The sequence below is a fragment of the Streptomyces sp. NPDC043176 genome, assembly GCF_056436715.1.
The window spans coordinates 168,899-225,322 of the sequence record NZ_JBWKCA010000010.1 but is presented as its reverse complement, the minus strand read 5'-3'; the positions used below and the strand labels follow the sequence as shown (position 1 = coordinate 225,322).

Below are 56,424 nucleotides of genomic sequence, written 5' to 3'. Positions count from 1 at the left end.
CGCGGCCGAAAGGACGACAGTCGATCAAGGGCTCCCGCACGGCGGCCACCAGTCGAGCGCGACCCGTCCTGTCACACGTTTCCCAAGGTCAGCGCACCCGCCCCCGTGCCTTCAGCTGCGTCGCGGGCACCTCCGGGGCGTCCAGGCGGTCGCCGTCGTAGCCCTTCACCTCGCCGAAGCGGTCGCCCGTCATCCAGTCCTCGCGGGCCTTGCGGATCTCCTCGTCGGTGCGGCCCACGAAGTTCCACCACATGACGAGTTCCTCTTCGAAGGGCTCGCCGCCGAGGAGCATGAGGGCGGAGTCGGAGGGGGCGCGGACGGGGAGGTCGGTACGGCCGCAGCCGAGGTAGAGCATGGAGCCGGGGAGGAGGGGGACCCCGTCGACGTGGGCTTCGCCGGACATGGAGAGGACGGCGTACTCGAAGTCGGGGTCGAGGGGGAGGCGGAGATCGGCGCCGGCGGCGAGGGTGAGGTCGGCGCCGACGAGGGGGGTGTACGTGGTGCCGGGCGAGGTGGCGCCGTCGAGGGTGCCGAGGATGACGGTGGCGGTGAGGCCGGGGGCGGTGACGTGGGGCAGCTCGGCGTGGTGCTGGAAGTGCGGCTCGACGTGGCGGTGGGCGTCGGGGAGGGCGACCCAGAGCTGGGCGCCGTGGAGGAAGCGGGCGTGCGGCCGGGGGCTCTCCTCCGAGTGGGAGATCGCCCGGCCCGAGGTCATCAGGCCCAGTTCGCGCGGGCGGATGGTCTGGAGGCTGCCGGTGGAGTCGCGGTGCAGGACCTCGCCCTCGTGGAGCCAGCTGACCGTCTGGAGGCCCATGTGCGGGTGCGGCGGGACCTGCATGCCCGGTTCCTCGGCGATGTCGTCGGGACCGTAGTGGTCGACGAAGGCCCAGGCGCCGACCATGCGCCGGCCGAGGTTGGGGAGCAGTCGGCGCACCTCCGTCGACTCGCCGAGCTGGACGCGGCGGGGGCTCAGCAGCTCCCGTACCGGCTCGGCGACGACGAAGCCGCGGCCGCCGCAGACGGTGGGCACGGCCTGACGTTCAAGGTTGCTCATGGCGCTCGACCTCTTCCTGTCCGGTCCGGGTCGCAGGGCGCTCCCGGGAGGCAAGGTCGATCATGGTGGAATGTTCAACCATCTTGCCGTGTTGACGTGACCGACCACCCCACAGGGTGGCAGATCCGGGACACGGGAAAGGGAAGACAAGTGAGCGAGTCGTACTACGAGTTCGGAACGGCCGGAGAGCGCTGGGACCGCGCCCGGCTGTTCTTCGAGGCGAAGGAGTACGGAACCGCCGTCCGCATCCTTCGCGGTCTCGTCGCCGAGCACCCGGAGCAGACGACCCAGCGGCTCCTGCTCGCTCGCGCCTACTACCACTCCGCCCAGCTCTCCAAGGCCGAGACCGAGCTGCGGGCCGTCCTCGACCGCGATCCGGTCGAGCACTACGCCCGGCTCATGCTCGGACGCACCCTGGAGCGCCAGGGACGCGCGGCCGAGGCGGCCCCTCACCTGCGCATGGCCGCCGCGATGTCGGGCGAGCTCCCGTCCTGACGCCACGGCGCCGGGTCCGCCATGGAGAGCCCGGGCCCGGTGACACCCGGATGCCGAGCCGTCCGGCGGGGCGCGTCCTCACACGGAAGTGATACCCCCAGACGGTATATTCGGCGGCCAGGAGGTCCTGGCTGTGCCTGTGCGACGCGTGGAACGCGACAGACGAGCAGGAGGTGCCCTGGGGCACCTCCTGCTCGTCGTCGTGCTCGCGCTCGGCGTGTTCCTGATGCACGCCGTCGGCCACCCGGCAGGCTCCGGCGGCGGTACGGACTCCACTTCCGCCGCCTCGCACGGCGCAGCCGTACACGCCCGTGCCGACCGGGCCGCCGCGACGCACGGAGCGGCCGCGGATGCCGCGCCCTCCACGGCATCGCACCCTTCAGGCGACTCCGGCGGCCCTGCCGGTCCGCACGCTTCCGACACCCGGCACGGCGCCGCCGGCCCGCACGGTTCCGACACCCGGCACGACTCCGGCACCGGGATGGACATGACCACCCTGTGCGTGGCCGTGCTCGGTGCCTGGCTCCTCGCCGAGCTCGTACGCGCCGCGCTCGGGCGCCGCCCCGACTGGCTCACCCTCCGGCTCGCACGGCTCACGCCCGTGCTGGGGCCGCACGCGCCGCCGCGTCGGCCCCCCGACCTCGCACGTCTGTCCGTCCTGCGGATCTAGGCCGTCTCGCCATCACGGGCGCTTCGCGCTGCCCGTGAACGTCTTCGGCATGCCCTGTTCCGTCCGTACGAACGACACACGAGGTATCACCCCATGCGTACCTTCACCCACCGCACCGCCAGGAAGTTCGCCCTCATCGGAGCCACCGCCACCGCCGGACTCCTCCTCTCCGCCTGCGGCACCGACGACACGACGAGCGGAATGGACCACGGGGACACGTCCGCCACCGCTTCCGCGTCCGCGTCCGCGCCGGGGATCACTGAGGCCGGCGCCCCCGGCGCCTTCAACGACGCGGACGTCATGTTCGCGCAGATGATGATCCCCCACCACGAGCAGGCCCTGGAGATGGCGAAGCTCGCCGACGGCCGGGCCGAGGACCCCGAGGTCAGGAAGCTGGTCACCGCCGTCCAGGGAGCCCAGGACCCCGAGATCACCAAGATGAAGAGCTGGCTCAAGGGATGGGGCAAGCCCGAGTCCGCCGGTCACGGGTCCGGCTCCGGGCACGGGTCCGGCTCCGGCTCCGGCTCCGGGCACGGCATGTCCGGAATGATGTCGGAGCAGGACATGAAGGACCTGGCCGCCGTCAAGGGCAAGTCCTTCGACCGCAAGTTCGCCGAGCTGATGATCGCCCACCACGAAGGCGCCGTCGCCATGGCCGAGGACGAGCGGAAGAACGGCCGCAACGCCTCCGCCAAGGCTCTTGCCGACGACGTCGTCCGGACCCAGTCGGAGGAGATCGCCGCACTGCGGAAGATCCTCGACCGGCTCTGACGCCATCGGTCCTCGGCGGGCTCTGATTCCGCCGACCCCTCGCGCGGCTCCGTCCCGACCGTGACGGTCCGCCCCGCGAGGGGCCACCCGTTGCGAAGGCGGTCCGTCCTGCTTCAGGACGGGCCGCCCCGGGACGTCGACCTGAGACCGACCACTCGGGCCGGCCCCCGGCGGGTCGCCCGCCCGCCGTGCCCGCTGCGGAGGCGGATACACCCGCGTGCCACCGCTGCCCAAGGGCCCAACGGCGCCGACCCCGCCGGAGAGACAGGAGCCGTCAGACTCCCTGGGGACGTCCGGCGGTGGGGTCTCCTCCCGTGACGGTGTCGCCGCCACCGACGACCACTTCGCCGCCCACGACGACGGTCTCGGCGACCGTGCCGGGGATGTCGTCGGGCGCGATGCGGAGGATGTCGCGGGAGAGGACGACGAAGTCGGCGAGTTTGCCCACGGTGAGCGAACCGCGTTCGTGGTCGAGGAAGTTGGCGTACGCGGAGCCCATCGTGTAGCCCTCGACGGCAGTGGCGACGTCGATGGTCTCACCGGCGGTCCAGGCCTCTCCGCCGCCGGGCGGGCGGCGGGTGACGGCGGCGTGGATGCCGATCATGGGGTCCATCTCGGCGACGTTCCAGTCGCTGGAGAGGGCGAGGACCGCGCCGGCGGTGTGCAGGCTGCGCAGCGGCCAGGCCTTGTGCCAGCGGTCGGGGCCGACGTTCTCGGCCCAGTCCTGGCCGGGTCCGGCGATGTCGGGGGCCGCGTGGCGGGGCTGCATACAGGCGACGACGCCGAGTTCGGCGAAGCGGGGGGTGTCGGCCGGGTCCAGGCACTCGACGTGCACGATCTGGTGGCGTGCGTCGCGCGGTCCGTTGGCGGCACGGGCGCGGTCGACGGCGTCGAGGACCGTGCGGATGCCCCGGTCGCCGGTGGCGTGCACGAAGCACTGGAAGCCGCGGGCGTCGAGGCGGGTGAGCAGCTCGGCGAACTCCTCGGGCGGGTAGAAGGTGTCGCCGCGGTGGTGGGAGCAGCCCGCGTACGGCTCCAGGAGGGCCGCGGTGCGGGGTTCCACGACGTCGTCGATGTACAGCTTGAGCGGGCCGACGCGCAGCCTGTCGTCGGCGAACCGGCGTGCGGCTTCCCGGAATTCGTCGAGGTCCCGCTCGGTGGTGCCGCGCGGGTGGAACAGTGCGGCGACGATCCTGGAGCGGAGGCGCCCCTCGGCGCGGGCCCGCTGGAAGAGGGCGAGGTCGTCGAGGGAGTTCTGGGGTTCGACGACGGTGGTGATGCCGTAGCGGATGGCGTCGTCCAGGCTCTTGGCGAGGCGGCCGTACTGCCGGTCCGGGGAGGCCCAGGGAAGGCCGAGTTCGCGCAGGGCGCGGTGGCCGTCGCGGGAGAGCCCCTTGACGGCGAAGTCCTTGACGAATCCGGTGGGTTCGCCGGTGGCGGGATCGGTCACGGCCCGTCCGAAGGGCAGGTCGGTGTGGTCGCGGTCGACGCCGAGTCGCCGCAGGGCGGCGGTGTTGAGCCAGGCGGTGTGGACGTCGTAGCTGAGGACGAGGGCGGGGGTGCCGCCGGTGGCGGGGTCGAGGTCGGCCGCGGTGGGCATGCGGCCGTCGGGGACGGCGGAGTAGTCGAAGGCCTCGGCCTCGATCCACTCGGCGTCGGGGTGGGCGGCGTGCCAGGTTCGGATGCGTTCGTGGACGGCGTCGAGGGTGCGGGCGCCGGCGAGTTGGACGCAGGCGTCGTCGGAACCGAGGCGGACGTGGTTGTGGGCGTCGACGAAGCCGGGCAGGACGAGCCGTCCGCGGGCGTCGATGACCTCCGTCCCGGGGCCGGTCCAGGCTTTCGCCTCGGCGTCGCAGCCGATCCAGGCGATGCGGCCGTCGCGGACCGCGAGCGCCTGGGCTTCGGGGAGCGCCGGGTCCACGGTGTGGATGCGGGCCCCGAGGAGGACGAGGTCGGCGGGGGTGGAGATGAAGGTGGAGGTGGAGGTGGGGGTGACGCTGTTCATGCGGGGTGGCTCCGTGGCGTACGTACGGGAAGGGCGGCGGTGTGCGGGGGTTCGGCCCTCAGGGGCGGTGGGGGGCGGCGACGCGCGGGGCGACCGGGCCGCCCGGGGGTGAATCGGGCGACGGCGCGCGGAGCGACCGGCCCGCTCAGGGGTGAATCGGGCGACGGGGGGCGGGCCGCTCAGGGGTGGATCGGGGTGACGCGCCCGCGGGCGAGGAACACGTACACCAGGGCGGAGACGGCCGCGCCGAGGACGGTGAGGTCCGCGCCGCCGAGCGGGGCGACGAGGGGGCCGGTCCAGAGCTCGGAGTCGCAGGTGAGCGCGGAGAAGAGCAGGCCCGCGAGGAGTGCGGTCAGACCGGCCGGGTGCCAGCCCGAGCGGTACCAGTAGGCCCCGCCCGCTCCCGTGTGCAGGCCGGCGGAGTCGTAGGTGCAGCGGCGCAGGACCATGTCGGCGAGGAAGACCCCGCCCCAGGGGGCGAAGACGATGATGAGGAGGGAGAGGAAGGAGAGGAGCGAGGTGGTGAAGTCGGTGAGGAAGAGGGCGCCGAGGGAACCCACGGCGGTGACGGCGGCGCTGATGACGATGGCGCGGGCCCGGCTCCAGGGGATGCCGAGGACCTGGAGGTTCAGGCTCGACGAGTAGAGCGTGATGATCGAGTTGGTGACGGAGCCGCCGAGGACCAGGGCGAGGAAGAGGGGCTGGAACCAGCCGGGCAGGAGGCTTTCGGTGCCCGCGACGGCGTCGGTCATGTCGGCCTGGGTGGCGGCGGCCACTCCGGCGACGCCGAGGGCGACGGAGGAGAGGAAGCCGCCCAGGGCGCCGCTCCAGGTGACGGCCCTGAGGGAGGTCGTGCGGGGCAGGTAGCGGGTGTAGTCGGCGGGCATGGGGAGGTACGAGAAGGGGCCGGCGAGCATGACGACGAAGGCGAGGCTCCAGCCGGAGGCGCCGGGTGCGGCCGCGGGGGCGGAGGTGTCGGTGCCGGGCAGGACGAGGACGAGCAGGGCGGCGAAGCCGACGGCGAGGACGTAGGCCATCCACCGTTCGGCGAACTGGACGGTGGCGTGGCCCCAGAGGGCGACGGCGAAGGTCAGCGCGAGGGTGACGGCGAGGGCGAGGGCGCGGGGGGCGTGCCCGCCGTGCCAGCCGAGGTCGGCGAAGAAGGCTTCGAGGGCGAGGGTGCCGACCACCGTGTTGACGATGGTGTAGCCGATGCTGACGATCCAGTTGAGCAGCCCCGCGGGCCAGTTCCCCCGGATGCCGAAGGCGGCGCGGGAGATGACGAGGGTGGCGGTGCCGGTGCGCACGCCGCTGAGGCCGGCCGCGCCGATGGCGAGGAAGGCCAGACCGCCGAGCACGACGACGGCGGTGGCCTGCCAGAAGGACAGGCCGAAGGCGACGGCGAGGGCGCCGTTGATGACGTACGTGAAGGTGAGGTTCGAGCCGAACCACAGCCAGAAGACGTCCTTGGCGCCCCCGTGCCGCTCCGCGTCGGGGATGGGGTCGATGCCGTGCTCCTCGACCTGGAAGACCTCGTCGGTCGCCGGCCGGCCCGTGCTCACGGGCTCCGTCTCGTGTCCGAGCACATCGCGCTCCTGTCTTGAATGCCGTTCTAAGTCTTAGAACGGCATTCAAGATGTGCGATGGGTTCGGGCCACGTCAAGACCCCCGGAGGTTGCGGTTAAGGTCGATCTCGCGGGCACAGGACGCAGAGGCACACGGAACGGCAGGACGGGGACGGCTGCGGTGGCAGGGTCGGCACGACGACGGGACGGACACGTCACCCAGGAGCGGATGCTCGAGGAGGCCATGACGGCGATCGCCGAGGACGGCCTCGCCTCGCTCACCATGTCCGCGCTCGCGGAGCGGCTCGGCACGAGCGGCGGCCACATCCTGTACTACTTCGGCAGCAAGGACCTGCTGCTGCTCGCCGCGCTCCGCTGGAGCGAGGCCGCGCTCGCCGAGGAGCGGCGCGCCCTCCTCGCCCGCCGGACCACCGCCGAGCGCAAGCTCGACCTCTTCCTGCGGCTCTACCTGCCGCGCGGCACCCGCGACCCGCGCTGGACGCTGTGGATCGAGCTGTGGGCCCGCACCCCCGGCAACAGCGCGCTCCGCGAGGCCCAGGACGAACTGGACCGGGGCTGGCAGGAGGACCTGGAGGCCCTGCTGACGGCGGGCGTCGCACGCCGTCGCTTCGCCCCCCTGGACGCGGCCGCCCGCGCCTCCGAACTCCTGGCCCTGCTCGACGGGTTGAGCACCCGCGTCGTCCTGGGCCAGGAGTCCCGGCGCGACCCGCGCCCCGCCCTCGACGTCGCCCGCTCGGCGGCGCGGCTCCTCATCACGCCGTACGCGGCGGAGGACGCCGACACGGCGATGCCGGAAGGGAAGTGACGGAAGGTCAGGCGGGTCAGCCCCGGTAGGCCTCGAGGAGGCGCAGCCAGGCCTCGCTCAGCGTGGGGTAGGACGGTACGGCGTGCCAGAGGCGGGCGATGGGAACCTCGCCGGTGATCGCGATCGTCGCCGAGTGGAGCAGCTCTCCGATGCCAGGGCCGACGAAGGTCGCGCCGAGGAGCACCTCGCGGTCGAGGTCGACGACGATCCGGGCGTGCCCCCGGTAGCCCTGGGCGTACAGACCCGCCCCGGCGACCTGCCGCATGTCGAGGTCGACGGCGCGGACCCGGTACCCCGCGTGCTCCGCCTCGGCCAGACCGAGGCCGACGGCGGCCGCCTCGGGGTCGCTGAACACGACCTGGGGGACGGCGGCGTGGTCGGCGGTGGCGGCGTGAGCGCCCCAGCGTCCGGTGTCCAGGGCCGGGTCTCCCTGCGCGCGGGCGGCGATCGCGGCTCCGGCGATACGGGCCTGGTACTTGCCCTGATGGGTCAGGAGCGCCCGGTGGTTCACGTCCCCAACGGCGTACAGCCAGTCGCTGCCGGTGACCCGCAGGCTGTCGTCCACGTCGAGCCAGGACCCCGGGGTGAGGCCGACCGTCTCCAGACCGATGTCGTCGGTGCGCGGGGCCCGGCCGGTCGCGAACAGCACCTCGTCACCCTCGACGTGGTCGCCTCCCTCCAGGACCACGGTGACCGGGCCGGTGCCCCCGTCGCGCACCACCGCCGTGACGTCGACGCCGGTACGGACGTCCGCGCCGCGCGCCGCGAGAGCCGCGGCCACGTGCTCGCCGACGAACGGCTCCATGCGCGGCAGCAGGCCGCCGCCGCGCACGAGCAGGGTCACCTTCGCGCCGAGGGCCTGCCAGGCGGTGGCCATCTCCACGCCGACCACTCCCCCGCCGACCACGATCAGCCGCTCGGGCACCCGGTCGGAACCGGTGGCCTCGCGGCTGGTCCACGGGTGCGCGGCGGGCAGCCCCGGCAGCGCCGGGAGGACGGCGCGGGTCCCGGTGCAGACGGCCACCGCGTGCCGCGCGGTCAGCAGGTGGCGTTCCCCCTCCGGACCGGCGACCTCCACCCGGCGCGGTCCGGCGAACCGGCCGTGGCCGCGGAAGACCCGGACGTCGATGGAGTCCAGCCAGTCCACCTGACCGTCGTCCTTCCAGTGACCGACGACGGAGTCACGATGGGCGAGGACCTCCATCGCGTCCAGCGGGCCGTAGACCGACTCGCGCAGCCCCGCCACCTTGCGGGCGTCGGAGCGGGCGAGCGCGGGACGCAGCAGGGCCTTGCTGGGCATGCAGGCCCAGTACGAGCACTCGCCGCCGATCAGCTCGCTCTCGACGATCGCGGCGCTCAGCCCGGCCGCCCTCACCCGGTCCACCACGTTCTCGCCCACCGGACCCGCGCCCAGGACCACCACGTCGTACGCGTGCTCGACTTCCACCGCATCCACCGTTCGTGTCATGGGTCCCAGTCTGCTGGCAGCGGTCCGGAATGGCGCGGCTCGATACGCCGTCGCACCGGGCGAGTCGCGGCCCAGCCGTCGGCGCTCCGTCGGTGCCCCGCCGGTGACGACACCGGCGGGGCACCGACGGCGTGAGGTCGCGCCGTGCCCTCAGAAGCGGACCTTCCCGCCCGGCAGAAGCGGCGGCTTCGACAGCGGCAGCCGCGGCGAGTGCCCGTCGGCCGGCGTCCGGCACACCGTGTCCGCGGCCGGCAGCCTGCCCGTGGTCAGGTACGCCGTGGCGGTCGCGTCGGCGCAGGACTTCGTCCCGTAGACGCCGTGCCCCTGCCCGCCCAGGACCGTCACCATCCGGGCCCCCTTCATCGCCCGGCGCAGTCCCTGGCCGCTGACCAGTGGTGTCTGGGAGTCCCATTCGTTCTGCAGGACGAGGGCGCCCACGGAGTTGTTCACCCGGGTGGCGGGCTCGGAGCCTTCGCCCCAGAACGCGCAGGGCTTGATGTGCGACGCGAAGTCCCCGTACAGCGGGTACCTGGCCTTGTCTCGGATCGCGTCCCGGCGGTACTTCTCCGGGTCCCGGGGCCAGGCGCGGGTGTCCGCGCACACCACGGACCAGAACGCCGCGTCCATGTTGTCCGCCGGGACGCCCCCGGCGGAGGCCCCGGTCGCGATGCCGGTGCCCTTGCCGGTGCCGGTGCCGATGCCCGGGCCCGCCGGGGCGAACGACGGGGGCACGGGAGCGGGTGGCGTGACGCGCCCGGAGGACGAGGGGGTACGGCCGGCGGCGGCTTCCCTGAGGCGGGCGACCGTCTCCGCCGCGTACGCCACGTCGAAGAACATGGGCCGGCCGGCCCTGATGTCGTCGCCCGTGAGGGCGGTGCCGTCGAGCACGATCGGCTCTCGGTCGGCCCGGGCGACCAGCGCCCAGAACGCCGCGCGCACCTCGGCCGGGGTGCGGCCGAGCGCGTACGTCTCGTCGCGGGCGGCAGTCCAGTTCGCCCACCGAGTGAACGCCGGTTCCGCGCCCTCGGCCCATACCTGGATCATGCCGCGCCAGATCCGCTCCGGGTCCACCGCGCTGTCCAGCACGAAACGGTCGGTTCGCCGGGGGAACATCTGCGTGTAGACGGCGCCCAGGTACGTGCCGTAGGAGTACCCGAGGTACGAGAGCTTCTTCTCGCCGAGCACGGCGCGGATCACGTCCATGTCCCGTGCGGTGTTGCGGGTGGTGAGGTGGGGCAGTACGGCGCCGTTGGCCGCCCGGCACTTGGCCGCCACGGTCTCGGCCCACCGGACGTCCCTGTCGAACGTCGCCGCCTTGTAGGGGCGTTGCCAGTTCAGCTCGTCGCCGTTCAGGCCGCAACTCACCGGGGCGCTCCGGCCCACGCCCCTCGGGTCGAAGCCGACGAGGTCGTACCGCTTCTTCACCTCGTCCGGCAGCTCCGGCGCCATCCACACCGGCATGTCCAGGCCCGATCCACCCGGCCCGCCGGGATTCAGCAGCAGCGCACCGCGCCGGTGCTGGGCGCTGGTCGCCCTCGTCCGGGACACCGCGACGTCGAGCGTCCGGCCGCCGGGGCGGGAGTAGTCGAGCGGCACCTTGATCGTCGCGCACTCGAGGTCGGCCGGGGTCTCGGCGCCGCAGGGGCTCCAGCGCGGCTTCTGCCGTGCGTACCGCTCCAGCGCGTCGACCGTGGTGGAGACACCGGCGGGGGTGACGGTGGCGGTGGCGGTGGCGGTGACGGCAGTGACGGCGGTGGTGACGGCGGCGGTGGCAGAGGTCCCGGTTCGGGGGCCGGCCGCTGCCGCCGCGGGGGTGAGAGCCGGAAGGAGCGTCGCTAAGGCGCCGATGGCCACGACGGGTGCTGTTCGCATGCTTCGCACAGTCAGTCAGGTCCTCGCGAAAGGGGAAGGATTGGTCTCAACCACCTTTGCTCAAAGAACAGTTCGTCGAATCCTCCCGCAGAGGGGCGCCGTCTCCGACCGCAGGATGACCATCGCCCCGACCCCGCGTGCCACCGCCCCGGGCCTCCCGCGTCGCCGGTCGGGGCGAACCGGGCGAAACGGCCGCGCGACGGTCCGGAATAGCTCGGCTCGATCCGCCGTTGTGTCGGTCGAGTCCCCAGGGGACCGTGAGGACACCGCCAGGAGACCCCGAAAGGTAGGCAGCAGCATGAGCACCGTAGAGCTCACCAAGGACAACTTCGACGAGGTCGTGAGCGGCAACGAATTCGTCCTGATCGACTTCTGGGCTTCCTGGTGCGGTCCCTGCCGTCAGTTCGCTCCCGTCTTCGAGGCCGCCTCCGAACGCCACGAGGACCTGGTCTTCGCGAAGGTCGACACCGAGGCCCAGCAGGAGCTGGCCGCCGCGTTCGAGATCCGCTCGATCCCGACGCTGATGATCGTCCGCGACAACGTGGCCGTGTTCGCACAGCCCGGCGCGCTGCCGGAGGCGGCCCTGGAGGACGTCATCGGTCAGGCCCGGCAGCTGGACATGGACGAGGTGCGCAAGTCCATCGAGAGCGCCCTGGAGAAGTGACCCACCGCGAGGGGGGTACGGGAGCCGATCCCGTACCCCCCTCGCGTCGTACCCGGACTCGTCATATCCGGGCTCCTCGTACCCGGGCTCCTCGTCCCCGGACTCCTCGTCCCCGGACTCCTCGTCCCCGGACGCGTCGTACCCGGAGTCAGCGTTCCAGGACCAGGGCGAGGCCCTGGCCGACGCCGATGCAGAGGGCGGCGAGGCCGGTGCCCGAGCCCGCCGCCGCGAGCTGGTGGGCGACCGAGCCGGCGAGGCGGGCGCCGGAAGCGCCGAGCGGGTGGCCTATGGCGATGGCGCCGCCGCGCGGGTTCACGATCTCGGGGTCGAGTTCCGGCCACTCGGCGAGGCAGCCGAGCGCCTGGGCGGCGAAGGCCTCGTTGAGCTCGAAGGTGCGCAGGTCGGCGAAGGAGCGGCCGGACTTCTCCAGCGCGCGCCTGACCGCCGCGACCGGACCGAGGCCGAAGAGCTGGGGCTCGATGCCGGTGACCGCCGACGTGCGGATGCGGGCGAGCGGCTCGCGGCCCGTCTCGCGCAGCCCCTCCTCGTCGACGAGGAGCAGGGCGGCGGCTCCGTCGTTGAGCGGCGAGGAGTTGCCCGGCGTGACGGTGCCGCCCTCGGGGCGGAAGGCGGGCCTGAGCTTGGCGAGCGCCTCCATGGAGGTGCTGTCGCGGATGCACTCGTCACGGACCAGGTCCACCCCCGGGTAGGGGACCACCTCGTCGTCGTACAGGCCCTTGGCCCAGGCCTCGGCGGCCTTGCGGTGGCTCGCCAGGGCGAAGGCGTCCTGCTGCTCGCGGGTGAGGCCGTGCCGGTCCGCGACGAGCTCCGCGCCCTCCCCGAGCGCCACCGTCCACTCGGCGGGCATCCTCGGGTTGGTCATGCGCCACCCGAGGGTCGTCGAGTGGAGCTGCTGGTGACCGGCGGGGAAGGCCCGCTCGGGCTTCTGCAGCACCCAGGGCGCGCGGGTCATCGACTCGACACCACCGGCGATCGCCACCGAGGCGTCGCCGACCGCGATCGCGCGGGCCGCCTGGATCACGGCCTCCAGGCCGGAACCGCAGAGGCGGTTGACCGTGACGCCGGGGACCGAGACGGGCAGCCCGGCGAGCAGGACCGCCATCCGCGCCACGTCGCGGTTGTCCTCGCCGGCGCCGTTGGCGTCACCGAAGTACACGTCGTCGACGCGTGCCGGGTCGAGCGCGGGCGAGCGGTCGACAAGGGCCTTCACCACATGCGCGGCGAGGTCGTCGGGACGCACCTGGGCGAGGGCACCTCCGAACTTCCCGATCGGGGTGCGGACGGCGTCGACGATGTAGACGTCGCGGATGCTCATCGGTTCTCTCCCACGTGACCTTCGTGACCTTCGGAACGACTCTGTTCGCCTGGTGAAAAAATCTTCGCCGGCGTGCGCGCGCAGAGTCTGCGTCGGCCGGCCCGTCGTGTCAACGGGCCGATTAGGACGCCCAGGGCGGCAAGGCCGCGCGTCGGTCGCGGTGCCCGGCACGGGTGGGCCGCACGGCGGTCGCGGTGCCCAGGGCGGCAAGGCCGCGCGTCGGTGGCAGCGCTCGGCACGGGCGGGCCGCACGTCAGACGCGTACGCGGACCAGCAGCCCATGGCGGTCGCGGTACGCGGCACGGGCGAGCCGCACGGCTCTCACGGCCGGCGGAACAGGAAGCCCGCACGTCGACCACCGCCGACCGGACAGCGAGGCCCCGCGTCAGCCGCGTTCGGTCGTGCGGACCAGGGCTGTCAGGCCGTAGTCGAGCTCGCGCCCGTCGACGAGGATCGCCTCGACCGTGCGCGTCTCGGGGTCGATGTCCGCCCTGACCCCGTGCCCCTCGTAGATCGGGTACCCCGTCTCGCCGTGCCGTCCGGTGGCCTCGACCACGGCCGAGCGGACGGCACTGTCGGTCACCGAGGCGCCGCCCCGGTCCTCCACGTGCTCGGCCACCAGCAGGATCTCGAAACGCTTCGGAACTGTGCTCATGCACCGACGCTAAGCGCTCGACGGGACTCCCGCCGGACGACCCGGGCGGCCGGGTACGGCTCCGGCCGCACCGCGCGGGGCTCAGCCGCGCCGCGGCAGCACGACCAAGGCGCCTCAGCAGGGCACCGACCGCGCGGCCCGGCGGTCGTGCCGGCTCGGGCCGCGTGGTGCGGGGCGGCTCGGCCACACCGCCCGGGGCACGTGGCCGGGGGCGGTCCAGCCGGGAATCGGACCGCGTGGTGCGGGCCGGCCGGCATCGGTCCGCGTATCCGGGCGGTTCAGCTGGACTCTCTCCGTACGACGCGGGAGTCGAGGAGGGAGCGGGAGAGGGACGCGGTGTCGGGTTCGCGTACGGCTCGGTCGACGAGTTCGGCGAGCTCGCGGCCGAGCACCATGTCGATCCGCACGGTGCTGAGCCGGGGCCGCAGCAGGCGGCCGAGGAGGAGGTCGTCGGCGCCGATGACGGCGGTCTCCCCGGGGACTGAGATCCCCTCGTCCTGGAGCGCGCGCATCAGGAGCATCGCGTACTCGTCGTTGTAGGCGAAGACGCCGTCGAGACCCTCGCCGCGCCACCGTGCGGCGAGCGCCCGCGCCGACTCCTCGTCGTACCGCAGCGGGAGGGGGACGACGGTGGCGCCGGCGCCCTCGGCCGCGCGGCGCGCCCCTTCGAGGCGGGGCCCGGAGAACATGTCGAGGCCGGGTTCCTCGGGGATGACGACGCCGATGCGGCGGCGGCCGGTCTCGACGAGGTGGGCGGTGGCGATCTCGCCGACCCGTCCCTGTTCCATGACGAGGGCGTGGGTGCCCGCCACGTTCTGGGTGCCGAGGGTGATCACGGCCCGGGCGCCGGACCGCTTGAGGATCTCGACGCCCTGCGCGGTGAGCTCGGCCTCGCCGAGCGACACCACGGCGACCGGCCGCAGCTCGGCCCAGGCGCGGGCGGCCTCCTCGGCCTTCATGCCGACGCTGCCGTACTGGACCACCGTGTAGTCCAGGCGCCGCAGGGCCCACTGGAAGTCGTTGAAGAACTGGCTGTACAGCGGCCCGACCGGGACGTGCGCGGTCGGCAGGAGCACCATCCGGCTGTGGCCGGCGCGCAGGCTGCGGGCGGCGGCGTGCGGGACGTACCCGAGTTCCTCGGCCGCTTCCCGGACCCGGCGGCGGGTGGGTTCGCTGATGCGGACGGCCGACGTGTTGTTCAGGACGTACGAGACGGTGGCCCGGGAGACGCCCGCGAGGCGCGCGACGTCGGCGCTCGTCGGGACCGCGCGCCCGGCGGGGCGTTCGGAGGGCTGTTCGGTTGACTGACTCATCGCCTCGGCATCTTTCCAGAACAATCCGGCACAGGGTCTGGCGGATGGCCGGAATTGAATGCTACACAGTGCTCACACGTGTCACTGACACGTGTAACTAGACCGTTCCATCCGCCCCTCGCCCCCTCATCGGGCGATCTCCCCAGGAGGGCACCGTGGCCCTTTCCTCCTCCGGCACCGGCTCCGGCACCGCTACCCCCGGCCCCGCCACCGGAACGGCGAACCCCACTGCCGCCGCCCGGCCGACGCGCGGCCTGCTGCCCCTGCTCCTCGCCGGGAACACCGCGATGTACGCCCTGTACATCGGCGTCCCCGGCATGCTTCTCGCCCTCCAGATCGAGTCGATCGACCCGGCGGACAAGGTGGCGAACTTCGGCCTCGTCTCCGGCATATCCGCGATCTTCGCGACCGTCTTCAATCCGGTCGCGGGCGCCCTGTCGGACCGCTCCGGACGGCGCAACCCGTGGATCCTGGCCGGCGGACTCCTGGCCCTCCCGGTGATGCTGCTGCTCGGCAGCGTCCACACGATCCTGCTGGTCACCATCGCCTGGTGCCTGGGACAGGCCGTCATGAACATCTACCAGGCGGCCATCACCTCCGTGGTGCCCGACCGGGTGCCCGTCGCCTCGCGCGGCAAGGCGTCGGCGGCCGTGGGACTCGGACTGCCCATCGGCTCGACGATCGGCGCCCTCGTCGGCGCGGCCTTCTCCGAGGACTACCGCACCGGATACCTGGTCTTCGGCGCCATCGTCGCGGCCACCGCCGTGCTCTTCACGACCTGTGCCCGCGAGGAGCGCATGCCCCCGAAGGCGGCGCTTCCCGTCAAGGAACAGCTCACGGCCTTCGGCAGCGCGCTCAAGGACCACGACTTCCGCTGGGCGTTCATCGGCCGCGCCCTCCTCGTCCTCGGGTACTTCGCGGTGGCCGGATTCCAGTTGTACATCCTCAAGGACCACACCCAGCTGCCCGCCGGGCTCAGCCCCGAGGAGGCGGTGGCGATCCTGATGCCGCTCAACTCGGTGGCCATGGTGGTCTCCACGGTGCTCGGCGGCTGGCTGTCGGACCGCTTCGACCGGCGCAAGCTGTTCGTCGGCGCGTCCGCCGCGCTGGCCGCCGTCGCCCTCCTCATCCCGGCCGCCTCCACCAGCTGGACGGCGATGCTCGCCTTCTCCGTCGTCAACGGCCTCGGCTTCGGCTGCTACATGGCGGTCGACACCGCCCTGGTCACGATGGTGCTGCCGAAGGCGGAGGACGCGGCCCGCGACATGGGCGTCCTCAACGTCGCCAACGCCGGCCCGCAGATCGTCGCCCCGTTCGTGGCCTCGCTGGTCGTCTCGCTCAGCGGCGGATACACGGCGCTCTTCCTCGTCGCGACCGTCCTGGCGGTACTCGGCGCCCTCGCCGTACGCCCCATCCGCAGCGTCCGCTGACCGCTCGGCGCCACGGGCGGTGGCCGGATCGGAGCGCACAGCACCCCGGACGGCCTCGACGGGACGCGTTCGGAGCGTTCATGTCCACGCCGACCGGCGGGTTCTGACGTACCGTTCGGTCATGGACGAAGCGTCGATGGACTCCGCGATGGTGGGACTGCTCGGCCGGGTGACCGGCACCGTCGGCCCCGGCCTCGTCGGCGAGGTGATCGTCCGGATCCGGGGCGGCGCCGAGCACTTCCTCGCCCACCCGGCGACGCCGAAGGAACGGATCGAGGTCGGAACGGTGGTGATGGTCATGGAACATCTACCTCCGCGCACCGTCTATGTCACAGCCGCGTACGACAGTTGACCGAACCGTTGAGTGCGCGCCCACCCCGGGCGCACACTCCCTTCACCGGGTCCGCTCGGCCCCGGTGAAGGGGGAACCTTGCCCATGGGCATCGGCATTCTGGCAGGCGTCATCGGTGGCGCCGTCCTCGCCGTCATCACCGTCTTCAAGATGATGTGGCGCGTCGCGGAACCCAACGAGGCGCTGATCATCTCCGGTTCCAACCACAAGAACGAGGGTCTCGGCGCGGGCATGGGCTTCCGCATCGTCACCGGTCGCGGCACCCTCGTGCTCCCCGGCGTCCAAGCGGTCCGCAAGCTGTCGCTCGACCTCAACGAGACGCAGCTGTCCGTCGAGTGCGTCACCCACCAGGGCATTCCGCTCAAGGTCCGCGGCGTGGTGATCTTCAAGGTCGGCGACGACTTCGTGTCGATCGCCAACGCCGCCCGCCGCTTCCTCGACCAGCAGAAACTCATGTCGGAGCGGGTGCACATCGTCTTCGCCGGCCACCTCCGCGCCATCGTCGGCGGGTTGACCGTGGAGGACATGATCCGTGACCGGGAGAAGCTGACCGGACAGGCCCGTTCGGCCTGTGGCACGGAGATGGAGAAGCTCGGCCTGATCGTCGACTCGCTGCAGATCCACGAGATCGAGGACCCCACCGGGTACATCAAGAACCTCGCCGCCCCGCACGCCGCCGCCGTCCAGCGGGACGCCCGGATCGCGCAGGCCGAGGCCAACCGACGGGCGACCGAGGCCGAACAGCAGGCCGCGGCCCGCATGTCCGAGGCCACCCGCGACAGCGAGATCCTCCAAGCGGGCTACCAGGCCGAACGCGACCAGGCCTCCGCCCGCGCCCAGCAGGCCGGCCCGCTGGCCGAGGCGGCCTCCCGCCAGGAGGTCGTCGTCCAGGAGACCCGCGTCGCCGAGCTGGAAGGGCACCGCAAGGAACAGCAACTCCAGGCCGAGGTCCGCAAGCCCGCCGACGCCATGGCCTACGAGACCCGGACGCTCGCCGCGGCCGAACGCGACGCCCGCATCTCCGCGGCCGAGGCCGAGGCCAAGGAGACCGAACTCGCCAGCGCCGCCAGGGCCACCGCGACGCGGCTCACCGGTGAGGCGGAGGCGGCCGCCCAGCACGCCAAGGGTCTCGCCGTCGCCGAGGCCACCCGCGCGAAGGGTCTCGCCGAAGCCGAGGCGATCAAGGCACGTGCCGCGGCCCTCGCCGAGAACCAGGAGGCCGTCGTCGCCCAGCAACTCGCCGAGAAGTGGCCCGAGATCGTCTCCGCTGGCGCCTCCGCCTTCGGCAACGTCGACCAGATGGTCCTCCTCAACGGCGCCGACGGCATGGCCGACGTCTTCGCCAAGGCCCTCACCATGGGCGGCACCGGCCTCGGCCTCGCCCGCCAACTCCTCGCCACCATGAACCCCGCCGCCCAGGACACCCTCGGCCCGACGAACATCCCGGCCCAACCGGCCACGCGGCCGGCCGAAAGCGTACAGATCACCGTCGGCGACGACACGTAGTCGCCCAGCCCCCTGGCGTGACGACCAGCCCGGTCGGCTCCCGAGCCGACCGGTCCCTCACCGCCGGCCCGACCCCGGCGCCTCACCGGCGCCCGGTCCCGGAGTGACCGACGGGGCCCGACGCCTCGGCAGCACCCGGTCACGGAACGACGGACGGGGCCCGACGCCTTGGCGGCGCCGGGCCCCGTTCTCGTACCCCCGTCGGCTCCCCTTGCCCCGCTCACCAGCCCCCGGCCTCAGTTGTGGCCGAACTTCCGTTCCTTGCGGTGCGACGCGTGCTCCACGAGGGGCATCGAGGTCTCTCTCGCCGGCATCGCCGTCGTCTTCTCCTGGGGAGCCGCTTCTGTGCGGTGCTCGTGGCCGCCGGTACGGGCTCCCCGGTTCGTCCGGGTCTGTTTCTTGCCCACGATCGTGCCTCCCGTGAGGGGTCTCGGACTGTCGTCCGTACCTCCTCAGCGTGGCATGGGGGTGCGGGGGACGCATGTCAGACGACGTCGGGGCACGGGGGCCCCGCCCGCGGGTCGCATGACCCGTGCCCGTGGGGGCCCGTGCCCGTGTGGGCCGTGCACGCGCATGGCCCGTGCCCACGTGACCCGTGCCCGTGTGGGGCTTCGCCCGCCGCCCGTGTGTGGGCCCGCGCCCCGCATGGGCTGTCGCCCACCCGCCGTGTGGGCAATCGTCCCGCTGGGGCGGGACGGGTGGGCACACGGGGCGGCGCCCTCGGCGGCGCCTCCGCCCCTTTGCGCCCTGGCCCGCACCCTCAGTGCACCGCGCTGTCCGTGCGGGTTCGGGCCCGGAAGCCTAGGCCCGGCAAAAGGCGCCGTCCGTTGTGCCCACCCGTTCCGCCCCAGCGGAACGATTGCCCACAACGGGGGTGGGCGGGGCGCGGCGCGGGCGGCGGCACGGCACAGACGCAGGCACGGCGCAGGCGGTGGGCGGCGGGGTGGGGGTGGGGGCTGCCGGGGGGGGTGGCTGGTGGGGTGGTCTTGCGTGGGGGTCGGGGGTGGCTTTAGGTGGAAGCAGGGACTTCCGGGGGGCGTGGCCCCATGACGAGGAGGTGCAGGGATGGCGTCGAGCGGTATACCGCGTGGCGGGCCGCCTCTCGGTGAAGGAGAGGCGGAGGACCTGCTGCGATGTATCTGCTTCAAGACGGGTCCGCCCCGCACGGTGGGGGCGGAGCTGGAGTGGCTGGTGCACGACCTGCGGGACGCGCGGACGCCCGTACGGCCACCGAGACTGGCGGCGGCGGTGGACACGGTGCGGTCGCTGCCGCTGGTGTCGGCCCTGACGTTCGAACCCGGCGGGCAGCTGGAGCTCAGCTCGCGCCCGGCCGGTTCCCTCATGGAGTGTCTGGACTCCCTCGCCGCTGACCTGCGGGCGGTGCGGGGCGCGCTGGGGCCGCTCGGTCTCACGCTGAGCGGGTACGGGGTGGACCCGTGGCACGCGCCCCGCGAGAGGGTGCTGCACGAGCCCCGTTACGACGCGATGGAGACGGCGCTGGGCCGTACCGGCACGGCCGGGCAGGCGATGATGTGCGACTCGGCGTCGGTGCAGATCTGTCTGGACGCGGGGGTGGAGGAGCCGGGGCCGCTCGGTTATCACCGGCGCTGGCGGCTGGCTCACCTCCTGGGCGCGGTGCTGGTGGCGGTGTTCGCGAACTCGGCGGTGCACGGTGGCCGCCGGACCGGCTGGCGTTCGACGCGGCAGGCGTTGTGGGCGGACCTCGATCCGCGGCGGGCGCTGGCGCCCCCGGTCGACGGGGAGCCGCGCGCGGAGTGGGCGGCGCACGTCCTCGACACCCCGGTGTTGTGCGTACGGGCCGACGAGGGGCCTTGGGCCGTACCGGAGGGGCTGACGTTCCGGGAGTGGTTGCGTACGGGTGAGCCGCGGGCCGCGGACGCCGACGATCTCCGCTACCACATGACGACGCTGTTCCCGCCGGTGCGGCCGCGGGGCCATCTGGAGCTGCGGATGGTGGACGCGCAGCCGGGCCCCGACGGCTGGATGGTGCCGGTGGCCGTGACGACGGCGGTGTTCGAGGACCCGGAGGCGGCGGAGACCGTGTACCGGTCGCTCGAGCACCTCGGGGAGCGGGCCGGTGCGGATCCCGCTCCGCGCAATCCGCTCTGGTTCGCGGCGGCCCGTGACGGCCTCACCGATCCGGAGCTGCACGCCGCCGCCCGGATCGTGTTCGCCGCCGCCCTCGACGCGCTGCCGCGGATCGGGGCGAGCGAGACGGTCCGGCGTGCGGTCGCCGCCTTCCAGGAACGGTACGTGATTCCCGGGACCTGCCCGGCCGACGAGCTCCAGGCGGTGACGTCATGACCGATGAGAAGGGAGGCGACGGTCGGATGGCGGACGGGAGCGCGGTCGGGGACGGAGTCGGGAGCGATCCGGAGGCCTTGCGTACGCGCGCCGTGGAGGCGCTGACCGTGGCGCGGGAGCGGACCGCGCTGCTCACGTCCTGCGTGGAGGACGGCGAACTGACGGCGCAGCACTCCCCTTTGATGTCGCCGCTGGTGTGGGATCTGGCGCACATCGGCAACCAGGAGGAGCAGTGGCTGTGGCGGGCGGTCGCGGGGCGTGAGGCGCTGCGGCCGGAGATCGACTCGCTGTACGACGCGTTCCTGCATCCGAGGGCGGCGCGGCCGTCCCTTCCGCTGCTCGCGCCGGACGAGGCGCGGGCCTACGCGGCGGACGTACGCGTCCGGGTGCTCGACGTGCTGGAGAGCACGCCTCTGGAGGGGCGGCCGCTGGTCGACGCCGGGTTCGCGTTCGGCATGATCGCCCAGCACGAACAGCAGCACGACGAGACCATGCTGATCACCCATCAGTTGCGGAGGGGGCCCGCCTCCCTGACCGCTCCCCCGCCGCCGGCCCGGCGGTCGGGGCCGCTGCCGCCCGAGGTCCTCGTACCCGGGGGCCCGTTCACGATGGGCACCTCGGACGAACCGTGGGCACTGGACAACGAGCGGCCGGCGCACGCGCGCCTGGTGCCCGCGTTCCACATCGACACCGTGCCGGTGACGAACGGCGCCTATCTGGCGTTCATGGCCGACGGCGGCTACACGGAGCGGCGCTGGTGGCAGCCGGAGGGCTGGGCTCAGATCAGGGAGCACTCCATCGACGCGCCGTTGTTCTGGCGCCGGGAGGGCGGGCAGTGGCTGCGGCGCAGGTTCGGGGTGACGGAACCGGTGCCGGAGGAGGAGCCGGTGCTGCACGTCAGCTGGTACGAGGCGGACGCGTACGCGCGCTGGGCGGGCCGCCGGCTGCCGTCGGAGGCCGAGTGGGAGAAGGCCGCCCGGTACGACCCGGGGTCGGGGCGTTCGCGGCGCTATCCGTGGGGCGACGCGGAGCCCGGTCCCGAGCACGCGAACCTGGGGCAGCGGCACCTTCGGCCGGCGCCCGCCGGCAGCTACCCGGAGGGCGCGTCGCCGCTCGGCGTACGGCAGTTGATCGGCGACGTGTGGGAGTGGACGGCGAGCGACTTCCTACCGTATCCGGGGTTCACCCCCTTCCCGTACAAGGAGTACTCGGAGGTGTTCTTCGGTCCCGAGTACAAGGTGCTGCGCGGTGGTTCGTTCGCGGTGGACCCGGTGGCCTGCCGGGGCACGTTCCGCAACTGGGACCTGCCGGTGCGGCGCCAGATCTTCTCCGGGTTCCGCACGGCGCGCAGTGCGGAGCTCGACTGATGTGCCGTCATATCGCCTTCTTGGGCGAGCCGGTGGCTCTCGGCGAACTCCTTCTGCGACCGGGGCACGCGCTGCTGCGCCAGGCCTGGGAGCCCCGTACGCAGGCCAGCGGGGTGGTGAACGCCGACGGCTTCGGCGTGGGCTGGTACGCGGAGGGCGATCCGGTGCCCGCGCGGTACCGGCGGGCCGGGCCGATCTGGGGCGACCTGTCCTTCGCGGACCTCGCCCGGGTGGTGCGCTCGGGGGCGGTCCTGGCCGCCGTACGGAGTGCCACTCTGCCGGGTGCCGACGGGGAGGCGGCCGCGGCGCCGTTCGGCGGCGGGCCGTGGCTGTTCAGCCACAACGGCGCGGTCAAGGGCTGGCCCGGTTCGCTGGCGCCGCTGGCCGGGACGCTGCCGGCCGAGGAGTTGCTGTCGCTGGAGGCGCGCACCGACTCGGCGCTGCTGTGGGCGCTGGTGCTGCACCGGCTTCGGGCCGGGGACGCGCCGGGGCCGGCGCTCGCGGACACCGTGCGGGAGGCCGCCGCCGCGGCGCCCGGGTCCCGGCTGAACCTGCTGCTGACCGACGGCGTCACCATCGCCGCGACGACCTGGGGGGACAGCCTCTGGTACCTCACGGGCCCCGACCGTGTGGTCGTGGCCTCCGAACCGTACGACGACGATCCGCTCTGGCGGGCGGTGCCCGAGCGCACGCTCGTGACCGCCGGCCGCGCCGACGTCACCCTCACCCCGCTCAAGGAGCCGTCCGCGTGAGCCCGTTCCAGTTGACCCGCACCCTCGCCCCCGACGCCGCCGGCGCCGATCTGCGCGCCGACGTCCTGCACGGTCTGACCCGGTCCCCCAAGGAGCTGCCGCCGAAGTGGTTCTACGACGCCCGGGGCAGTGAGATCTTCGAGGAGATCACCCGGCTGCCCGAGTACTACCCGACGCGTGCGGAGCGGGAGATCCTGGCGGCGCGGGCTCCGGAGATCGCCGCCGTCACCGGGGCGAGGACCCTGGTGGAGCTGGGCTCGGGTTCCTCCGAGAAGACCCGGTTCCTGATCGACGCGCTGCTTCCCGGCCTGGACAGCTACGTCCCCGTGGACGTGAGCGAGTCCGCGCTGACCGGGGCGGCCGAGTCACTGCTCGCCGAGCGGCCGGAGCTGCGGGTGCACGCGCTGGTCGCGGACTTCACCCGGGGCCTCGGGCTGCCGGGGACGCCCGGGCCGCGGCTCGTCGCCTTCCTCGGCGGGACGATCGGGAACCTGCTTCCGTCCGAGCGTCGGACGTTCCTCCGCTCGGTGCGGTCGATGCTCTCGCCGGGGGACGCGCTGCTCCTGGGCACGGACCTGGTGAAGGACGAGGCGACGCTCGTCGCCGCCTACGACGACGCGGCCGGGGTGACGGCGGCGTTCAACAAGAACGTGCTGTCCGTGATCGACCGGGAGCTCGGCGCGGACGCCGACCCGGACGCCTTCGACCACGTGGCGCTGTGGGACGCCGAGCGGGAGTGGGTCGAGATGCGGCTGCGCGCCCGCCACGCGCTCACCGTGAAGATTCCCGAGCTGGACCTCGTGGTGCCGTTCGCGGCGGGCGAGGAGGTACGGACGGAGGTGTCGGCGAAGTTCCGTCAGGCGGGTGTCCGGGCGGAGCTCGCGGCGGCGGACCTCGATCTGGACCACTGGTGGACGGACAGCGAGGGCAGGTTCGCGCTGTCGCTCGCGACGGCGCGCTGAGCGGCCGCGGCGAGGGACTTCCGGTCGGGGTACCGCGCGGCGGGTATCCGCTCGGCCGTCCGGACCTCCGCGGTGAGGCGGCGGGTGGTGACGACCCGCCACAGCGAGGCGCCGAGCGGGTCGTCGCCGACGTAGGCGGCCGCGTCCGCGGGTCGGTAGTCGATCCGTACGGGCTGGACGTCGGCCCCGCTGTCCAGCGCGGCCTGGAACGCGGCCGGCCGGAAGCGGCCGGCCGCCCGTCCGCACCACGTCGACCCCTCGGGGAAGACGACGACCCGGCCGCCTCGCGTGAGCACGCCGGTCATCTCGCCGACCGCCCCGGGCAGGGCACGGAGCCCGTCCCTGTCCAGGAAGAGGGTGCCGCCGAGCGCGGCGAGCCCGCCGAGGAGCGGCCAGCGGCGCACCTCGGCCTTGGCGACCGTCCGGCCCGGCAGCAGGGCCGCGACGAGGGGGATGTCGAGCCAGGAGACGTGGTGGGCGACGACGAGGAGGGGGCCGGAGGCCTCGGCCGGGCCTGTGTACCGGACGCGTACCCCGAAGGCGCGGACCACCGCCCGCGCCCACGACCGGACGAGACCGAGCCGGGCGGCGGGCGGGAGCAGCGCGGCGGCGGGCGCGAGCAGGACGCCGAGGAGGACGGTGCCGATGCCGGCGGCCAGGCGGAGGACGGCGAGTGCGGCACCGGCGGTCCGGTGGTCGCCGCCGGTGCCGGGGTGAGCCGCGCAACGGCCGGGGGTGCAGGGTGCCGTGGGGAACCACGGGGAGGGTGCCGTGGGGCGGTTCACCGCGCCGGGGCGAGCGACAGGAAGTGCTGGAGGTAGCGCGGGTTGGCGCGGCGCAGGGAGAGCAGGACGTAGAGGTCGGCGACGCCGAAGTCGGGGTCGTACGCGGGGGCGCCGCAGACCCAGGCGCCGAGCCTGAGGTAACCGCGCAGCAACGGCGGGAGCTCGGTGCGGCCCTCGGGGCGCGTGATGCCCTCCGGGTTCCACAGTTTGTGCGGGGTGACCCGGTACTCCTCCGGGGCGAGGTGCCTGGCCTTGACGGTGTCCCAGGTGGCGGCGGCGAGGGTGCCGCCGTCGGCGAGCGGGAGCGAGCAGCAGCCGGCGAGCCATTCGTGTCCGGCCGTGGTCATGTAGCGGGCGAGTCCGGCCCAGATGAGGGCGATGACGGCACCGTTGCGGTGGGCGGGGTGGACGCAGGAGCGTCCGACCTCGACGAGGTCGTGCCGGACGGGCGCGAGCCGGGTGAGGTCGAACTCGGTCTCGGAGTAGAGACGGCCCGCGACGGCCGCCCGCTCGGGCGGCAGGATGCGGTAGGTGCCCACGACCTCGCCGGTGTTCCCCTCCCGTACGAGGAGGTGGTCGCAGTACGCGTCGAAGGCGTCGGTGTCGAGTCCGGGCTCGGGCCCGTCGATCCGGGCGCCCATCTCGCCGGCGAACACCAGGTGGCGCAGCCGCTGGGCGGCCCGCACGTCCTCCTGGTTCCGGGCGAGGCCGACGAGGTACCGGAGGCCGGGCTCCCGGTCCGGCCGGGCGGCGGGCCGCGCGGGGACGGCGGGCGCGGGGACGGGGAGGGACAGCGCCCCGGCGGGGCCGGGGGCGGCGAGGGCTTGCGCGGGGACGTTCGGGGTGGGCGCCGGTGCGGGGACGGCGAGCGTGGGCGTCGGTGCGGTCATGGCGGGCTCCTCCGGCGGACGGAAGGGGACGGGGCGGGCCGGACCGCTCGCGCGGTGGCCCGGCTCCCTACTTCTTCCGTGACCGGCTGGATTCGAGTTGACCGTCCGGGGGATCGCCGGTGTGCGAACGCTGAATGCTATTCGGCGAGCGTGTCCGTGATGGCGGCCGAGGCCTCCTTGGCCGCTTTCAGCGGGTCCTCGCCCGTCAGGACGGCCGTCATGTACGGCTTGATGGGGTTGTCGCCCTCGACGCTGGCCCACTGCGGGGAGTTGGGGGTGGCCCGGCCGCGCACGGCGCCCTTGGCCATGACGGCGGTGGCCTCCTGGTTGGCGACGACGGAGGCGAGGCTCTTCTTGTTGGGCACGTAGCCCATCGTGCGGGCGAGTTCGGACTGCCACTTCTCGCTGGCGAGCGCCTTGACGACCTCGATGGCGGCGGTCCGCTCGGGCGCGTTCTCCGGGATGATGAGGTCGGAGCCGCCGGTGAAGACGGCGCAGGGCTGACCGGCCTTCGCGCCGGGTATCGGGAAGTAGCCGAGCTTGTCCCTGAGTCCCGGGTTGGCCTTGAGGATGGCGGCTACGGCGCTGGGGGTGGCGATGAGCTGGGCCACGTCGCCCTTGGCGAAGACGTCTGCCTGCGGCGGGTTCTGCTCGTCCGCGTTCTTGGGGCCGGAGCCCAGGGACTGGAGCTGCTTGTAGTAGGCCATGCCGCGCCGGGCGGCGGGCGATTCGAGCGCGCCGGTCCACTCCCCGCCCTTGTCGACGGCGAGCTCGCCGCCCTCGTCCCAGATGAAGCCGGCGAGGGTGTACCAGTCCTGTCCGGCGAGGTAGATGCCCTGGGTGCCGTCGCGGTTGAGCTTCTCGGTGTCGGAGAGCCACTCGGCGCGGGTGGCCGGCGGCTCGTCGATGCCGGCGGCGCCGAACAGGTCCTTGTTGTAGATGACGATGCGGTTGGCCGCGTACCAGGGGATGCCGTACTGGGAGCCGCCGATGCTGCCGGGTTCGGCGAGGCCGGGCACCCAGTCCTCGCTGCCGAGGTCGCGCACGGACTCCAGGGTGAGGTCGAAGAGCTTCTCGGTGTCGGCGTACTGGGCGACCTGGGTGTTGCCGACCTCGATGACGTCCGGGCCGCCGGAGCCCTCGATGGCCTCGGTGACCTTCTTCCCGATGCCGGTCCAGTCCTGGATGGTGACCTTGAGTTCGACGTCGTCGTGCTCGTCCTCGTACGCCTCCGTGAAGCGCGTGAGGAAGTCCTCGCTGACGCTGTCCCGCATCAGCCAGATGTTGACGGTCTTCGTCTGGCCGCCGCCACCCGGCAGCATCCCGCAGCCGGCGAGGGCGAGGGCGAGGGCGGCTGCCAGGGGGCAGGCGAGATGGCGGTTCTTCACGTGGGTCACCTTCCGCGGTTCAGCACAGGGGCGTGCGGCATGCAGCACAGGGCGTGCGGCATGGGGGCTGACCCGACATGGGGGGACCGAACGGGGCGTTCGCGCGGGTATGTGGCCTGGATTCTGGTCTGGACCAACGGGATGGTCAAGTCCTGGACCACCCCGTTCCGACCCGAGGTCGGGCAGGCCGAGTCGTTACCTTCGGTAGCTCACCGGGTACCGCCCGGCCGCCGTCGTGTCGCGCGCCGACGCGCCCTGGGGCACCGTGGAGGGAACGTACCGAGAGGAGTTCGGCCCCCATGTCGAATCACACCTACCGCGTCACCGAGATCGTCGGCACCTCCACCGAGGGCGTCGACGCGGCCATCCGCAACGGCATCAAGCGCGCCTCGCAGACGCTGCGGGCCCTCGACTGGTTCGAGGTCACGCAGGTACGCGGCCACATCGTCGACGGCGCCATCGAGCACTACCAGGTCGGCCTGAAGGTCGGCTTCCGCCTGGAGGACGAGGGCTGACGGCCCCCGCCCGCCACCGCCGACGGGCGGTGCGGGTACCGGTCGGCGCGGGTAGCGGGTACCGGTCGCCGCGGCCTTCCCGTCGCCGCGGCCTGACGGACGGCGCGGCCTGACGGTCGGGTACGGGGCCCACCGGTCAGGTGCGGCCCTCCTTCTCCTGGGCCTCCCGCAGCGCCTCGGAGGGCTCGGCCCACCGGGCGCGCACGACGCGGAAACCGGCGTCCTCCGCCGCGTCGCACACCGCCATGTCGTCGTCGACCAGCATCCTCACCGTGCGGTCGGCGGCGAGACGGCGCAGGATCTCCACCTTGGTCACCCGGGCGGGCCGGAAGTCGCGGGGGCGCCGCATGTGGACGGCCCCTTCCGGGAGTCCCTGCTCCGCCAGCCACCGCACCGTCGCCCGCCGGCAGCGCTCGGGCCGCCCGGTCAGGTACACCACCTCGCACTCCTCCGCCGCCTCATGGCACAGCCCGATGCCCTCGTCGAGCGGCGGGTCGTCGGGCGCCGCCGCGAAGAAGGCGTCCCAGTCCTTGGGCTTGCGCTCCAGGAAGTGCTGCCGGTGCGCGGTGGCGGCCAGCGTGTTGTCGAGGTCGAAGACGGCCAGGGGCCTGTTGTCCGATGTCACGACCCCCAGCGTAGGAGCCGTGCGCCGCGGACACCCGGGGATTCCACGCCGAGTGCCGGCACGGCCCCCGGGGCCCTGACCGCCCGCCGACCCCGGCGTGGTCCCTCTGGGTCAGCGGGGGTGGCCGAAGAGCGGGAGGTCGGTGGTGAGGCGTCGGCGAGGATGGTCGTGCCGAGTTCGTGGGGGTGGGAGGACTGCCGGCTCGACGGCGGGTTGAGGCCGGGGAAGCCGCCCTTGGTGCCTCGCCGCGTGTGGGCTCGGGAACGCCCGCGTGGGGCGCGGCCTGGGCGATCTGCTGCAGGGCCGTCTCACGGAGGGCCCGGCCTTGTCCGTGATCCGCTTCCTCGTCGTGGCGTCCGGGTTCAGGACGGGGTTCTCGTGACAGGCCTGCGTGGCGAAGCAGGCCGTGAAGATGCCGGCGGAACCGGCGTCGTCGCCTCCGATGGACAGCAGGACCAGCGTGGTGTTGGCGTCGAGGAATCCCTTGTCCGGCTGCGGGGGCTCGCGGTGGTGTCCCTCGGCCGCCGGTCCGACGGCGTTGCGCACGGGCTGCTGACCGGGCGCGGCCGTCGCCGGGGCGTCCGGTACTCCGCCGAACGGGAACCATGCGCCCCACCTCGCCGCCACCCGCCACCCGCCACCCGCCACCCGCCACCCGCCACCCGCCACCCGCCACCCGCCATGAAACGGGACGACCACTCATGCTCGACGCCGCGGGACGACCACCCATGCTCGACGCGGGACGCCCCCCCACCGTCAAGGCGTACCGACTCCCCTGGTGGCGGGGAGGCGGCGTGCGGTCCGTGCCGACGTACCGGCCGGCCCGGGTGGGAACGTCATCTAAAATTGCCGCGGGCCGCGGCCGACGTCGATCAGAGAATCCCGGGGAATCGCGTGACCACCGTGCGTCACAGGGGTGCGGGAAGCCCGGCTCCCCGCCCACGAACAGAAGAACCCCCAGGGAGAAGTGAGGTATGCCGGTGATCTGCGTCGGAGGAATGATCGGGATCGGCAAGACGAGTGTGGCCGAGCTGCTGGCCAAGGAGCTGGGCAGCGAGGTCTTCTACGAGAGCGTGGACGACAACCCGATCCTTCCGCTCTTCTACTCGGCGAGCCCTGAGGAGATACAGGCGAAGCGGTATCCCTTCCTCCTCCAGCTCTACTTCCTGCAGACGAGGTTCGCCGCCATCAAGGAGGCGTACAAGCAGGGTGACAACGTGCTCGACCGGTCCATCTACGAGGACTGGTACTTCGCCAAGGTCAACCACGAGCTGGGCCGGATCAGCTCCCTCGAGATGCGGGTGTACGAGGGGCTGCTCGGGGAGATGATGCGCGAGATCGACGGCCTGCCGTACCGCAAGGCCCCCGACCTCATGGTCTACCTCACGGCCGACTTCGAGACGGTCATGCACCGCATCGGACTGCGGGGACGCGATTTCGAGCAGGACGAGAGCCTCGTCGAGTACTACCGGACCCTGTGGTCCGGCTACGACGACTGGGTGCACAAGCACTACTCGGCCAGCGACGTGCTCGTCGTCGACATGAACCACACGGACGTGGTGAACAACCCGGACGACGCGGCCCGAGTGGCGCGCGAGGTCAGGGAGGCCCTGGCGGAGGGCGGACGCCGCGTACTCTGACCGGCGCCCGCCCGCGTGACCTCGCCTATGCCGGGGGGAGCGCCAGGAGGAGCGGCGAGCTGAGCCGGGCGTCCGGGTGCATCCGCAGGAGCTGGTGGACCACGCCGGACAGCCCGGGGAGCAGTCCCGGCGCGAAGGCCTCCTTGGCGAGGCCGCCGACGGGGCCGCGCTGCTCGATGCCGGTGAGCAGCTCCGCGTCGGCCTGCGCGGCGGACGGCCCGTCGTAGCCGTTCAGGCCGCGCAGGCGGTGGAGGATCTCCCAGAGTCCGAGGTCGCCGTGGCAGAGGGTGTGGCTCCAGCCGAAGCCCTCGCGCAGTCCGGCCGGGCCGGAGCGGAGCGCGGTGTCCAGGTGGCGGGGGTCGCCGGTGCGCTGGTGGAGGTCGACGGCGGCCAGGCCTATGCCGGTGCTGCCGTGACACCACGCGGTGGGATGGTCGACCGCGCCCCCGACCCGGGCGTCGGCCCAGGCCCGTTCGCCGGGTGAGTACAGCGACTCCTCGAAGTCGTGGGCCAGGGAGCCGAGTTCGTACCACCGGTGGCGGTCGGACGGGCTGCCGGCGGTGGAGAGGGCGAGCCTGGTGAGCGCCCAGCCCGCGCCGGTGGAGCCGTGGGCGAATCCGCCGATGCCCTCCGGGAACATCACGGTGGACCAGCGTGCTCCGCGGCCGTCGACGACGGCGGTCTCCTCCAGTCTCCGCCCGGCCTCGGCGGCGACGTCCAGCCACCGTTCCCGGCCGGTGAGTTCGGCGAGGTCGAGCAGCGGGACGATCACGCCGGCCACGCCGCCGAGCACGTCGAGCGCCCGGTCCTCGGCGATGAGTTCCGGGGTCAGCAGCGCGGCCCTGGCGCGGGCGCGGTCGAGCGGTCCGGGCGTCCCGAGGACCCTGTGGAGGGCCGCCCAGGTCCACACCTGCGAGGCGATCCCGGTGTACCCGCCGAGCGGGCGGGTCGGCGTGGTGTCCTCGGTGGCGGCGAGCACCTCCAGGGCGCCGGCCAGCACGGACTCGACGCCGTCCACGGGGTCGGCCCGCCCGGCGCGCTGCTCCCGTACGTACTCCGCGAGGGCGAGGGCGACGCCGCCCTGGCCGGTGTAGAGGTCCGCGCCGAGCGGGCGGACGGCCCAGCCGTAGTCCGTGAGCACCGGGCTGATCCACGTGGCGGTGGCGTCGGTGCCGCGTACGGCCGCCGCGCAGATCGTCTCCACGGCCGCGGCGGCCAGGGCGCGCCGTCGCCGGTCCAGGTTCCCGGTGCCCGGCGAGCGGGCGGGTGTCCGTGTCCGGTCGGGGAGCTGCCGTTCGTTGAGGTAGGCGCCGACCAGCGCGCTGCGGATGGTGTCACGCTCACGGGTGAGGTCCGCCTGCCGCCATCCGGTCAGGAAGGCGGCGAGCCGCCGTTCGTCCACCCGCTCGCCGAAGACGGGGACGTCGCCGTTCAGCAGGTCCGCGATCTCCCCGTCGATCACCTCGGGTTCGCGGGGCGCGCCGGGAGCGGCGAGGGCGTTGCGGTGGAGGATGTCGCGTGCCCGCGCCAGGCCGGCGTCGGGGTCGTGGAGGGACGCCGGATGCCAGAGCATTCGGCCGATGTCCGTGTACGCCTGCGTGGGCCGGCGGATCCTGCGGACGAGGCATCCGCCGAACACCTTCATCAGGGTGTGGAGTTCGCCGCTCGCGTCGAGTTCCGCGAGGGTCCCGGTGAGCGTGTCGAAACCGGTCAGCACCTGGTCCCAGTGGCGGATCAGGACGGGCTCGGGGCTGGGGTGGTTGCCGGCCGGCGGCAGGTCCACCACGCCGATCTCCATGCGGGCGGTGTCCCGTCCCCCGTCGGCGATGACCGGGACGCGGATCCGGGGTTGCTGGCCGGGGAGGCCGCCCGCGGCCGACAGGTCCACACCGGCGAGGGCGTAGCCGTCGGTGCGCAGCGGCAGGATCCCGGTGCGCAGCACGGTGGTGCGGATCGTCCGGGCCGCCCGGTCGACGGCGTCGCCGCGCCCGCTCGGCGGAACCTCGACGTCGGGCGTGAACAGGGCCTCGGCGTCGACGACGGCGGGCACCGGGCCGTGGGCCACCAGGTTCTCGGCGTGCAGGTCGGTCCCGCCGAGGAGTCGCATCACCGCGAGCCAGCCGCCGAGGGCGCGGTAGAAGCGGGCGAGTTCCGCCTCGTCCCGGCAGTAGTGGTGGGCGAGGTGCTCGGCCCAGCCGTAGCCGTCCCGTACCACCGTCCTCGGAACCCCGAGGTCGTCGGCACCGGGGACGGCGGCGACGAAGGAGCGCAGCGCGGCGTCCACCTCCGTCGGCCGCGGCTTGTACATGACGCTGCCCGTGTCGAAGAGCACCCGGGCGACCGCCCGTCCTCCGTGGTGCGTGTCCCCGCGCGCGAGCTCCAGGGCGCGCAGGGGGCCCGGATCGGCGCCGAGCAGGCCGGCGACGGCCTCCCGGTCCGCGGCCAGGCGGGTGCCGAGTTCCAGCGCGCCCTCGATCAGGAGGCGTCCGGAGGCGAAGACGCGTCCGCGCAGCACCGGGTACCGCCGGTGCAGGGTCTCGGCGAAGGCGGGGGCCGAGGCGTGCCGGACGAAGGCGTCCCAGCGGGCGGCCGAGTCCGCACCGGGCAGTTCGCCGGCCAGGACGGCGGCCCGCAGTTCCAGCAGGAGCACCCGGTTGAGGCGGAGCTGCGTCGTACGGCCGAGGGCCTCACGGGCCGCCTCGCGCAGGACCGTCCGCTCGTCGGCGGCCAGCCCGGTGATCTCCGGGATCCGGTCCTCCAGCTCCGCGAACAGCGGGGCCACGAAGGCGTCCACCGGTGCCGCGAACCATCCCTCGGGCGGTGCTCCGTCGGCCGAGGGGGCGGCTGCCGCCGGGTTCACCATGCTGGGTCCTCTCCTGACGACGGGTGCACGTGATGCGGCCTGGGCCGGTGGCGCTTCCCCGCGAGCCGCCCCGGCGCCGAGTGTCCGGTCGCGGTCCGCCGGACCCCGGCCGGAGCGGATCGGAGTGGGGCGGGGCAGCGCGGGGTGGAACGAAGCGGGGTGGGGCGGGGCAGCGCGGGGTGGAACGAAGCGGGGTGGGGCGGGGCAGCGCGGGGAGGCTCCGCGGGCCGGGGAACCCCTCAGGGGTCCCCCGGTTGTTGCGTGCGGTGCCGTACGGCGGTTCGTCAGCAGCAGTAGCTGTGCCAGGAGCCGGTACAGCTGCTGCACCCGGTGAGCAGCGCCTCGGTGGCGTCGGTCAGCGCGGCCTCTCCGGCCGCCCCGCCCACATAGAGCGGGCCGGCCGGGTTGTCGGTACCGAAGGCCGTCTCGGCGCCCCGGAGCCAAGCGGTGACGATCTCGTCGGTGCGACTGGCGGACATGACGGGCATACGGTTCCTCCTACGAATCGCAGGGAATGCGCGGAAATACAGAATCCACCGGAGGATGTCCGTCCGAGACCTGCCAGAACCGGTCATTCTTCCGCCGGGTGTTCCGCGGCGCCCGGAGGCCGCCGCCGCGCCGCCGGGCCCGTATCCGCTGGCGTGTGCGCGAGGGCGCGAGCCGAGGTGGGTTCCGGTGCGGGCCTCCCCGCGCCCCTTCCCGACGGACCCGCCCGGGCGGGGCGCCTCGTGCGGCGACCGCACGCGTCAAGTGGTGCGACCCTCACACATCCGGCCATTCACCGTTCCCTGGCGGCGGTCCCCGCGTCAGCGCCCGCCGGCGCGCTCGTGCTCCGTACCGCCGGATCCGGTGCCGAGGTAGGCGTCGCGGACGGCGGGGTTCGCGTGGATCTCGTCGGGGGTGCCTTCGGCGAGGACGTGGCCGAGGTCGAGGACGACGACGCGGGAGCAGAGGTCCATGACGAAGGACACGTTGTGCTCGACGAGGAGCACGGCGCGGTTCTCGGCGGCCGTCCGGCGGATGAGGGAGGCGAGTCGGCGGCGCTCGTCGGGGGTGGTGCCGGAGGCGGGTTCGTCCAGGAGGAGGACGCGGGGTGGATCGGCGAGGGCGCGGGCCAGCTCGACCATGCGGGCCTGGCCGACGGGCAGGCCGCCCACGTAGGTGTCGGCGAGCGCGTCGAGCCCGCAGTCGTGGAGCACGGCGGCGGCCCGCTGTCGGTGACGGCGCGCGGAGGGGCGTACGCCGCCGCGCCAGTCCTGCGCGACGACGAGGTTGTCCGCGACGGTCAACTGGCCGAAGAGCTGCTGGCGTTGGAAGGTCCGGCGGATGCCGTGGCGGGCGCGCCAGGACGGCGAGCGGCGGGTGATGTCCGTGCCGTCGTACGCGACGGCTCCGGCGTCAGGGCGGCGCATGCCCGACAGGACGTCGAAGAGGGTCGTCTTGCCCGCGCCGTTCGGGCCTATGAGGCCGCAGATCTCGCCGGGGCGCACCGAGACGGTCACGTCGCGGAGGGCGTGGACGCCGCCGAAGCGGACGTCGATCCGGCTCGCGTGGAGCAGGGGGTGTTTCATCGGCGGGCTCCCGTCCCCAGGTAGGCCTCGGCGAGCCGGTCGCGGTCCACGTCCGCTCGCGGTCCGCACCAGGCGATCTCGCCCTGCGCGAGGTACGCGACGGTGTCGGCGACGCCGAGCGCGTCGGCGGCCTTCTCCTCGACGAGGAGGAGCGCGGTGCCGTGGTCGCGGAGTTCGGCCAGGAGGTGGAGGACCTCGTCCACGACGCGCGGCGCGAGACCGAGGGACGGCTCGTCGGCGACGAGGACGGCCGGTGGCCGCTGGAGGAGGGGGGCGAGGGCGAGGAGTTGCTGCTCGCCGCCGGAGAGGGACCCGGCGACGACGGTGCGGCGGGCGGCGAGCGCGGGGAAGCGCGCGTACACGGCGTCGCGGTCCTCGGCTCGCGTCAGCTGCAGGGCCAGGTTCTCCTCGATCGAGAGCCCGGCGAAGACGCCCCGCCCCTCGGGCGCCAGCCGCACGCCGCGGCGCGCCCGGGCGACGGCCGCGTCGCGGGTGGCGTTCTCTCCCCCGACCCGTACGACACCGCCGGCCGGCCGCAGCAGTCCCGCCGCCACCCGGCAGAGGGTGGACTTCCCGGCGCCGTTGGGCCCGAGCAGCACCAGCGTCTCGCCGGGGCGCACCGCGAGGTCCACGCCGTGCAGGACGGGCGCGCCGCCGTACCCGGCGCGTACACCGCTCAGCACGAGCGCGCTCGGCGTCCCGCCGGGGTCGCCGCCCGCGTCCCGGGCGGCGCTTCCGGCGTCGGCGGCGTACGGCCGGGCCGTACGCGCGCGGGGCGGCGCGGACGGGCGGTCGGTTGCCGGCGTCGCGGCGCGCCGGGCCGCTCGCCTCGACGGCAGCGCGGCGCAGTACCCGTCCGGGTCGTTCGCCAGCGCGAGCCCCGCCAGGCCGAAGAGGATCACCGGAAGGTGCGCGGACTCCGTCACGTACATGGTCATCAGGTGCGGGACCACGGCGAAGACCAGTCCCGCCACCACCGCGAACTGCGGTCTGCGCACTCCCGCGGCGACCACGACCGCCAGCCACACCAGGCCCGTCATCGCGGTGAAGTCCGTCGCCGTGATCCGGGTGTTGTACGAGGCGTGGAGCACCCCTCCGAGGCCGGCGAGGCCCGCGGACACGGTGAACAGGAGGAGCTTCGTCCGTACCACCGACACCCCGGACGCCGCGGCGGCCTCGGGGGCCGAGCGGACCGCGAGCACGGCACGGCCCCAGCGGGAGCCGCGCAACCAGGTCAGCAGCGCGACGAGCACGGCGCTGAGCAGCACGAGGGCGAGCCCCATCGCCCGGTCGTCGGACAGGTCCACGGGGCCGGCCACCGGCCGGGGTATCTCCCAGCCGGTGTCGCCGTTGCGCAGCGGGCCGAGCTGGAAGAGCACCTGGTCCGCCAGGAAGGCGAGCGCCAGGGTGGCGAGGGCCAGGGATCTGCCGCCGAGGCGCAGGGCGGGCAGCGCGACGACCGCGCCGAGCAGCGCCGCGGCGGCCGTGCCCACGGCCGCCGCGGCGACGAAGGGCCAGCCGTGGCTCATCAGCAGTCCGGCGACGAGGGCGGCGCCGGTGACGAACGTCGCCTGGGCCAGGGACACCATCGCGCCGAGGCCGGTGACGACCGTGAACGACATGAACACGAGCCCGATCGCGAGGCCTTGGGCCAGGATGCCGCTCCAGAAGGGCGTGGTGACGGTGTAGAACGCCGTGCCGAGCAGGACGCCGGCGACGACCCACACGCCCCACCGGCGGCCCCACCCCTTCCCGGCGAGGTAGTCGACCGGCGGCGGGTCCGCGGCCGCCGTGCCCGCCGCGCGCTGCCGCCGCACCAGGACGACGAGCCCGGCGAAGAGGACGAGGAAGGGCACGGCCGTGCGGAGGCCGGTGATGTCGTCGGTGAACGACGCGTACCCCGCGACCAGGTTCTGGAGCACGCCGAGCCCGAGGCCGCCCGCGAAGGCGAGCGGCACCGACACGAAGCGTCCGAGGACCGCCGCGGTCGCCGAGACGAACAGGAACAACGTGTAGTCGTGGGCGGAGAGGCCGAGGAGCGGGGTCGCGAGGACACCGGCGAGGCCCGCGAGGCCGGACGACAGCATCCACGCGATCGAGGACAGCCGGTCCGCGCTGATGCCCCGCAGCTCGGTCAGCGTGCGGTCGTCGACGGCCGCCCTCAGCCTCAGGCCGAGCCGGGTGTGCCGCATCAGGGCCCACAGGCCGGCCGCCGCGACGGCCGTCACGATCCAGGTGATCAGCTGGTCGGAGTCGATGCCCACACCGTCGACCGGCTGCCAGGACACGGCGGGGCTCGGCCCGACGCCCGGCAGTCCGAACTGGTTCTCCGCGGGCAGGACGGGGGCACCGGCCCGCTCCAGGAGTTCGACCGTCCACCGTCCGGCCGCGGGCAGCGCGACCAGCAGACCGATCGTGGCCACGATCTGCGCGGTCTGGCCGACCCCGGCCAGCTTCCTGAACATCAGCCGGTCCAGGACACCGCCCAGGCCGGGCGCCACCACGCACACCAGCAGCAGCGCGGTGGGCACGGCCGGCCAGCCGAGACCGGAGTGGAGCTCGTAGAACGCCAGCGCGCACAGGTAGGCGGTGGAGCCGTGCGCGAAGTTGAACACCCCGGAGGCGGAGTACGACAGGACGAGTCCGGTCGCGAGCAGCGCGTACAGCGCGCCGGAGACCAGCCCGCTCAGGACGAAGCCCAGCAGGTCACCCACGGGACGCGCCCCTCAGCCGAAGGGGATCGGCGGGTAGCACCTGAAGGGCACGGCCACCTCGTACCGTCCGTCCTTCAGCCGGACGAGCGCCCCGCAGCCGAAGCTCTCCTTCTTCCCCCTGGGCTCGGCGCGGTCGCCCACGAGCGTGCCGCTGTCGGAGAAGCCGTCGGCGGCCTTCTGGAAGGACTCCACGGTGAGGTCCTTGCCCGCTTTCCGGGCGATGGAGAGGAAGAGGTCGGCGCTCATGTACCCCGTCATCATGTGCATGTTGAGAGGCACGTCCTTGCCGCCCGCGGCCTTCCTGATGTCGTCCTTGAACTGCCGCATCGCGGGGCTGTCCGACTCGAAGGGCTGGAACTGCAGCAGCACGTGCACTCCGTCGAGGGCCTGCCGGGTCGCGTCCTTGGCGAGCAGCCCCGGGTCGTAGTCCGTCGGGTCGGTGAGGATCCCCTGGTAGCCGGACCGCTTGAGCGCGGTGAACAGGCCGATGTTGTACGGCGTCTGCATCACGGAGACCACGGCGTCGGGCGCGCCGCCACCGGGGCCGGAGCGGAGGATCTCCTTGGTGTACGCGGACCAGTCGCTGGGCATCGAGGTCGCCGGAACGACCGCCTTGGCGTACGCGACCCGGAAGCCGGCCGCCTTGAAGCCCTGGGTGAAGGTGCGGATGCCGAACTTGCCGGCGTCGTTGTCCCCGGCGATGAGCGCGACCGACTTTCCGCGCGCGCCGCCCAGGACGGCCGCGAGGCTCTCGGGCCAGGTCTGGTTGAGCGTGCCGCCGGGCGTGGGGACGAGGCAGCCGTTGAAGCCGTAGATGTGCGCCGGTCCGCAGAACGAGGGAAGCGTCCCCCAGCCCACGGTGGGGACCTTCCGACCGTCGAGGAAGTCCGCGCCGGCGAACGTCACCGAGCTCATGGGCGAGACGGCGAAGACCTCGTCCTGCTGGACGAGCTTGCGGGCCGCCGCCAGGTTCCTGGCCGGGTCCTGGCCGTCGTCCTCGGCTCCCAGGTACCGGATCTTCCGGCCGTTGACGCCGCCCTCGGCGTTGGCCCGGTCGTAGCGCGCCCGGGCGCCGAGATCGGTGTCCTTCTTGGAGTAGCCGCTGGCGGTCGTCATGGAGACGATGCCGCCGACCTTGATCGTGTCGGCGGTGACTCCGCGTACGGACGAGGGCGTACCGCCGCCGCTGGAGGCGGAGTTGCAGGCGGTGACGAGGAGCAGGGTGAACGCGGCGGCGATGACGCGCAACGGTCGAGGCACGGGCGATCCCTCCGTCGGGTGACCGCATTCTGTGACCGGAGCGATGAACCGTCAATAACTGATACGACATCACTTGATGATCCGTCAGTTATGGACTGCGGCGTCCGGGAATCCTTTCCGGCCCCACGCGCTTGACCCTGTGTGAGCACTCCCCTCGACGGCATCCGTTTCTCCGTCCTCGACCGCTCCCGGACCCGGGACGGCGAGGACGCCCCTCAGGCGCTGCGCGCCACCGTGGACCTCGCGCGGGAGGTGGAGGCCCTCGGCTACCACCGGTTCTGGGTGTCGGAGCACCACGGTGTACCCGGAGTCGCCGGTTCGGCACCCACGGTGCTCGCCGCCGCCGTCGCCGCCGCGACCTCCGCGATCCGGGTCGGCACGGGGGGCGTCATGCTCCCGAACCACCGGCCGCTGGTCGTGGCCGAGCAGGTCGGCGTGCTCGAGTCCCTCTTCCCCGGCCGGATCGACATGGGGGTCGGCCGCTCGGTGGGGTTCACGGACGGGGTCCGGCGGGCCCTCGGCCGGGACAAGGACGAAGCCGACCGGTTCGGGGAGCAGCTCGCCGAGCTGCTCGGCTGGTTCACCGGCGAGCAGACGGCGCACCCGCGGGTGCACGCCCGGCCCGCCGAGGGCCTGCGGGTGCCGCCCTTCGTCCTCGCGACCGGAGAGGGTGCCGGGATCGCCGCGGCGGCCGGGCTGCCCTTGGTCATCGGTGACCTCCGCGGCCGGGACCGGCTGCTGAAGGCCGTCGACGCCTACCGCGCCGACTTCCGCCCGTCCCCCTGGGCGGCCGAGCCGTACGTGGTCGTCGCCGGGACGGTCGCGGTGGCGGCCACCGAGGCGGAGGCACGGCGGCTGCTGGTCCCGGAGGCCTGGTCGCTCGCGTACTCGCGCACCCGTGGCGAGTTCCCGCCACTCGCGGCGCCCGGACGGATCGAGGGCCTGCGGATGACCGAGAAGCAGCGCGGCTTCTACGAGGCCGCGCTCGAAGGGCACGTGCACGGCACCGAGGAACAGGTGACCGGGGCGCTGGAGCGCGTCGTGGCGGAGACCGGGGCGCAGGAGGTACTGGTCACCACGAGCACGTACGACCGGGAGGCGCTGGGCGCGTCCTACCGCCGACTGGCCCGGGCCGCCGGCCTGACGCCGCGGGCCGCCTGAGGCCGCGGGCCGCCTGACGCCGCCCGAGCGGGACCCGTCGGCCTCCGCCGGCGCCGTCCAGGGCCAGGTTTCGCCGATCAGGCCCCGCGAGCCCGGCGCGATCGGCAAGGCCCCCGGGGGAGCCATCGGGGCAAACACGGACCATTCGATAAGGTCGCCCCATGCACGACAGCCCCCACGATCCGTACGTCCGCGTCCGTGGCGCCCGCGAGCACAACCTCGACGGGGTCGACGTCGACATCCCCCGCGACGCGCTCGTCGTGTTCACCGGGGTCTCCGGTTCCGGGAAGTCGTCGCTGGCCTTCGGGACGATCTACGCCGAGGCCCAGCGCCGCTACTTCGAGTCGGTGGCGCCGTACGCGCGGCGGCTGATCCACCAGGTGGGGGCGCCCGCGGTCGGCGAGATCACGGGGCTGCCGCCTGCGGTCTCCCTGGAGCAGCGCCGGTCCTCGCCGAACGCCCGCTCCTCCGTCGGCACGGTGACCACGCTCTCCAACTCCCTGCGGATGCTGTTCTCGCGGGCCGGGCGCTACCCGGAGGGGGCGGAGAGGCTCGACTCCGACGCCTTCTCCCCCAACACGGCGGCGGGCGCGTGCCCTTCGTGCCACGGCCTCGGGCTGGTCCACGACACGACCGAGGAACTCCTCGTGCCGGACCCGGACCTGTCGATCCGCGAGGGCGCGATCGCCGCCTGGCCCGGTGCGTGGCAGGGGAAGAACCTGCGGGACGTGCTCGACACCCTCGGCCACGACGTGGACCGGCCGTGGCGGGAGCTCGACGCGAAGGACCGGGAGTGGATCCTGTTCACGGACGAGCAGCCGGTCGTCACCGTGCACCCGGTCCGCGAGGCCGATCGGATCCAACGCCCCTACCAGGGCACGTACACGAGTGCCCGCCGCTATGTCATGCGGACCTTCTCCGACTCCAAGAGCCCGACCCTGCGCGCGAAGGCCGAGCGTTTCCTCACGAGCGCGCCCTGTCCGGTGTGCGGCGGCGCACGGCTGCGGCCGGAGGCGCTGGCGGTCACCTTCGGGGGCCGCACCATCGCGGAGCTCGCCTCGCTGCCGCTGACGGCCCTGTCCGAGCTGCTCTCGACGGCGACGGCGGTGGACAAGGAGAAGGAGACGAGGACGGCCGCCGCGGCGGGGGCGGCGACGGGGGGCAACAGGGAGACCGCACGGGTGCTCACCGACGACCTGGTCGCCCGGATCGCCACGGTCACCGAGCTCGGCCTCGGCTACCTCAGCCTGGACCGCGCCACCCCCACGCTCTCCAACGGCGAGCTCCAGCGGCTTCGGCTCGCGACCCAGCTCCGCTCCGGGCTGTTCGGCGTGGTGTACGTCCTCGACGAGCCGTCCGCCGGTCTGCACCCCGCCGACACCGAGGCGCTGCTCGTCGTCCTCGACCGGCTCAAGGCCGCCGGGAACTCGGTGTTCGTCGTCGAGCACCATCTCGACGTCGTGCGGCACGCGGACTGGCTGGTGGACGTCGGCCCGCGCGCCGGAGTGCACGGCGGTCGGGTGCTGCACAGCGGTCCGCCGAGCGGCCTCACGGACGTCGAGGCGTCCGCGACACGGCGTTTCCTGTTCGACCGGGTGCCCGCGCCCGCGCGGGAGGTGCGCTCCCCCGCCGGCTGGCTGCGGACCGGCGCGGTCACCCGGCACAACCTCCGGGCGGTGGACGCGGCCTTCCCGCTGGGCGTCCTCACCGCCGTCACCGGCGTGTCGGGCTCGGGCAAGTCGACCCTGGTGGGCGCGCTGACCGAGGAGGTCTCCGGCGCGCGCCGGCTCGTGACGGTGGACCAGCGGCCGATCGGCCGGACACCGCGCTCGAACCTGGCCACGTACACCGGCCTGTTCGACGTCGTGCGGAAGCTGTTCACGGAGACCGGGGAGGCGAAGTCCCGCGGCTACAAGGCGGGGCGGTTCTCCTTCAACGTGGCGGGCGGGCGCTGCGAGACCTGCCAGGGCGAGGGTTTCGTCTCGGTGGAGCTGCTCTTCCTGCCGAGCACGTACGCGCCCTGCCCGGACTGCCGCGGCGCGCGCTACAACCCGGAGACGCTGCGGGTGCGGCTGCGCGGCCTGACGATCGCCGAGGTCCTGGACCTGACCGTCGAGTCCGCCGCCGAGTTCTTCGCGGACATCCCGGCGGCCGCGCGGAGCCTGCGGACGCTCCTCGACGTGGGGCTCGGCCATCTGCGGCTCGGCCAGCCGGCCACCGAACTGTCCGGCGGCGAGGCCCAGCGCATCAAGCTCGCCTCCGAGCTCCAGCGCCCGCACCGCTCCCCCACCCTGTACGTCCTCGACGAGCCGACGACCGGGCTGCACCCGGCCGACGTCGAGGTCCTGATGCGCCAGCTGCACGGCCTGGTGGACGCCGGCCATTCGGTGATCGTCGTCGAGCACGACATGGACGTCGTCGCCACCGCGGACTGGGTCGTCGACCTCGGTCCGGGCGGCGGCGACGAGGGCGGCCGGGTGGTGGCCGCGGGGCCTCCGGACCGGGTGGCGCGGGCGGCGGGCAGCCGCACCGCGCCGTATCTGGCGAGGGCCCTGGGCGCTGAGCCCCTGCTACCGGATCAGGCCGCCGTGTCGAAGGTGTAGTGGCGGGTGTGGTCCAGCATGTCGGCCGGCGTCACGTCGTTCCACGGGCGCATGGTGTCGCCGAGGTCGACGACGTTCGCCGTGCCGGCGGCCGGGAGGTACGTCGACGCGGGGTGACGGGCCTGCCAGTCGGCCCACAGCTTGTCGACGAACGCGTGGTGCAGCCAGAAGACGGGGTCGTTCGGCGAGGCTCCGGTGCCCATCTGCCCGCCGACCCAGACGTGGACGCGGTTGTGGAGGTTCACCCCGCGCCACCCCTCCAGGTGGTTGCGGAAGCCGTCCGACGCGCTGTTCCAGGGGGCCGTGTCGTAGGTCTCCATGGCGAGGACGGTCTCCACCTCGGCTCGGGTGGGCAGCTGACGGCCGCCCGCGCCGAGGTCGCGCCGGAGGTAGTCGCGCCCGTCGACCCGGACGTTGATCGTCCAGCGGTTGCCGCTCCGGGCGAACGGCCCGTCCGTCACCTGGCCGTCGCGGGCCCGCCCGGTGCCGCCGAGGAAGTCGGGGGCCCAGAGCGAGGAGCGGGAGGTGCGGTCGGCCGTCCAGTCCCAGTACGGGAGGGTGACGGCCGGGTCGACGGACCGCAGCGCCTCCTCGAACTGGATGAGGAAGCGCCGGTGCCAGGGCAGGAACGAGGGCGACCGGTGACCGACGCGGTCGCCGTTGTCGGTGTCGCTCATGATGAAGGCGTTGTGCGTGGTGACGAAGGTGTCGTACCTCCCGGAGCGCTTGAGCTCCAGGAGGGCGTTGACGAAGCGCCGCTTCTCGTCGGCGCTGAGGGTGGCCTGGTTCTTGCGTACGGTCATGGTGGTGCGGCTCCGGGTTCGGATCAGGTGAGGGTGAGGGGCACGAGCGGGGCGCCCTGGAGTTCCCGGACGGCGGCGCGGGCCAGCGCCCTGGGCGTGGCGACGGGCTCGTAGTGGTTGATCACGCTGATCCAGGTGCCGTCGGCGTTCCGCATGACGTGCAGTTCCCGACCGTCGATCGTCACGGAGTAGCCGCCTCCGTGGTGTCCCCCGTGGTGGCCGCCGCCGTGCGACGGTCCGCCCTGGATGCGGCGGCCCTGGTAGACCTCGTCGAAGGAGGCCGGGGCCGGTGCGGCCGCGGGCGCGGCGGCCCGGGGCGCGGCGGCGGTGGCGGTGCCGGCCGCGGCGAGCCCCGCGGCGGCGCCTGCCGCGCCGGCGGCGACGCCGAGGGCCCGGCGGCGGGTGATGCTGGACATGAAACCCCCAAATGGTCTGTGCGACCGGGGGGTCTGGTCGTGTACCCCCCGGCGGTCCTCATCAGTACCGGGGGGTGACGGCGCGGCGGAAATCACCGGTGGCGGGTTGGCCGCGAAGTGGACGACCTGCCACATTGAGTACAGGCTTGAACGAAGTTGATCTTGCTGTCGCAGAGGACGGGAGCGCCCCGGAGCGAAGATCTTGCGGAGAAGACGATCATTCCGTGAACGATCTTCGGTTCCGGGGTGCGCGGTGTGGGCCGGACCACGCCGGCAGACTGTCCTGATCCGGTCAGTCCCGGGGCGCCTTCCGCCGCGCCCGCAGCCACTCCCTGTTCATCGCCGCGATCGACGGCAGCGGGATGCCCTTCGGGCACGCCGTCGCGCACTCCCCCGTCAGCGTGCAGCCGCCGAAGCCCTCCGCGTCCATCTGGGCCACCATGTCGAGCACGCGGGTCTCGCGCTCGGGCGAGCCCTGGGGCAGGACGTTCAGATGGTTGATCTTGGCCGAGGTGAAGAGCATCGCGGAGCCGTTGGGGCAGGCCGCCACACAGGCCCCGCAGCCGATGCACTCGGCGTGCTCGAAGGCGGAGTCCGCGTCGGCCTTGGGGACCGGGGTGGCGTGGGCCTCGGGGGCCGAGCCGGTGGGGGCGGTGACGAAGCCGCCGGCCTGGATGACCCGGTCGAAGGCACCACGGTCGACGACGAGGTCCTTGACGACGGGGAAGGCCGACGCGCGCCAGGGTTCGACGTCGATCGTGTCGCCGTCGCGGAAGGAGCGCATGTGGAGCTGGCAGGTGGTGGTGCGCTCGGGACCGTGGGCGTCGCCGTTGATGACGAGGCTGCACGCGCCACAGATGCCCTCGCGGCAGTCGTGGTCGAAGGCGACGGGGTCCTCACCGCGCAGGATGAGGTCCTCGTTGAGGGTGTCGAGCATCTCCAGGAAGGACATGTCGGCGGAGATGCCGTCCACCTCGTAGGTGGCCATGGCGCCCTCGGCGGCGCCGTTCTTCTGGCGCCAGACGCGCAGGTTGAGCCTCATGCGTAGCTCCGCTGGGTGGGGTGGACGTACTCGAAGGCGAGGTCTTCCCTGTGGAGGACGGGGGCGCCCGTCCCGCCGAACTCCCAGGCCGCCACGTAGGCGAACTCCTCGTCGCGGCGGGCGGCCTCGCCGTCGGGGGTCTGGGACTCCTCGCGGAAGTGGCCGCCGCAGGACTCGGCCCGGTGGAGCGCGTCGAGGCACATGAGCTCGGCGAGTTCCAGGTAGTCGACGATCCGGTTGGCCTTCTCCAGGGACTGGTTGAACTCCTGGCCCGTTCCCGGGACCCTGATGCGGTTCCAGAACTCCTCCCGGATCCTCGGGATCCGCTCCAGGGCGGTGCGCAGACCGCTCTCGTTGCGGGCCATGCCGCAGAACTCCCACATGAGTTCGCCGAGTTCGCGGTGGAAGGAGTCGGGGGTGCGGTCGCCGTCGACGGCGAGGAGGAGGTTCAGCCGGTCCTCGGTCTCGGCGAGCACCTCCCGTACGACCGGGTGGTCGTCGGTGACGGGCTCGGCGTGGGGGTGACGGGCGAGGTAGTCGTTGATGGTCGCCGGGAGGACGAAGTAGCCGTCGGCGAGGCCCTGCATGAGGGCGGAGGCGCCGAGCCGGTTGGCCCCGTGGTCGGAGAAGTTGGCCTCGCCGACGGCGAAGAGGCCGGGGACGGTGGTCTGGAGGTCGTAGTCGACCCAGAGTCCGCCCATCGTGTAGTGCACGGCGGGATAGATCCGCATGGGGACCTCGTACGGGTTCTCGGCGGTGATCCGCTCGTACATGTCGAAGAGGTTGCCGTACTTCTCCTCGACCGCCGCCCTGCCCATGCGGCGGATGGCGTCGGCGAAGTCGAGGTAGACGCCCTGCCCGCCGGGGCCGACGCCGCGGCCCTCGTCGCAGACGTTCTTCGCGGCGCGGGAGGCGATGTCACGGGGGACGAGGTTGCCGAAGGAGGGGTAGATCCGCTCCAGGTAGTAGTCGCGCTCGTCCTCGGGGATCTCGGCGGCGGGGCGGGTGTCGCCCTTGGCCCTGGGCACCCAGATGCGGCCGTCGTTGCGCAGCGACTCGCTCATCAGGGTCAGCTTGGACTGGTGGTCGCCGGTGCGCGGGATGCAGGTGGGGTGGATCTGGGTGAAGCAGGGGTTGGCGAAGTACGCGCCGCGCCGGTGGGCCCGCCAGACGGCGGTGGCGTTGGAGTTCATCGCGTTCGTCGACAGGTAGAAGACGTTGCCGTAGCCGCCGCTGGCGAGGACGACGGCATCCGCGTAGTGGGTGGTGATCTCGCCCGTGATCAGGTCCCGGGCGACGATCCCGCGGGCCCGCCCGTCGACGACGACCAGGTCGAGCATCTCCGTACGGGCGTGCATCTCGACGTTTCCGGCGGCGATCTGCCGGGACAGCGCCTGGTAGGCGCCGAGGAGGAGTTGCTGCCCCGTCTGGCCGCGCGCGTAGAAGGTGCGGGAGACCTGGACGCCGCCGAAGGAACGGGTGTCGAGGAGTCCGCCGTACTCGCGCGCGAAGGGCACGCCCTGGGCGACGCACTGGTCGATGATCTCGACGGAGATCTGGGCGAGGCGGTGGACGTTGGACTCGCGGGCGCGGAAGTCGCCGCCCTTGACCGTGTCGTAGAAGAGCCGGTGGACGGAGTCGCCGTCGTTCCGGTAGTTCTTGGCGGCGTTGATGCCGCCCTGGGCGGCGATGGAATGGGCGCGGCGCGGGGAGTCCTGGAAGCAGAACTGGACCACCTGGTAGCCCTGTTCGGCGAGGGTGGCACCGGCGGAGCCGCCCGCGAGGCCGGTGCCGACGACGATGATCCGGTGCTTGCGGCGGTTGGCGGGGTTGACCAGCCTGGCCTCGAAGCGACGGGTGTCCCAGCGTTCCGCGACGGGTCCCGCGGGGGCCTTGGTGTCGGCGAGCGGCGCGCCGGTGGCGTAGTCGAGGCGACTCGCGCCGATGCGGCCGGCTCCGATGCCGCTGGTGTCGGGGTTGCTCATGGTCAGCTCACCACTCCGGTCATGACGGCGACGGGGACGGAGACGAAGCCCGCGGTCAGGACGAGCGCGAGGAGGTTCGCGGTCCCCCTGAGGAGGCGCTCGCGGCGGGCGCTGCCGACGCCCAGGGTCTGGGCGGCGCTCCAGAAGCCGTGGCGGACGTGCAGGCCCACCGCGAGCATGGCGACGATGTAGACGACGTTGCCGTACCAGGTGGAGAAGGTGTCGACGACGTTCTGGTAGGGCCTGCCCTCCTCGAAGCCGCCGGCGTGGACGGTGCCGGTGGTCAGGTCGAGGACGTGCCAGACGATGAACAGGGCGAGGACGACCCCGCCCCACCGCATGGTGCGGGTGGCGTACGAGGCGCGCCTGCGGCGGTGGACGTACGCGGTGGGGCGGGCCTTCAGGTCGCGCCGGCTGAGCTGGTACGCGGAGACGGCGTGCGCCACGACGGCGGCGACGAGCACGGTCCGGACGATCCAGAGGGCCCACTCGTGGTGCAGGACGGGGGCGCCCATGACCCGCAGCCAGTGGCCGTAGGCGTTGAACTCCTCGGGGCCGAAGAAGACCTTCAGGTTGCCGGCGACATGGGCGACGAGATAGCCGAGCATGATCAGCCCGCTGACGGCCATGACCGTCTTCTTGCCGAGGGTCGACGACCAGAATCCGCGGGACGGTGTGGGGGACGGCGGGCGGCCCGCCGTGCGGTCCCTCGTGGGTGCCAGAGCCATGCGTACGACGCTAGGGCCGAAGGGCCCGAGAGGTCCAAGACATGGTCCGGCTGATCTCGATAGGCCGCGCCTATTCACATCGCCTACCCTGGGGCCATGCAGTTCCAGCAGCTCCTCTACTTCGTCGCCGTCGCCGAGACCCGCCACTTCACCCGGGCCGCCGAGCGCGTCCACGTCTCGCAGCCCTCGCTCTCCCAGCAGATCAAGGCGCTGGAACAGGAGCTGGGCGCGGAGCTGTTCAGCCGGGCCCGGGGGAACATCACGCTCACCGACGCCGGCGAGGCCCTGCTGCCGCTCGCCCGCCGGATCCTCGCCGACACGGAGACCGCCCGCCTCGAAGTACAGGAGCTGGCCCAGCTCAAGCGGGGCCGGGTGCGGCTCGGCGCGACCCCCAGCCTGTGCACGGGCCTGCTGCCGGACGTCCTGCGCGCCTTCCACGACCTGCACCCGGGGATCGAACTGCTCATCGAGGAGGGCGGCTCGCACGATCTCGTACGCGAGCTGGCGCGCGGAGCGCTCGACCTCGCGCTCGTCGTGCTCCCGCTGCCCTCCCCGTCACCGGCGCTGACCACGATCGAGCTGCTCCGGGAGGACCTCGTGGTGGTCTCCTCCGCGTCGGCCCCGCCGCCGCGGAGGCCGGTGCGCATCACGGACCTGCGCGACCAGCCCCTCGTGATGTTCCGGCACGGCTACGACCTGCGGGAACTGACCGTGGGCGCCTGCCGGGCGGCGGGTTTCGAGCCCACCTTCACCGTGGAGGGCGGCGAGCTGGACGCGGTCCTCGGTTTCGTACGGGCCGGGCTCGGGCTGGCGGTCGTGCCGATGATGGTCGCGGCGCGTGCCGGCCGGGACCTTCGGGTGACTGCCCTGGCCCGGCCGGGACTGCGCCGCACCATCGCCCTGGCCCACCGCAGCGACGTGGCGCCGCCGAGGGCCGCGCGTGAGCTCCAGAGGCTGCTCATGGCCTCCCGCCGGGGCGCGTGACCGCTCCCCGCCGTCACGGTCCGGGGTCGGTCGCGCGGTCCTGACACCGCTCCGGAGGATCAGCGGCGGGCGGCGCGGACGAGGGCGACGGCCTCGTCCGTGCGGCCCGCGCCGCAGACCCGCAGGATCTCGGCGAGTCCCGGGTGGTCCGCGTCGAGGAGCGCGGCCGCGCCGAGGATGTCGAGGGCGCTCGCCCGACCGGTGAGCAGGTCGCGCAGGCGCAGGGCGAAGCGCAGGTCGTCGTCCGGGTCGGACGGCGTGGTCCCGCCCGCCTGGTGCGGGGTCACGGCGGCGCCCAGGGAGTCCTGGCCAGGTGTTCTGCTGGCACGGATGCCGGCCAGGGCCCGGGGCGCCTCGTCGGCCGGCACGCCGCCGGTCCGTACGCCCTGGGCGAGGTGGAGGACGGCGGAGAGCCGGGCGGCGGCGTCGGGGTTGGCGATCCTGGCGCGCTGGCCCCGCATGACCAGGCTGAGCATCGCCGGGGAGATCCCGAGGGTCTCGGCGAGTCCGGACTGGGTCAGGCCGAACAGGGCGCACACGTCCCGGCAGAGGTCGCCGAGCGGAGCCCCGTACCACTGGCGCTGGAGCTCCTGGTTGCGGGCGACGGAGGTCTCGTCCATGCACAGGACGCTAGAACGGTAATTGACACTTGTCAAAGGGAGTTTTCATATGTCAATCTCCTCGCCGGAAGGCACGACCCCACCCACCCTCACTGATGGGACGTCACCATGACCTGGAAGCGCACCACTTCGCTCGCCGCCGTCGCCGCCCTCGCCGTCCTCGGAATGACCGCCTGCCAGTCGGAGGGCGGCGACGCCAAGGGCGACACCACCGCCACCGCGCCCACCCAGGTCCCGACCGACGGCCCCGGCTCCGCCACCCCCGACGCGCCCACCACCGGCGGGGTGAAGAAGCCGGACGACCTGCCCGCGGACCTGCCACTGCCCTCCGGGGAGCTGACGTCCGTGACCGGCAGCTCCGGCGGCTACGTCATGACGTACGCCGCAACGGACCCGAAGGGCGTCCTCGCCGAGTACCGCGAGGCCCTGGAAGGCGCCCAGTACACGGTGGTGGACATCGCCGGCGTCTTCACCGCCACCTCGGACGACACCTCCGTCTCGGTGGTCACCACCGCCGACACCGTCGTCCTCACGCTGGCCACCCTCTGACCCGCCGCGCCGCGGAGGTACTCTGCGGCGCATGGAAGCAGGGGGGATGCTCGCCGGACGGTACCGGCTCGTGGCGCCGGTGGCGCGCGGAGCCCAGGGTGCGGTGTGGCGGGCCGTCGACACGCACGCCGGCACGGAAGTGGCCGTGAAGGTGTCCGGGAGCGCGGACCTGGAGTCGTTGCTGCGGCTCGTCTGCGAGCAGTCGGTCCGCCTCGGCCACCCCCATGTCCTCGCCCCCGTCGACTGGTTCGTCCGCGAGGACGAGGCCTGGCTGGTGCTGCCGCTGGTACGCGGCGGCACCCTCGCCGGGCTCCTCGCCGACTACGGCGGACTACCGCTCGAGGCAGGACTGCTGCTCGCCCAGCAGCTGACGGAGGCGCTGGTCGCCGTGCACGGCGCGGGGCTCGTGCACCGCGACGTGAAGCCCTCCAACCTGCTGCTCGCGGCGAGCGGACCCGGCCGGCCGTGTCTGTACCTGAGCGACTTCGGCCTGGCCCGGGTGCTGCCCCATCTGCGGCTCACCTCGACGCGGTTCGTCGCGGGCACCCCGGACTACCTGGCCCCGGAGGTCCGCGCCGGCTCCGGCGGCGGTCCCGAACAGGACGTCTACGCGGCGGGGCTCGTCCTCCGCGAACTCGGCGCGCCCGCGCCCCTCGTGGCCGCGATGACCGCCGACGCCCCCGGCGACCGCCCCACGGCACGCGAGGCCCGCGACGAACTGGCCCGCTGCCGGGCCGCCCTGGGACCCGAGCGGTGGCCGGTCCTGTGGGACGGCGAACCCTTCGTGATCCCGGACCAGTTCGCGGCCGAGGCGACACTTCCCGCGGAACCGCCGCACCGTGCGACCCACGCACCCACGGCGTCCGTATTCGCCGCGCCGGCACACGCGCCCACGGCGTCCGCACCCGCCTCGCCCGCGCTCGCTCCGGTGCCTGCGGCGGCGCTCCCGGCGGTGCGCCGTGGCCGGGGGCGGGTGGTGCTCGGGGCGGCGGTCCTGGGGGCCGCGGCGCTCACGGCCGCCGTGATGACCGCGTTCACCTCGGAGGCCGGGGCCGGGCCCGGGGGCGCCCCGGCCGGCTCCTCGGCGGCGCCGGTCCGGACGGTGCCGCCCCACGCCGAGGAGGGCCCGCCGGACCCCTCGGGACCCGCCGTGTTCGCCCCCTGCGCGGCGGATGAGGCGCTCACGGTCTCCTTCAGCCCCGAGGGGTACCTCCTGGTCTGCGACCACGTCCCGGCCACCACCCGCTACGAGTGGACCCCGCAGCTCTCCGAGGAGGGCTGAGGGGTACGGCCCGCCGGGGTCAGACCGCGTCCGCCAGGAGGAGGGAGTGGATGCGGTCGGGGGCGCCGGGGCGGGCGTAGTACCAGCCCTGGGCGGTGTCGCAGCCCAGGTCGCGGAGCTGGCGGGCCTGGGCACCGGTCTCGACGCCCTCGACGGTGACGGCGAGTTCGAGGCTGTGGGCCAGGGAGACGATCCCTTCGACGATCTTCAGGTCGACCGGGTCCACGGGGTGCTGCTGCATGCCCCGGGTGAAGGAGCGGTCGAGCTTGAGGACGCTCACCGGGAGCCGGCGGAGGTTGGCGAGGTTCGAGTAGCCGGTGCCGAAGTCGTCGAGCGCGATGTCGACGCCCATCTCGGCCAGCTGCCGCAGCGGCTTCAGGAGGTCATCGTCGGCACCGATCAGGGCGGACTCGGTGACTTCGAGGCACAGCGCGCCGGGTTCGAGCCCGGAGCGCTCCAGGACGTCGACCGTGTCGGCGACCAGGCGCGGATGGTGGAGCTGGGTCGGCGACAGGTTCACGTTGATCCGCAGCGGGCCGCCGTCGGCGTGCCGGGTCTGCCAGAAGCGGGCCTGGCGCACGGCCTCCTGGAGCACCCAGCGGCCGAGCGGCACGATGAGGCCGGTGTCCTCGGCGAGCGGGATGAAGCGGTCGGGGCCGAGCACCCCGTGCTGCGGGTGGCACCAGCGCACGAGGGCCTCCGCGCCGTGCACGCTGCCGTCGTCGAGGTGGACGAGCGGCTGGTACTCGATGAAGAACTCGCCGCGCTCCAGTGCGGTCGGCAGCGCCGTGGTGAGTCCGTGCCGGGTGATGGCGCGGGCGTCGGCCTCGGGGTCGGCGAGCTCGAAGCGGTTGCCGCCCGCGGACTTCGCCCGGTACATGGTGATGTCGGCGCTGCGGAGCACCTCGGCGGGGGTCCGCTCCCCGGCCGGTCCCTCGACGACGCCGAGGCTGCCGCGGACGGTCAGTTCTCGGCCGTCGATGCGGAGGGGGGTGGCGAGGGCGGCGAGGATGCGGTCGGCGAGTTCGGTGACGTCCCGTTCGCCACCGGGGGCGGTGGTGAGGGCGACGAACTCGTCGCCGCCGAGCCGGGCCACCATCTCGCCCGCGCCGGTGACGCAGCTCTGCAGCCGGTCGGCGACCTCGACGAGCAGCCGGTCGCCGGCGGAGTGGCCGAGGCTGTCGTTGATGACCTTGAATCCGTCGAGGTCGAGGTAGCAGAGGCCGAAGCGGGCGTTGTCGCCGGGCGCGAGGGCCTTCTCCAGGCGCTCGAAGAACAGCGTTCGGTTGGGCAGTCCGGTGAGCGCGTCGTGGGTCGCCTCGTACCGCAGGCGCAGGTGGAGCAGGCGCCGTTCGGTGGTGTCCTCCAGGAGGGCCAGCTGGTACTGGGGCCGGCCCTCGGCGTCGCGGAGGAGCGAGACCGTGAGGTTGGTCCACAGAACCGTTCCGTCACCCCGGTAGTAGGGCTTCTCGACGCGGTAGTGCTCGCGGTCGCCGCGGACCAGCTCCTCGTACAGCTTCCAGACGTGCGGCCCGTCCTCCGGGTGGACCCACTCGCTGACGTTCTTGCTGCGCACCTGGCCCTCCATCCCGCCGAACATGCGGGTGAGGGTCTCGTTGATCTCCAGGATGTTGCCGTCGAGGTCGGCGATGCCGATGCCGATGGCCGCGCCGTCGAAGACCGCGCGGAAGCGGCTCTCGGTCGCGTGCAGGGCGATCTCGGCGGCGCTGCGGGCGGTGAGCGCCGAGCGGGCGATGGCCTCCTGCTCGGCGCGGGTCCGCTCGCGGAGGGCCTGCGCGTAGCCGGTGGCCATGGCGTGCTGGAGCCGGGCGCAGCGGGCGCGGAGTTCCTCGGCCGGCAGGTCCGACTCCGTGCCGCAGTAGAGCACCAGGTACGAGTCGACCACGCCGAGGCTGCGGCCGAGGGCGTCCGGGTCGGTGCAGTGGGCGGCGACCAGGTCCGCGCCGGCGCGCAGGGCCGGGGCCGTGTCGAAGGGCCGGGCGTGCAGCGCGTCGCACAGGGTGCGGGCCAACGGCAGCAGGTGCCCCTCGAATTCGGCGCGGGTCAGCGAGGTGGCCGTCACCGGGAAGATCGCACGGCTCCAGATGGTGACGAAGCGCCTGAGCCTGTCCTCCGGGCCGTCGGCCTCCGCGAGTGCGCCGGTCGGCTGCGACGGGACCTTCACGCTTTGCGCCCCACCCCTGCGAAGCCGGAGAAGGCGTAGGGGTCCTCCTCCTCGACCGGGCCCTCCGGTCGCCAGAGGGGCATCGGGACGAGGCCGGGCTCGACCATCTCGGTGCCCTCGAAGAAGCGGGCGATCTCGCCGCCGGACCGCATCACCAGGGGGTTGCGGATGTTCCGGTAGACGCCGACGGTGCCGTCCGCCTCCTCTTCCAGGAGCGGGATGCCCTCGTAGGAGGCGTGGGTGACGACGACGAGGCTGCCGGGGGCGAGGGCGTCGAGGAGTTCGGCGACGGCCTCGTGGGGGCGGTCCTCGTCCTCCAGGAAGTGCAGGACGGCGACGAGGAGCAGGGCGACCGGCCGGTCCAGGTCGAGCAGGCGGGACACCTCGGGGCTGTGGAGGATCTCGCCCGGCTTGCGCAGGTCGGCGGCGACGACCGCGGCGGCGTCGTCGCCCTCCAGGACGGCGCGGCTGTGGGCGACGGCGACCGGGTCGTGGTCGACGTAGACGACGCGCGCGGTGTCGTCGGCCTTCCGGGCGACCTCGTGCACGTTGCCGAAGGTGGGTATGCCGGAACCGATGTCCAGGAACTGGTTGACGTCGTTGTCAACGGCGTAGCGGACGGCGCGCCGCATGAAGGCACGGTTCGCCTGCATGATCTTGGGCAGGCCCGGCATGAACTCCATGGCCTTGCGGGCCGCGTCCCGGTCCACTTCGAAATTGTGCGAGCCGCCCAGATAGAAGTCGTACATACGGGACACGCTCGGTACCGAAATGTCGATACCAGGCGGAGCCCAGGCGGGACGCTCCATCGATGTCTCCAACAAGTCGCCATGGGATGCGGCCATGTGTTCGCGGCCGGTGTTCGAGGTGAGGCTACTGATCGCCCGCCGGGAGAGCGAGTAGAAACGGAAATTAGCGGTCCGTTCTTGGTCACACGCCATTGGCACGTGCTCCCGGAACGCAGAGTTCACGCCTTCAGACTGTGCGAATTCACGTGCATATGATCGTGCGTCGGCTACACCGGCGACGCCGCTCACCACCTGACGGTAGCCCAGGTCCCGCCCGTACCTGGGCGGTTGCCGCCACGGGGACCCGGTCGCCGGTGCAGGATGCCCCGTTGACGGCCCGGTCCGACAGGGCGACAACCGGACAGTTCTCGATCCCCAGGCCGGAACGGGCCTTCTCGGCCCGCCGCCCGGAATCCCGGCGACGGCGATACCGGCCATGGGGCCGCATCCCTCTCCGGCACTCGGCGAAACGTCAAGTCCTCACAACCGGAGATCCCCTCCATCCGGCGAATCCCGCGCGTTTCCGCCCCGTCGCGCCCCTCATGTGATCAAGCTCGACGGCGTGTCTCTGTACGGATCACTCCTCGCGCGGCCGGTGGCGGCCCTGGGACTGGTGTGGCTGCTCGCCTCACCCGTGCCCGCCGCCGCCGACGCCTGCGCCTATGCCTCCACCGACCAGGACGGCTCGAACATCGCGGTGGCCATCGCCGGCGGCGGCCACCGCCGCGGCCACGACGGTGAGGGCGACGACGGTCGCGGCAAGGGCCACCACCAGCACGGCAAGGGCAAGGGCAAGGGCCACGACCACCACCACCCGAAGCCCTGCCATCCCGAGCCGCCCCCGCCGTGCCCGTCGCCCACGCCCACGCCCACGCCCTCCCCCACGCCGAAGCCCGAGCCGCCCAAGCCCTCCCCGTCCCCGACGCCGACGCCGAAACCGGAGCCGCCCCGGCCGTCGCCCACGCCCGAGCCGCCCCCGGCCGTGCCGAAGCCGCCGGCCGCGCGTCCCGCTCCCCGGCCGGAGCCGCCGAAGCCCGCGCCGCCGACCACGAGGCCGCCCGAACCCGCGCCCGCGCCGCCGCCTCCGCCGACCGTGCGCCCCCGGCCCCCGGCCCCGACCTCCGTGGCACTGCCCCACTACCGCCCCGTCACGCGGGCCAAGCGGGAGGGCGGCACCTCGGTCGTCACCGCGACGCTGATGATCACGGCCCCGGCCGTGCTCGCGACGGCGATCCTGCGCCCCCGGTCCGCATGACCCGGCCTCCCGCCGGCCGCCCGCGGCACGGGACCGCGGTCCCGCCGCCCCTCCGTCCCCTTCTCGCGCCGATCCCCGTCCACCCGCTGAGTCCCGCCGGAGATTCCCCATGTCCGAATGGCTTGTTCTGACCCTTGCGATGGCGGCCGCCTGCGCCGTCGTCCTCACCATCGTCGTCATCAACAACCGCCGGATCCCCGAGGACGACGACCCCAGTGAGACCCCCGACGTCATCGAGTACATGACGATGATGATCGGCGTGATCTACGCGATCGTCCTCGGTCTGGCCATCGCCGGCGTCTGGGAGGCCCGCGGGGCCGCCCAGGAGACCGTCCGGCAGGAGGCCCAGGCGATGCACGAGATCTCGGCCCGCGCCGAGGTGTACCCGCAGGCCGTCCGGGCGGGGATCCGGGCCGACGTCGACGCGTACGTCTCGTACGTGGTCCACGAGGAGTGGACGTACATGTCCGAGCACGGCGAGCTGAGCGAGGAGGGGACCGCGCTGCTGGAGCGGGTCCGGCGCAGCGTCACCGACTACCAGCCCGCCAACGACTTCGAGGGGCAGGCCTACCAGCCGCTGGTCGACCAGGTGGCGGCGGCCGACGACGCCCGGGGCGCGCGCGGGCAGAGCGCGGGGGCGACCATGCCGGGGGTGGTGTGGTTCGGCCTGATCATCGGCGCCCTGGTGACGGTCGGCCTGATCTTCACGCTCCAGATCCGCAGGACCGGGCGGGAGTTGCTGCTCGCCGGGCTCTTCAGCGTGCTGATCGCGTTCCTGCTCTTCCTCATCTGGGACTTCGACGCGCCGTTCGGCCGGGGCATCTCGGCCACCGCCACGCCGTTCACCGACCTGTTCCCGCAGCTCACGCGGTGATCCGGGCCGTCCGAGTGGGCCGCACGGGGGACAACCGTGCCCCATTCGCACCTCTGGGATCGCGGCTGTGGTAGTGCGCTCCTAGCGTTTCGGGCAACGAGGTGTACGCAAGGTCTTCGGCGGAAACCCCCTTCCGCGGCTGCCCCTCGGGACCCGGAGGATTCACCATGCGCGCGATACGTGCCGCTTCCACTGCCCTGCTGGGGGCGGCCGCCCTCGCCCTGGCCGCCCCCGCCGCCGTCGCGGCGGACGACGCTCCCGCCAAGGGCCCGCGGGCGCCGAAGGCCAGGGCCACGGGCGACTTCGTCGTGTCGCCCTCGCTCGTCGCCCCCGGCGGCCGGGTGACGCTCAGTGCGCCCGGCTGCGCCAGTACGGCGACGGCCTCGGCCGGCATCTTCGACACCGTCGTCATCGCCCCGGGCTCGGCGGCCACCGCCACGGTGGACATCGACGCCAAGCGCGGCGCCGTCTACACGGTGTCGTTCAACTGCACCGGCGGGATCCAGGACACCGTCGATCTCACGATCACCGGCACCCCCACCGCCAGCCCGACCATCAGCGCCACGATCCTCACTCCCCCGCGCGGGGTGCAGGGCGGCGTCGGCGGCTCGATGGCGCCCAGCGCCACCGAACTGGCCGCCGGCGGGGCGCTCGTCCTGGCCGCCGCCTCGGGCGGCGCGTTCTACGTGCTCCGCCGCCGCTCCGGCGCCGGCCGGCGTCACTGACCGGGCGCCGTGACCCGGCCCGGAGCGGTGCACGGCGCCCCCCGACGCCCGTCGGGTGGAGCACGGCGCCCCGAACGCCCGTCGCCCCCGGGTCCCGGTGGGGACTCGGGGGCGACGGGCACGGTGGGCCGACCGGGAGGTTCGGCCGGTCAGACTCCCGCGCCGGTCAGGCGCCGGCGGCGGGCGATGAAGACGCCGCCGCCGAGAGCGGCCGCGGCGACGAGCGAGCCGCCGATGGCCATCTCCGTGGAGCTCGGCGCCATCGAGCCGCCGAGGCCGCCCTGCGCGCCCTGGCCGGCCAGGACCCGGAACGGCTGGGTGAGCGTGCGGCCGTTGCACTGGACGGCCAGGTTGTACTGGCCGGGCGTGGCGTTGTTGAAGATGCGGGGGGTGGCGGTGGACACCCCGTTGACGGCGGCGGAGAGCGTGGTCGTCGCGAAGGCGTTCGACGTGACCGTGCCACCGGAGCAACCGCGGACGGTGATCGTGAGGATCGCGCCCTGGTGGACCGCGAAGGGGGACACGGTGACGCCGTTGGAACCGTCTCCTCCCCGCTCCGCCTGGAGAGGGACCGTCACGTTGCTGGGCCCGTTGGTTGCGGTGGCGAGGGGGGCCGCGAGTCCGAGCGCCGCGAACGCGGTCGCCGTCACCGCCAGAGTGCGTGCAGCACGCATGGTTGAACCTCCTGTGGAAGACGCCCCAAAGCGGTGCTCCGGGAGATTCGACGAGTACGCCTTCCATGACGAACCATCACCAGTCGGGGCGAACCGTGCACATCGGCACTG

Annotated in this window: 49 protein-coding genes; 22 read left to right on the top strand and 27 right to left on the bottom strand. The window is 73.3% G+C overall.

Going from position 1 to position 56,424, the window contains the following annotated elements:
- Positions 1-88: 88 nt before the first annotated feature.
- On the bottom strand, positions 89-1,054 hold the full coding sequence (locus AC067A_RS19060; protein WP_479243624.1) for a pirin family protein: 966 nt from the start codon (positions 1,052-1,054) through the stop codon (positions 89-91).
- A 150-nt stretch (positions 1,055-1,204) separates the two neighbouring features.
- On the opposite strand from AC067A_RS19060, the gene AC067A_RS19055 reads away from it, so the two are divergent.
- From AC067A_RS19055 to AC067A_RS19045, 3 genes are all read left to right on the top strand, one after another.
- Positions 1,205-1,549 (top strand): tetratricopeptide repeat protein, encoded by a 345-nt coding sequence (locus tag AC067A_RS19055; RefSeq protein WP_479243623.1) that lies wholly within the window; start codon positions 1,205-1,207, stop codon positions 1,547-1,549.
- Positions 1,550-1,697: 148 nt separating this feature from the next.
- Entirely contained in the window at positions 1,698-2,219 is a 522-nt protein-coding gene (locus AC067A_RS19050; RefSeq protein ID WP_479243622.1) for a hypothetical protein, read from the top strand.
- 93 nt (positions 2,220-2,312) lie between these two features.
- Positions 2,313-2,990 (top strand): DUF305 domain-containing protein, encoded by a 678-nt coding sequence (locus AC067A_RS19045; RefSeq protein WP_479243621.1) that lies wholly within the window; start codon positions 2,313-2,315, stop codon positions 2,988-2,990.
- Between the two features lie 274 nt (positions 2,991-3,264).
- Here the strand turns inward: AC067A_RS19045 and AC067A_RS19040 are convergent, their stop codons facing one another.
- Positions 3,265-4,995, bottom strand: a complete 1,731-nt coding sequence (locus tag AC067A_RS19040) for an amidohydrolase (protein WP_479243620.1) — start codon at positions 4,993-4,995, stop codon at positions 3,265-3,267.
- Positions 4,996-5,174: 179 nt separating this feature from the next.
- Positions 5,175-6,581, bottom strand: coding sequence for a purine-cytosine permease family protein (locus AC067A_RS19035; RefSeq protein ID WP_479243619.1), 1,407 nt, complete (start codon positions 6,579-6,581; stop codon positions 5,175-5,177).
- 160 nt (positions 6,582-6,741) lie between these two features.
- Between AC067A_RS19035 and AC067A_RS19030 the strand changes: the two genes are divergently transcribed.
- Positions 6,742-7,386, top strand: a complete 645-nt coding sequence (locus tag AC067A_RS19030; RefSeq protein WP_479243618.1) for a TetR/AcrR family transcriptional regulator — start codon at positions 6,742-6,744, stop codon at positions 7,384-7,386.
- Between the two features lie 16 nt (positions 7,387-7,402).
- Here the strand turns inward: AC067A_RS19030 and AC067A_RS19025 are convergent, their stop codons facing one another.
- Positions 7,403-8,854, bottom strand: coding sequence for a dihydrolipoyl dehydrogenase family protein (locus AC067A_RS19025; RefSeq protein WP_479243617.1), 1,452 nt, complete (start codon positions 8,852-8,854; stop codon positions 7,403-7,405).
- 150 nt (positions 8,855-9,004) lie between these two features.
- Positions 9,005-10,735 (bottom strand): alpha/beta hydrolase, encoded by a 1,731-nt coding sequence (locus AC067A_RS19020; protein ID WP_479243616.1) that lies wholly within the window; start codon positions 10,733-10,735, stop codon positions 9,005-9,007.
- A gap of 289 nt (positions 10,736-11,024) precedes the next feature.
- On the opposite strand from AC067A_RS19020, the gene trxA reads away from it, so the two are divergent.
- Positions 11,025-11,390, top strand: coding sequence for a thioredoxin (gene trxA, locus AC067A_RS19015; protein ID WP_479243615.1), 366 nt, complete (start codon positions 11,025-11,027; stop codon positions 11,388-11,390).
- A 148-nt stretch (positions 11,391-11,538) separates the two neighbouring features.
- On the opposite strand, the gene AC067A_RS19010 is transcribed toward trxA, so the two are convergent.
- The 3 genes from AC067A_RS19010 to AC067A_RS19000 form a co-directional block, all read right to left on the bottom strand.
- Entirely contained in the window at positions 11,539-12,726 is a 1,188-nt protein-coding gene (locus AC067A_RS19010; RefSeq protein ID WP_479243614.1) for a thiolase family protein, read from the bottom strand.
- A gap of 385 nt (positions 12,727-13,111) precedes the next feature.
- Complete coding sequence (locus tag AC067A_RS19005) at positions 13,112-13,381, bottom strand: hypothetical protein (protein ID WP_479243613.1); 270 nt, start codon at positions 13,379-13,381, stop codon at positions 13,112-13,114.
- Between the two features lie 278 nt (positions 13,382-13,659).
- The gene (locus AC067A_RS19000; RefSeq protein WP_479243612.1) at positions 13,660-14,694 is read right to left on the bottom strand and encodes a LacI family DNA-binding transcriptional regulator; all 1,035 of its coding nucleotides are present in this window, start codon (positions 14,692-14,694) and stop codon (positions 13,660-13,662) included.
- 155 nt (positions 14,695-14,849) lie between these two features.
- Here AC067A_RS19000 and AC067A_RS18995 point away from each other — a divergent pair, with 155 nt between their 5' ends.
- The 3 genes from AC067A_RS18995 to AC067A_RS18985 all read left to right on the top strand — a co-directional run bounded on the left by AC067A_RS18995 (position 14,850) and on the right by AC067A_RS18985 (position 17,982).
- On the top strand, positions 14,850-16,124 hold the full coding sequence (locus AC067A_RS18995; protein ID WP_479243611.1) for an MFS transporter: 1,275 nt from the start codon (positions 14,850-14,852) through the stop codon (positions 16,122-16,124).
- A gap of 121 nt (positions 16,125-16,245) precedes the next feature.
- Complete coding sequence (locus tag AC067A_RS18990; RefSeq protein WP_479243610.1) at positions 16,246-16,476, top strand: hypothetical protein; 231 nt, start codon at positions 16,246-16,248, stop codon at positions 16,474-16,476.
- An 84-nt stretch (positions 16,477-16,560) separates the two neighbouring features.
- A complete protein-coding gene (locus AC067A_RS18985; RefSeq protein WP_479243609.1) occupies positions 16,561-17,982 on the top strand; it encodes a flotillin family protein in 1,422 nt (473 codons plus the stop codon).
- Positions 17,983-18,218: 236 nt separating this feature from the next.
- Here the strand turns inward: AC067A_RS18985 and AC067A_RS18980 are convergent, their stop codons facing one another.
- Positions 18,219-18,389, bottom strand: coding sequence for a hypothetical protein (locus tag AC067A_RS18980; protein WP_479243608.1), 171 nt, complete (start codon positions 18,387-18,389; stop codon positions 18,219-18,221).
- 658 nt (positions 18,390-19,047) lie between these two features.
- Here AC067A_RS18980 and egtA point away from each other — a divergent pair.
- Genes egtA through egtD form a run of 4 tightly spaced genes read left to right on the top strand, consistent with a single transcriptional unit; the run spans position 19,048 to position 23,388 of the window.
- Positions 19,048-20,307: an ergothioneine biosynthesis glutamate--cysteine ligase EgtA gene (gene egtA / locus AC067A_RS18975; protein WP_479243607.1), complete on the top strand. Its 1,260-nt coding sequence runs from the start codon at positions 19,048-19,050 to the stop codon at positions 20,305-20,307.
- 26 nt (positions 20,308-20,333) lie between these two features.
- Positions 20,334-21,674, top strand: coding sequence for an ergothioneine biosynthesis protein EgtB (gene egtB, locus AC067A_RS18970; RefSeq protein ID WP_479243671.1), 1,341 nt, complete (start codon positions 20,334-20,336; stop codon positions 21,672-21,674).
- Entirely contained in the window at positions 21,674-22,426 is a 753-nt protein-coding gene (gene egtC, locus AC067A_RS18965; RefSeq protein ID WP_479243606.1) for an ergothioneine biosynthesis protein EgtC, read from the top strand. Before egtB ends, egtC begins: the two co-directional genes overlap by 1 nt.
- On the top strand, positions 22,423-23,388 hold the full coding sequence (gene egtD, locus AC067A_RS18960) for an L-histidine N(alpha)-methyltransferase (RefSeq protein WP_479243605.1): 966 nt from the start codon (positions 22,423-22,425) through the stop codon (positions 23,386-23,388). The genes egtC and egtD overlap by 4 nt, the downstream gene beginning before the upstream one ends.
- On the opposite strand, the gene AC067A_RS18955 is transcribed toward egtD, so the two are convergent.
- The 3 genes from AC067A_RS18955 to AC067A_RS18945 all read right to left on the bottom strand — a co-directional run bounded on the left by AC067A_RS18955 (position 23,283) and on the right by AC067A_RS18945 (position 26,451).
- Positions 23,283-24,173: a lysophospholipid acyltransferase family protein gene (locus AC067A_RS18955; RefSeq protein WP_479243604.1), complete on the bottom strand. Its 891-nt coding sequence runs from the start codon at positions 24,171-24,173 to the stop codon at positions 23,283-23,285. The genes egtD and AC067A_RS18955 overlap by 106 nt on opposite strands.
- Positions 24,170-25,063 carry a GNAT family N-acetyltransferase gene (locus tag AC067A_RS18950; RefSeq protein WP_479243603.1) on the bottom strand — a complete coding sequence of 298 codons (894 nt, stop codon included), beginning with the start codon at positions 25,061-25,063 and terminating at the stop codon, positions 24,170-24,172. The genes AC067A_RS18955 and AC067A_RS18950 overlap by 4 nt, the downstream gene beginning before the upstream one ends.
- A 137-nt stretch (positions 25,064-25,200) precedes the next feature.
- Positions 25,201-26,451 (bottom strand): extracellular solute-binding protein, encoded by a 1,251-nt coding sequence (locus AC067A_RS18945; RefSeq protein ID WP_479243602.1) that lies wholly within the window; start codon positions 26,449-26,451, stop codon positions 25,201-25,203.
- A 299-nt stretch (positions 26,452-26,750) separates the two neighbouring features.
- Between AC067A_RS18945 and AC067A_RS18940 the strand changes: the two genes are divergently transcribed.
- On the top strand, positions 26,751-26,966 hold the full coding sequence (locus AC067A_RS18940) for a dodecin (protein WP_024759194.1): 216 nt from the start codon (positions 26,751-26,753) through the stop codon (positions 26,964-26,966).
- A 136-nt stretch (positions 26,967-27,102) separates the two neighbouring features.
- Here the strand turns inward: AC067A_RS18940 and AC067A_RS18935 are convergent, their stop codons facing one another.
- Positions 27,103-27,591 (bottom strand): phosphatase domain-containing protein, encoded by a 489-nt coding sequence (locus AC067A_RS18935; protein WP_479243601.1) that lies wholly within the window; start codon positions 27,589-27,591, stop codon positions 27,103-27,105.
- Positions 27,592-28,565: 974 nt separating this feature from the next.
- Between AC067A_RS18935 and AC067A_RS18930 the strand changes: the two genes are divergently transcribed.
- Positions 28,566-29,231 (top strand): deoxynucleoside kinase, encoded by a 666-nt coding sequence (locus tag AC067A_RS18930; protein ID WP_479243600.1) that lies wholly within the window; start codon positions 28,566-28,568, stop codon positions 29,229-29,231.
- 25 nt (positions 29,232-29,256) lie between these two features.
- On the opposite strand, the gene AC067A_RS18925 is transcribed toward AC067A_RS18930, so the two are convergent.
- The 5 genes from AC067A_RS18925 to AC067A_RS18905 form a co-directional block, all read right to left on the bottom strand.
- On the bottom strand, positions 29,257-32,094 hold the full coding sequence (locus AC067A_RS18925; protein ID WP_479243599.1) for a type 2 lanthipeptide synthetase LanM family protein: 2,838 nt from the start codon (positions 32,092-32,094) through the stop codon (positions 29,257-29,259).
- A 284-nt stretch (positions 32,095-32,378) separates the two neighbouring features.
- Positions 32,379-32,573, bottom strand: a complete 195-nt coding sequence (locus AC067A_RS18920) for a DUF6229 family protein (protein WP_479243598.1) — start codon at positions 32,571-32,573, stop codon at positions 32,379-32,381.
- A 327-nt stretch (positions 32,574-32,900) separates the two neighbouring features.
- A complete protein-coding gene (locus tag AC067A_RS18915) occupies positions 32,901-33,665 on the bottom strand; it encodes an ABC transporter ATP-binding protein (protein ID WP_479243597.1) in 765 nt (254 codons plus the stop codon).
- Positions 33,662-36,379, bottom strand: coding sequence for an ABC transporter permease subunit (locus AC067A_RS18910; protein ID WP_479243596.1), 2,718 nt, complete (start codon positions 36,377-36,379; stop codon positions 33,662-33,664). The genes AC067A_RS18915 and AC067A_RS18910 overlap by 4 nt, the downstream gene beginning before the upstream one ends.
- Positions 36,380-36,391: 12 nt before the next feature.
- Entirely contained in the window at positions 36,392-37,639 is a 1,248-nt protein-coding gene (locus AC067A_RS18905; protein WP_479243595.1) for an ABC transporter substrate-binding protein, read from the bottom strand.
- Between the two features lie 141 nt (positions 37,640-37,780).
- On the opposite strand from AC067A_RS18905, the gene AC067A_RS18900 reads away from it, so the two are divergent.
- Together AC067A_RS18900 and AC067A_RS18895 are read left to right on the top strand one after the other, a co-directional pair.
- Complete coding sequence (locus AC067A_RS18900; RefSeq protein ID WP_479243594.1) at positions 37,781-38,800, top strand: MsnO8 family LLM class oxidoreductase; 1,020 nt, start codon at positions 37,781-37,783, stop codon at positions 38,798-38,800.
- A 161-nt stretch (positions 38,801-38,961) separates the two neighbouring features.
- Positions 38,962-41,403 (top strand): ATP-binding cassette domain-containing protein, encoded by a 2,442-nt coding sequence (locus AC067A_RS18895; RefSeq protein ID WP_479243593.1) that lies wholly within the window; start codon positions 38,962-38,964, stop codon positions 41,401-41,403.
- Here AC067A_RS18895 and melC2 read toward each other — a convergent pair.
- From melC2 to AC067A_RS18870, 5 genes are all read right to left on the bottom strand, one after another.
- A complete protein-coding gene (gene melC2, locus AC067A_RS18890; protein WP_479243592.1) occupies positions 41,379-42,206 on the bottom strand; it encodes a tyrosinase MelC2 in 828 nt (275 codons plus the stop codon). The genes AC067A_RS18895 and melC2 overlap by 25 nt on opposite strands.
- A gap of 23 nt (positions 42,207-42,229) precedes the next feature.
- Positions 42,230-42,622 (bottom strand): apotyrosinase chaperone MelC1, encoded by a 393-nt coding sequence (gene melC1, locus AC067A_RS18885; protein WP_479243591.1) that lies wholly within the window; start codon positions 42,620-42,622, stop codon positions 42,230-42,232.
- A gap of 292 nt (positions 42,623-42,914) precedes the next feature.
- The gene (locus AC067A_RS18880; RefSeq protein WP_479243590.1) at positions 42,915-43,664 is read right to left on the bottom strand and encodes a succinate dehydrogenase/fumarate reductase iron-sulfur subunit; all 750 of its coding nucleotides are present in this window, start codon (positions 43,662-43,664) and stop codon (positions 42,915-42,917) included.
- Positions 43,661-45,649 (bottom strand): fumarate reductase/succinate dehydrogenase flavoprotein subunit, encoded by a 1,989-nt coding sequence (locus tag AC067A_RS18875; protein WP_479243589.1) that lies wholly within the window; start codon positions 45,647-45,649, stop codon positions 43,661-43,663. The genes AC067A_RS18880 and AC067A_RS18875 overlap by 4 nt, the downstream gene beginning before the upstream one ends.
- A gap of 2 nt (positions 45,650-45,651) precedes the next feature.
- Positions 45,652-46,377, bottom strand: coding sequence for a succinate dehydrogenase (locus AC067A_RS18870; RefSeq protein WP_479243588.1), 726 nt, complete (start codon positions 46,375-46,377; stop codon positions 45,652-45,654).
- 96 nt (positions 46,378-46,473) lie between these two features.
- Between AC067A_RS18870 and AC067A_RS18865 the strand changes: the two genes are divergently transcribed.
- Positions 46,474-47,361, top strand: coding sequence for a LysR family transcriptional regulator (locus AC067A_RS18865; RefSeq protein ID WP_479243587.1), 888 nt, complete (start codon positions 46,474-46,476; stop codon positions 47,359-47,361).
- A 59-nt stretch (positions 47,362-47,420) separates the two neighbouring features.
- On the opposite strand, the gene AC067A_RS18860 is transcribed toward AC067A_RS18865, so the two are convergent.
- Entirely contained in the window at positions 47,421-47,981 is a 561-nt protein-coding gene (locus AC067A_RS18860) for a DNA-binding protein (protein WP_479243586.1), read from the bottom strand.
- Positions 47,982-48,089: 108 nt separating this feature from the next.
- Between AC067A_RS18860 and AC067A_RS18855 the strand changes: the two genes are divergently transcribed.
- Together AC067A_RS18855 and AC067A_RS18850 are read left to right on the top strand one after the other, a co-directional pair.
- Positions 48,090-48,530 carry a hypothetical protein gene (locus AC067A_RS18855; protein ID WP_479243585.1) on the top strand — a complete coding sequence of 147 codons (441 nt, stop codon included), beginning with the start codon at positions 48,090-48,092 and terminating at the stop codon, positions 48,528-48,530.
- A gap of 31 nt (positions 48,531-48,561) precedes the next feature.
- The gene (locus tag AC067A_RS18850; protein ID WP_479243584.1) at positions 48,562-49,812 is read left to right on the top strand and encodes a serine/threonine-protein kinase; all 1,251 of its coding nucleotides are present in this window, start codon (positions 48,562-48,564) and stop codon (positions 49,810-49,812) included.
- A gap of 19 nt (positions 49,813-49,831) precedes the next feature.
- On the opposite strand, the gene AC067A_RS18845 is transcribed toward AC067A_RS18850, so the two are convergent.
- Both AC067A_RS18845 and AC067A_RS18840 read right to left on the bottom strand, forming a co-directional pair.
- Positions 49,832-51,997 (bottom strand): putative bifunctional diguanylate cyclase/phosphodiesterase, encoded by a 2,166-nt coding sequence (locus tag AC067A_RS18845; RefSeq protein ID WP_479243583.1) that lies wholly within the window; start codon positions 51,995-51,997, stop codon positions 49,832-49,834.
- On the bottom strand, positions 51,994-52,806 hold the full coding sequence (locus AC067A_RS18840) for an SAM-dependent methyltransferase (protein ID WP_479243582.1): 813 nt from the start codon (positions 52,804-52,806) through the stop codon (positions 51,994-51,996). The genes AC067A_RS18845 and AC067A_RS18840 overlap by 4 nt, the downstream gene beginning before the upstream one ends.
- A 541-nt stretch (positions 52,807-53,347) precedes the next feature.
- Here AC067A_RS18840 and AC067A_RS18835 point away from each other — a divergent pair.
- From AC067A_RS18835 to AC067A_RS18825, 3 genes are all read left to right on the top strand, one after another.
- The gene (locus AC067A_RS18835; RefSeq protein ID WP_479243581.1) at positions 53,348-54,040 is read left to right on the top strand and encodes a hypothetical protein; all 693 of its coding nucleotides are present in this window, start codon (positions 53,348-53,350) and stop codon (positions 54,038-54,040) included.
- A gap of 109 nt (positions 54,041-54,149) precedes the next feature.
- Positions 54,150-54,914, top strand: a complete 765-nt coding sequence (locus AC067A_RS18830) for a bestrophin-like domain (protein ID WP_479243580.1) — start codon at positions 54,150-54,152, stop codon at positions 54,912-54,914.
- 167 nt (positions 54,915-55,081) lie between these two features.
- Positions 55,082-55,639 carry a hypothetical protein gene (locus tag AC067A_RS18825; RefSeq protein WP_479243579.1) on the top strand — a complete coding sequence of 186 codons (558 nt, stop codon included), beginning with the start codon at positions 55,082-55,084 and terminating at the stop codon, positions 55,637-55,639.
- Between the two features lie 149 nt (positions 55,640-55,788).
- On the opposite strand, the gene AC067A_RS18820 is transcribed toward AC067A_RS18825, so the two are convergent.
- Entirely contained in the window at positions 55,789-56,313 is a 525-nt protein-coding gene (locus tag AC067A_RS18820; protein WP_479243578.1) for a hypothetical protein, read from the bottom strand.
- Positions 56,314-56,424 lie beyond the last annotated feature (111 nt).

Excerpts from the sequence above, each read along its gene's own strand:
- AC067A_RS19060 (WP_479243624.1), bottom strand. The coding sequence starts at position 1,054 with ATGAGCAACCTTGAACGTCAGGCCGTGCCCACCGTCTGCGGCGGCCGC.
- AC067A_RS19045 (WP_479243621.1), top strand. The coding sequence starts at position 2,313 with ATGCGTACCTTCACCCACCGCACCGCCAGGAAGTTCGCCCTCATCGGA.
- AC067A_RS19040 (WP_479243620.1), bottom strand. The coding sequence starts at position 4,995 with ATGAACAGCGTCACCCCCACCTCCACCTCCACCTTCATCTCCACCCCC.
- AC067A_RS19025 (WP_479243617.1), bottom strand. The coding sequence starts at position 8,854 with ATGACACGAACGGTGGATGCGGTGGAAGTCGAGCACGCGTACGACGTG.
- trxA (WP_479243615.1), top strand. The coding sequence starts at position 11,025 with ATGAGCACCGTAGAGCTCACCAAGGACAACTTCGACGAGGTCGTGAGC.
- AC067A_RS19010 (WP_479243614.1), bottom strand. The coding sequence starts at position 12,726 with ATGAGCATCCGCGACGTCTACATCGTCGACGCCGTCCGCACCCCGATC.
- AC067A_RS19005 (WP_479243613.1), bottom strand. The coding sequence starts at position 13,381 with ATGAGCACAGTTCCGAAGCGTTTCGAGATCCTGCTGGTGGCCGAGCAC.
- AC067A_RS19000 (WP_479243612.1), bottom strand. The coding sequence starts at position 14,694 with ATGAGTCAGTCAACCGAACAGCCCTCCGAACGCCCCGCCGGGCGCGCG.
- AC067A_RS18990 (WP_479243610.1), top strand. The coding sequence starts at position 16,246 with ATGGACGAAGCGTCGATGGACTCCGCGATGGTGGGACTGCTCGGCCGG.
- AC067A_RS18985 (WP_479243609.1), top strand. The coding sequence starts at position 16,561 with ATGGGCATCGGCATTCTGGCAGGCGTCATCGGTGGCGCCGTCCTCGCC.
- egtA (WP_479243607.1), top strand. The coding sequence starts at position 19,048 with ATGGCGTCGAGCGGTATACCGCGTGGCGGGCCGCCTCTCGGTGAAGGA.
- egtB (WP_479243671.1), top strand. The coding sequence starts at position 20,334 with ATGGCGGACGGGAGCGCGGTCGGGGACGGAGTCGGGAGCGATCCGGAG.
- egtC (WP_479243606.1), top strand. The coding sequence starts at position 21,674 with ATGTGCCGTCATATCGCCTTCTTGGGCGAGCCGGTGGCTCTCGGCGAA.
- AC067A_RS18950 (WP_479243603.1), bottom strand. The coding sequence starts at position 25,063 with ATGACCGCACCGACGCCCACGCTCGCCGTCCCCGCACCGGCGCCCACC.
- AC067A_RS18940 (WP_024759194.1), top strand. The coding sequence starts at position 26,751 with ATGTCGAATCACACCTACCGCGTCACCGAGATCGTCGGCACCTCCACC.
- AC067A_RS18930 (WP_479243600.1), top strand. The coding sequence starts at position 28,566 with ATGCCGGTGATCTGCGTCGGAGGAATGATCGGGATCGGCAAGACGAGT.
- AC067A_RS18925 (WP_479243599.1), bottom strand. The coding sequence starts at position 32,094 with ATGGTGAACCCGGCGGCAGCCGCCCCCTCGGCCGACGGAGCACCGCCC.
- AC067A_RS18920 (WP_479243598.1), bottom strand. The coding sequence starts at position 32,573 with ATGTCCGCCAGTCGCACCGACGAGATCGTCACCGCTTGGCTCCGGGGC.
- AC067A_RS18915 (WP_479243597.1), bottom strand. The coding sequence starts at position 33,665 with ATGAAACACCCCCTGCTCCACGCGAGCCGGATCGACGTCCGCTTCGGC.
- AC067A_RS18895 (WP_479243593.1), top strand. The coding sequence starts at position 38,962 with ATGCACGACAGCCCCCACGATCCGTACGTCCGCGTCCGTGGCGCCCGC.
- melC2 (WP_479243592.1), bottom strand. The coding sequence starts at position 42,206 with ATGACCGTACGCAAGAACCAGGCCACCCTCAGCGCCGACGAGAAGCGG.
- melC1 (WP_479243591.1), bottom strand. The coding sequence starts at position 42,622 with ATGTCCAGCATCACCCGCCGCCGGGCCCTCGGCGTCGCCGCCGGCGCG.
- AC067A_RS18880 (WP_479243590.1), bottom strand. The coding sequence starts at position 43,664 with ATGAGGCTCAACCTGCGCGTCTGGCGCCAGAAGAACGGCGCCGCCGAG.
- AC067A_RS18875 (WP_479243589.1), bottom strand. The coding sequence starts at position 45,649 with ATGAGCAACCCCGACACCAGCGGCATCGGAGCCGGCCGCATCGGCGCG.
- AC067A_RS18870 (WP_479243588.1), bottom strand. The coding sequence starts at position 46,377 with ATGGCTCTGGCACCCACGAGGGACCGCACGGCGGGCCGCCCGCCGTCC.
- AC067A_RS18865 (WP_479243587.1), top strand. The coding sequence starts at position 46,474 with ATGCAGTTCCAGCAGCTCCTCTACTTCGTCGCCGTCGCCGAGACCCGC.
- AC067A_RS18860 (WP_479243586.1), bottom strand. The coding sequence starts at position 47,981 with ATGGACGAGACCTCCGTCGCCCGCAACCAGGAGCTCCAGCGCCAGTGG.
- AC067A_RS18855 (WP_479243585.1), top strand. The coding sequence starts at position 48,090 with ATGACCTGGAAGCGCACCACTTCGCTCGCCGCCGTCGCCGCCCTCGCC.
- AC067A_RS18850 (WP_479243584.1), top strand. The coding sequence starts at position 48,562 with ATGGAAGCAGGGGGGATGCTCGCCGGACGGTACCGGCTCGTGGCGCCG.
- AC067A_RS18840 (WP_479243582.1), bottom strand. The coding sequence starts at position 52,806 with ATGGAGCGTCCCGCCTGGGCTCCGCCTGGTATCGACATTTCGGTACCG.
- AC067A_RS18830 (WP_479243580.1), top strand. The coding sequence starts at position 54,150 with ATGTCCGAATGGCTTGTTCTGACCCTTGCGATGGCGGCCGCCTGCGCC.
- AC067A_RS18825 (WP_479243579.1), top strand. The coding sequence starts at position 55,082 with ATGCGCGCGATACGTGCCGCTTCCACTGCCCTGCTGGGGGCGGCCGCC.
- AC067A_RS18820 (WP_479243578.1), bottom strand. The coding sequence starts at position 56,313 with ATGCGTGCTGCACGCACTCTGGCGGTGACGGCGACCGCGTTCGCGGCG.